The organism is Stenotrophomonas indicatrix (assembly GCA_041545745.1).
Classification (GTDB): Bacteria; Pseudomonadota; Gammaproteobacteria; order Xanthomonadales; family Xanthomonadaceae; genus Stenotrophomonas; species Stenotrophomonas indicatrix_A.
This window is the reverse complement of sequence record CP168152.1, coordinates 598,596-656,266: the sequence shown is the minus strand read 5'-3', so window position 1 is coordinate 656,266 and position 57,671 is coordinate 598,596. Positions and strand designations below refer to the sequence as shown.

General features: G+C 67.4%; 44 protein-coding genes (2 of these 44 cut by a window edge). 16 read left to right on the top strand and 28 right to left on the bottom strand.

Features of this window, described 5'->3' with window-relative positions; all coding sequences use genetic code 11:
- The 17 genes from pncB to purL form a co-directional block, all read right to left on the bottom strand.
- Positions 1-1,098: the 5' portion of a nicotinate phosphoribosyltransferase gene (gene pncB / locus ACEF39_RS02900; protein WP_500286911.1), read on the bottom strand. It extends 90 nt beyond the left edge of the window; 1,098 of the gene's 1,188 nt are visible here — the first part of the coding sequence; the start codon lies at positions 1,096-1,098; its stop codon lies off the left edge, out of view.
- A gap of 84 nt (positions 1,099-1,182) precedes the next feature.
- Positions 1,183-2,022 carry a glycosyltransferase family 2 protein gene (locus ACEF39_RS02895; protein ID WP_500286910.1) on the bottom strand — a complete coding sequence of 280 codons (840 nt, stop codon included), beginning with the start codon at positions 2,020-2,022 and terminating at the stop codon, positions 1,183-1,185.
- Entirely contained in the window at positions 2,019-2,873 is an 855-nt protein-coding gene (locus ACEF39_RS02890) for a glycosyltransferase family 2 protein (RefSeq protein ID WP_500286909.1), read from the bottom strand. The genes ACEF39_RS02895 and ACEF39_RS02890 overlap by 4 nt, the downstream gene beginning before the upstream one ends.
- Before the next feature lie 483 nt (positions 2,874-3,356).
- Positions 3,357-5,567: a type II secretion system secretin GspD gene (gene gspD / locus ACEF39_RS02885; RefSeq protein ID WP_500286908.1), complete on the bottom strand. Its 2,211-nt coding sequence runs from the start codon at positions 5,565-5,567 to the stop codon at positions 3,357-3,359.
- Between the two features lie 9 nt (positions 5,568-5,576).
- Entirely contained in the window at positions 5,577-6,362 is a 786-nt protein-coding gene (locus ACEF39_RS02880) for a type II secretion system protein, XpsN-like (protein WP_500286907.1), read from the bottom strand.
- The gene (gspM, locus tag ACEF39_RS02875) at positions 6,352-7,071 is read right to left on the bottom strand and encodes a type II secretion system protein GspM (RefSeq protein WP_500286906.1); all 720 of its coding nucleotides are present in this window, start codon (positions 7,069-7,071) and stop codon (positions 6,352-6,354) included. Before gspM ends, ACEF39_RS02880 begins: the two co-directional genes overlap by 11 nt.
- A complete protein-coding gene (locus tag ACEF39_RS02870; protein ID WP_500286905.1) occupies positions 7,046-8,215 on the bottom strand; it encodes a PilN domain-containing protein in 1,170 nt (389 codons plus the stop codon). Before ACEF39_RS02870 ends, gspM begins: the two co-directional genes overlap by 26 nt.
- Positions 8,212-9,075, bottom strand: a complete 864-nt coding sequence (locus ACEF39_RS02865; protein ID WP_500286904.1) for a type II secretion system minor pseudopilin — start codon at positions 9,073-9,075, stop codon at positions 8,212-8,214. Before ACEF39_RS02865 ends, ACEF39_RS02870 begins: the two co-directional genes overlap by 4 nt.
- Positions 9,072-9,704 carry a type II secretion system protein J gene (locus ACEF39_RS02860; protein WP_500286903.1) on the bottom strand — a complete coding sequence of 211 codons (633 nt, stop codon included), beginning with the start codon at positions 9,702-9,704 and terminating at the stop codon, positions 9,072-9,074. The genes ACEF39_RS02865 and ACEF39_RS02860 overlap by 4 nt, the downstream gene beginning before the upstream one ends.
- Complete coding sequence (gene xpsI / locus ACEF39_RS02855; protein WP_025876704.1) at positions 9,701-10,120, bottom strand: type II secretion system protein XpsI; 420 nt, start codon at positions 10,118-10,120, stop codon at positions 9,701-9,703. Before xpsI ends, ACEF39_RS02860 begins: the two co-directional genes overlap by 4 nt.
- The gene (gene xpsH / locus ACEF39_RS02850; protein ID WP_025876706.1) at positions 10,117-10,611 is read right to left on the bottom strand and encodes a type II secretion system protein XpsH; all 495 of its coding nucleotides are present in this window, start codon (positions 10,609-10,611) and stop codon (positions 10,117-10,119) included. Before xpsH ends, xpsI begins: the two co-directional genes overlap by 4 nt.
- 6 nt (positions 10,612-10,617) lie before the next feature.
- Entirely contained in the window at positions 10,618-11,061 is a 444-nt protein-coding gene (gene gspG / locus ACEF39_RS02845; protein ID WP_500286902.1) for a type II secretion system major pseudopilin GspG, read from the bottom strand.
- A 49-nt stretch (positions 11,062-11,110) separates the two neighbouring features.
- A complete protein-coding gene (xpsF, locus tag ACEF39_RS02840; protein ID WP_500286901.1) occupies positions 11,111-12,331 on the bottom strand; it encodes a type II secretion system protein XpsF in 1,221 nt (406 codons plus the stop codon).
- 24 nt (positions 12,332-12,355) lie between these two features.
- Positions 12,356-14,077: a type II secretion system ATPase GspE gene (gspE, locus tag ACEF39_RS02835; RefSeq protein WP_500286900.1), complete on the bottom strand. Its 1,722-nt coding sequence runs from the start codon at positions 14,075-14,077 to the stop codon at positions 12,356-12,358.
- A 135-nt stretch (positions 14,078-14,212) separates the two neighbouring features.
- Positions 14,213-16,066 carry a S8 family peptidase gene (locus ACEF39_RS02830; protein WP_500287957.1) on the bottom strand — a complete coding sequence of 618 codons (1,854 nt, stop codon included), beginning with the start codon at positions 16,064-16,066 and terminating at the stop codon, positions 14,213-14,215.
- A 186-nt stretch (positions 16,067-16,252) separates the two neighbouring features.
- A complete protein-coding gene (locus ACEF39_RS02825) occupies positions 16,253-23,446 on the bottom strand; it encodes an ESPR-type extended signal peptide-containing protein (RefSeq protein ID WP_500286899.1) in 7,194 nt (2,397 codons plus the stop codon).
- Between the two features lie 440 nt (positions 23,447-23,886).
- Positions 23,887-27,771 carry a phosphoribosylformylglycinamidine synthase gene (purL, locus tag ACEF39_RS02820; RefSeq protein WP_500286898.1) on the bottom strand — a complete coding sequence of 1,295 codons (3,885 nt, stop codon included), beginning with the start codon at positions 27,769-27,771 and terminating at the stop codon, positions 23,887-23,889.
- Between the two features lie 810 nt (positions 27,772-28,581).
- On the opposite strand from purL, the gene ACEF39_RS02815 reads away from it, so the two are divergent.
- Entirely contained in the window at positions 28,582-30,693 is a 2,112-nt protein-coding gene (locus tag ACEF39_RS02815; protein WP_500286897.1) for a glycosyl hydrolase family 18 protein, read from the top strand.
- 117 nt (positions 30,694-30,810) lie between these two features.
- Here ACEF39_RS02815 and ACEF39_RS02810 read toward each other — a convergent pair whose 3' ends face one another.
- Together ACEF39_RS02810 and xerD are read right to left on the bottom strand one after the other, a co-directional pair.
- Positions 30,811-31,602, bottom strand: a complete 792-nt coding sequence (locus tag ACEF39_RS02810) for a DsbC family protein (protein WP_500286896.1) — start codon at positions 31,600-31,602, stop codon at positions 30,811-30,813.
- A 99-nt stretch (positions 31,603-31,701) separates the two neighbouring features.
- Positions 31,702-32,685, bottom strand: a complete 984-nt coding sequence (xerD, locus tag ACEF39_RS02805) for a site-specific tyrosine recombinase XerD (protein ID WP_500286895.1) — start codon at positions 32,683-32,685, stop codon at positions 31,702-31,704.
- 56 nt (positions 32,686-32,741) lie between these two features.
- On the opposite strand from xerD, the gene ACEF39_RS02800 reads away from it, so the two are divergent.
- Positions 32,742-33,230: an RDD family protein gene (locus tag ACEF39_RS02800; RefSeq protein WP_500286894.1), complete on the top strand. Its 489-nt coding sequence runs from the start codon at positions 32,742-32,744 to the stop codon at positions 33,228-33,230.
- 41 nt (positions 33,231-33,271) lie between these two features.
- Here the strand turns inward: ACEF39_RS02800 and lptG are convergent, their stop codons facing one another.
- Together lptG and lptF are read right to left on the bottom strand one after the other, a co-directional pair.
- Positions 33,272-34,378 carry an LPS export ABC transporter permease LptG gene (gene lptG, locus ACEF39_RS02795; protein ID WP_500286893.1) on the bottom strand — a complete coding sequence of 369 codons (1,107 nt, stop codon included), beginning with the start codon at positions 34,376-34,378 and terminating at the stop codon, positions 33,272-33,274.
- The gene (lptF, locus tag ACEF39_RS02790; RefSeq protein ID WP_500286892.1) at positions 34,375-35,457 is read right to left on the bottom strand and encodes an LPS export ABC transporter permease LptF; all 1,083 of its coding nucleotides are present in this window, start codon (positions 35,455-35,457) and stop codon (positions 34,375-34,377) included. Before lptF ends, lptG begins: the two co-directional genes overlap by 4 nt.
- A 104-nt stretch (positions 35,458-35,561) precedes the next feature.
- On the opposite strand from lptF, the gene ACEF39_RS02785 reads away from it, so the two are divergent.
- The 5 genes from ACEF39_RS02785 to ACEF39_RS02765 all read left to right on the top strand — a co-directional run bounded on the left by ACEF39_RS02785 (position 35,562) and on the right by ACEF39_RS02765 (position 41,618).
- Complete coding sequence (locus ACEF39_RS02785; RefSeq protein WP_500286891.1) at positions 35,562-37,040, top strand: leucyl aminopeptidase; 1,479 nt, start codon at positions 35,562-35,564, stop codon at positions 37,038-37,040.
- 97 nt (positions 37,041-37,137) lie between these two features.
- Positions 37,138-37,563 (top strand): DNA polymerase III subunit chi, encoded by a 426-nt coding sequence (locus ACEF39_RS02780; protein ID WP_025879359.1) that lies wholly within the window; start codon positions 37,138-37,140, stop codon positions 37,561-37,563.
- A 19-nt stretch (positions 37,564-37,582) separates the two neighbouring features.
- Positions 37,583-37,774: a YqaE/Pmp3 family membrane protein gene (locus tag ACEF39_RS02775; RefSeq protein ID WP_025879360.1), complete on the top strand. Its 192-nt coding sequence runs from the start codon at positions 37,583-37,585 to the stop codon at positions 37,772-37,774.
- A 34-nt stretch (positions 37,775-37,808) separates the two neighbouring features.
- Entirely contained in the window at positions 37,809-40,667 is a 2,859-nt protein-coding gene (locus ACEF39_RS02770) for a valine--tRNA ligase (protein WP_500286890.1), read from the top strand.
- Positions 40,668-40,796: 129 nt separating this feature from the next.
- Positions 40,797-41,618 carry an EamA family transporter gene (locus tag ACEF39_RS02765; RefSeq protein WP_500286889.1) on the top strand — a complete coding sequence of 274 codons (822 nt, stop codon included), beginning with the start codon at positions 40,797-40,799 and terminating at the stop codon, positions 41,616-41,618.
- Positions 41,619-41,676: 58 nt separating this feature from the next.
- Here the strand turns inward: ACEF39_RS02765 and rimI are convergent, their stop codons facing one another.
- The 3 genes from rimI to pssA are packed head-to-tail and all read right to left on the bottom strand — an operon-like array spanning position 41,677 to position 43,459.
- Positions 41,677-42,174, bottom strand: coding sequence for a ribosomal protein S18-alanine N-acetyltransferase (gene rimI / locus ACEF39_RS02760; RefSeq protein WP_500286888.1), 498 nt, complete (start codon positions 42,172-42,174; stop codon positions 41,677-41,679).
- Positions 42,171-42,683 (bottom strand): hypothetical protein, encoded by a 513-nt coding sequence (locus ACEF39_RS02755; protein ID WP_500286887.1) that lies wholly within the window; start codon positions 42,681-42,683, stop codon positions 42,171-42,173. The genes rimI and ACEF39_RS02755 overlap by 4 nt, the downstream gene beginning before the upstream one ends.
- A complete protein-coding gene (gene pssA, locus ACEF39_RS02750) occupies positions 42,680-43,459 on the bottom strand; it encodes a CDP-diacylglycerol--serine O-phosphatidyltransferase (protein ID WP_500286886.1) in 780 nt (259 codons plus the stop codon). Before pssA ends, ACEF39_RS02755 begins: the two co-directional genes overlap by 4 nt.
- A gap of 80 nt (positions 43,460-43,539) precedes the next feature.
- On the opposite strand from pssA, the gene ACEF39_RS02745 reads away from it, so the two are divergent.
- The 3 genes from ACEF39_RS02745 (at position 43,540) to ACEF39_RS02735 (ending at position 46,829) form a co-directional block, all read left to right on the top strand.
- The gene (locus ACEF39_RS02745) at positions 43,540-43,917 is read left to right on the top strand and encodes a DUF4124 domain-containing protein (protein WP_500286885.1); all 378 of its coding nucleotides are present in this window, start codon (positions 43,540-43,542) and stop codon (positions 43,915-43,917) included.
- Positions 43,918-44,520: 603 nt separating this feature from the next.
- Positions 44,521-46,224: a proline--tRNA ligase gene (locus ACEF39_RS02740; protein ID WP_500286884.1), complete on the top strand. Its 1,704-nt coding sequence runs from the start codon at positions 44,521-44,523 to the stop codon at positions 46,222-46,224.
- Positions 46,225-46,445: 221 nt separating this feature from the next.
- Positions 46,446-46,829, top strand: a complete 384-nt coding sequence (locus ACEF39_RS02735; protein ID WP_500286883.1) for an H-NS histone family protein — start codon at positions 46,446-46,448, stop codon at positions 46,827-46,829.
- 117 nt (positions 46,830-46,946) lie between these two features.
- Here the strand turns inward: ACEF39_RS02735 and ACEF39_RS02730 are convergent, their stop codons facing one another.
- Positions 46,947-48,206: a threonine/serine exporter family protein gene (locus ACEF39_RS02730; RefSeq protein WP_367786280.1), complete on the bottom strand. Its 1,260-nt coding sequence runs from the start codon at positions 48,204-48,206 to the stop codon at positions 46,947-46,949.
- A gap of 92 nt (positions 48,207-48,298) precedes the next feature.
- Here ACEF39_RS02730 and ACEF39_RS02725 point away from each other — a divergent pair, with 92 nt between their 5' ends.
- Genes ACEF39_RS02725 through ACEF39_RS02710 form a run of 4 tightly spaced genes read left to right on the top strand, consistent with a single transcriptional unit; the run spans position 48,299 to position 51,817 of the window.
- The gene (locus ACEF39_RS02725) at positions 48,299-49,420 is read left to right on the top strand and encodes an MlaE family ABC transporter permease (RefSeq protein WP_500286882.1); all 1,122 of its coding nucleotides are present in this window, start codon (positions 48,299-48,301) and stop codon (positions 49,418-49,420) included.
- A 1-nt stretch (position 49,421) separates the two neighbouring features.
- Entirely contained in the window at positions 49,422-50,249 is an 828-nt protein-coding gene (locus ACEF39_RS02720) for an ABC transporter ATP-binding protein (RefSeq protein ID WP_380658269.1), read from the top strand.
- A 3-nt stretch (positions 50,250-50,252) separates the two neighbouring features.
- Entirely contained in the window at positions 50,253-51,179 is a 927-nt protein-coding gene (locus ACEF39_RS02715; protein ID WP_100551507.1) for an MlaD family protein, read from the top strand.
- A complete protein-coding gene (locus ACEF39_RS02710) occupies positions 51,176-51,817 on the top strand; it encodes an ABC-type transport auxiliary lipoprotein family protein (protein ID WP_500286881.1) in 642 nt (213 codons plus the stop codon). The genes ACEF39_RS02715 and ACEF39_RS02710 overlap by 4 nt, the downstream gene beginning before the upstream one ends.
- Before the next feature lie 84 nt (positions 51,818-51,901).
- Here the strand turns inward: ACEF39_RS02710 and ACEF39_RS02705 are convergent, their stop codons facing one another.
- Positions 51,902-52,492: an alpha-ketoglutarate-dependent dioxygenase AlkB family protein gene (locus ACEF39_RS02705; RefSeq protein ID WP_500286880.1), complete on the bottom strand. Its 591-nt coding sequence runs from the start codon at positions 52,490-52,492 to the stop codon at positions 51,902-51,904.
- Positions 52,493-52,600: 108 nt separating this feature from the next.
- Between ACEF39_RS02705 and ACEF39_RS02700 the strand changes: the two genes are divergently transcribed.
- Entirely contained in the window at positions 52,601-54,508 is a 1,908-nt protein-coding gene (locus ACEF39_RS02700; protein ID WP_500287956.1) for a glycoside hydrolase family 99-like domain-containing protein, read from the top strand.
- A gap of 33 nt (positions 54,509-54,541) precedes the next feature.
- Here the strand turns inward: ACEF39_RS02700 and ACEF39_RS02695 are convergent, their stop codons facing one another.
- Both ACEF39_RS02695 and ACEF39_RS02690 read right to left on the bottom strand, forming a co-directional pair.
- Positions 54,542-55,168 carry a CoA transferase subunit B gene (locus ACEF39_RS02695; RefSeq protein ID WP_500286879.1) on the bottom strand — a complete coding sequence of 209 codons (627 nt, stop codon included), beginning with the start codon at positions 55,166-55,168 and terminating at the stop codon, positions 54,542-54,544.
- Position 55,169: 1 nt separating this feature from the next.
- Positions 55,170-55,901, bottom strand: a complete 732-nt coding sequence (locus ACEF39_RS02690) for a CoA transferase subunit A (protein ID WP_312106455.1) — start codon at positions 55,899-55,901, stop codon at positions 55,170-55,172.
- A gap of 160 nt (positions 55,902-56,061) precedes the next feature.
- On the opposite strand from ACEF39_RS02690, the gene ACEF39_RS02685 reads away from it, so the two are divergent.
- Positions 56,062-57,671 carry the beginning of a DEAD/DEAH box helicase gene (locus tag ACEF39_RS02685; protein ID WP_500286878.1) on the top strand. Its footprint extends 1,702 nt past the window's final position, so the window shows 1,610 of its 3,312 coding nt (coding positions 1-1,610); it begins with the start codon at positions 56,062-56,064; its stop codon lies beyond the right edge, outside the window.

Below are 57,671 nucleotides of genomic sequence, written 5' to 3'. Positions count from 1 at the left end.
GCTGAGCTTGGCCACCGGCTGGCCATTGCAGCGGACCATCTTGATGACGATGTTGAGCGGGGTCGGCCCCAGATCGTTGGTCAGATGGGTACCCACACCGAACGCCACCTGGCAGCGGCCGCGGAAGTAGTCGTACAGACGCATCACCTTGGTGATGTCGAGCCCATCGCTGAACACCAGCACCTTGCTGCGCGGGTCGACGCGGCGGTGCTGGAAGTGGGCCAGCATGCGGTCGCCCCAGTCGAACGGGTCGCCTGAATCATGGCGCACGCCGTCGAACAGCTTGCAGAAATACATGTCGAAGTCGCGCAGGAACGCATCCAGCCCGACCACGTCGGACAGCGCGATGCCAAGGTCACCGCGATACTCGCGCGCCCACGATTCCAGCGCCGCTACCTGCGAATCGCGCAGGCGCGGGCCCAGCGCCTGGAAAGCCTGCAGGTATTCGTGGGCCATGGTGCCGTGCGGGGTCATGCCGTACAGGCGCGCGAAGTGCACGTTGCTGGTGCCGACCAGCTGCGGGCCCAGCGCGTCGCGCAGCAGCGGCAGCAGGCGCGCATGCCAGTCGCGCGAGTAGCGGCGGCGGCTGCCGTAGTCGGCGATGCGGCACTGTTCGAAGCCGGGGGTATCGCGCAGCAGCGCGGCCTTGGCCTGCAGACGGCGTTCGCCCTCGGCGAAATCGGCCGTGGTGGTGTTGCGGAACCAGACTTCGTTGATGATCGCCAGCAACGGCACTTCGAACAGGATGGTGTGCAGCCACGGACCGGTGATGTCCAGTTCGATCTCGCCGGGCACCGTCTTGGACGCACGCAGCTGGATGTACTTGCGATCCAGGTGGAACAGGCCAAGGAAATCGGCAAAATCCGCCTTCACAAAGCGCAGGCCACGCATGTAATCCAGCTCTTCATTGCTGAAGCGCAGGCTGCACAGGTGGTTGATCTCCTCATCGATCTGGTCGATGAAGCGGGCCAGTTCGATACCGGGGGTGCGGCATTTGAAGCGGTATTGAACCTGCGCGCCGGGGTGTTGATGCAACACCGCCTGCATCATGGTGAACTTGTACAGGTCGGTGTCGAGCAGGGACTGGATGATAGGCATGGCTGGAATTATGCGCCTGTAGGGGTGAACCGCGGGCGCCGCCAGTAGATCCACGCCATGCGTGGATGATTCTGTGGAAGCGGGTTACAGCGACCTGCGCAGCAACCTTGGTACCTGCACCAGCGCGTGGGCCCAGATCGCGCCCCACACTGCCACCCGCACCGGCAACGACCGCTGCGGCGCTTCGAACTTGCTGAAGTAGCGCCACAGCCCGCGATGCTTGTGCCATTCGACGAAGAACGGGCGCGAACGGCTGGACACCCCGCGCACGTGGGTCACCTTCAGGTCGTTGGCGATGGCGACCACGCCACCGGCCTCACGCACGCGGCGGCACAGGTCCAGGTCTTCGGCGTGCAGCCGGTAGCCGGCATCCCAGCCGCCGATGCGATCAAACAAGGCGCGCGGCATCAGCAGCAGCGCACCGGACAATGCCGGCACCTGCTGCAACGGCTGCGCCGGGTCGCGGGCAATGGCCAACCGCGCGCCGCGACCGGGCGAGCGCAGCATGGCGAGGAAGTCCGGATCTCGACGCCGCACCGCTTCGTCGGCCTGGCCGTGTTCGTCCACCTGCTCCACGCCCAGCAGACTGTCACCCACCGCCCCGGCGCGATCACGCAGTGCTGCGAGGGTATCGACTTCGACCATCAGGTCGGGATTGATGAAGGCCAGCCACGGGCTGTGTGAATCAGCAACACCCTGGTTGTTGGCTGCGGCGAAACCGGGGTTGTCCGGGTTGGCGATGAAACGTAGACGTGGATCGTGGCTGGCGTGGCGCTGCACGATCTCCAGGGTGTCATCCAGCGAGCCATTGTCGATCACCCGGATCTCGGCTACGTCCTGCGCCTGGCGCAGCCGCGACAGGCAGGCATCGATGGTGCTGCCGCTCTGGAAGGTGACGACGATGGCGGCAATGGCAGCATTCAAACAGGCGGCTCCAACGGTGATGGCGAGACGAACAGGTCGCCCTGCCCACGCGGCATTATCGCCTGCTGCAGGCCGTGCTGCAGGTCCTGGCGCAGCGTGTGCAACGGGTCGTGCATCAGGAAGTCAGCCAACCGCGGCACCCAGCCCGGCCAGCGCGCGGCCAATGCTTCCAGATCGCCGTCGCGGCTGGGTGCTTCACTGGCACGGCTGACGAAGGCGTTTTCGCACAACACGTTGCGCCAGCCGAGACCGGCCATGCGCAGGCTCAGATCGACCAGCGCCGCGTTCCAGCCCAGGTAGCTTTCTGCATCCAGGCCACCGGCGCGCCGCCGCGCATTGGCGCGCACCAGCACGGCGTGGGTGACCGCCGAAGGGAGTTCAGGATGCAGGCTCGGCAGTGCGGCGCAGACCTGGGCCAACAGCGCCGGGTCGCCCGGTTCGGGGTTGAGCTCGCCCAACCGCGGCCAAGCGGCGGTTTCGCCGACGTTGCACCACGGCGTGGCCGTCGCGATGGCGGCATCACGGGCGAAGGTGGCCTGCAGTTGCTGCAGCCAGCCCGGTGCAGGCACGCTGTCCGGGGCCAGCACCGCGACGTCCAGGCCATCGCAGGCACGCAGCATTTCGTCCAGGTGGGCGACCTCGCCGAGGGGTCTGGCGCGCCGGGTGTATTCGGCCTGCAGCGGGGTGTGTGCCAGCCAGTGTTCGACCACCGCCTGTGCACGTGGCCCGGCCTGCGCGTCATCGCCCAGCCAGATCGATGTACCCGCTGCGGTACCGGCATCAAGCGCGGCCAGGCAGCGGTCAAGCACCGCGTCGTCCACGCCGAGCGGCAACAACACGATCGCCCCCATCCCGCCTCCGTGGTTGTCGGTGGCCACAGCGTAGCATCGGGTGGGTGTCGGCCGGGTTGCACCCGGCACCCGCCGAAGCCGAAGCCGAAGCCGAAGCAACAGCAACCGCGGGAATTCCGTGGGATGGCGGGATGGGTCCGGTTGCGGGGGACGCCGTAAACCCGTCCCTGGGGGCTTGGCCGCGGCATCCATGCCGCGGACACCCCCGCAACCGGACCCACCCCGCCTTCGACAGTTTTCCGCGAACTGTCGGACCGACTCTTGGGATCAGATCCGTCAGCAGCAGGAAACTGTCGAAGGTGGGGCACTGTGGGTTTGCGGGGTGTGAGCCGCATGGATGCGGCGACCAAGCCTACATGGACGTATTTACGGCGTCCCCGCAAACCCACAGTGCCCCGCCCTCCCCCAGTAAACCCGCTGTTGCTGCTGCCGTTGCTCGGCTTCGGCTTCGGCGGGTGCCGGGCGCAGCCCGGCCGAACCCCCTTACTTCTTTGCGCGCGGCTGGTTCAGCGGCTCCATCGCGCGGAAGCGCTGGCTGTATTCGTCGGTCAGGGTGCGTGCTTCCTGGCCGTTGCGGACGATGGTCGGGGTCAGCAGCACGATCACTTCCGAACGACGGCTGGTGCGGCTCTTCTGGCCGAACAGCGCACCCAGTACCGGAATCCGGCTGAGGCCGGGAATGCCGCTGCTGCCATCAGTGGCCGAATCGGTGATCAGGCCGGCCAGCATGATGGTGTCCCCGCTCTGCACCGCTGCCTCGGTGGCCAGCTTCTTGGTGGAGATGCGCGGATTGCAGTTGCGTTCCTGCGGATTGCAGTTCTCCGGTACGTCGGAGGCGCTGCTGATCTCCTGCACGATATCCAGGAACACCGTTCCGTCGCGGGTAACGCGCGGGCGCACCTTGAGGATCACGCCGGTGTCGATGTACTGCACCGAGCTGTAGCTGCTGGTGCCGATGCCGGTGTTGACCGTGGTGGTGTTGATCGGCACCTTGTCGCCCACGTTGAGCGTGGCTTCGGCGTTGTTGCGCACAAACACCGAGGGTGTCTGCAGCAGGCGCACGTCGGTAACCTTGTCCAGTGCACTGACCACGGCGGCGCCGTTGTGCCCGGTGAACGCCCAGTTGGCGCCATCGGTGCCGGTCACCGCACCAGCGAAGGTGTTCCAGGAACCGCCGGCCATCGCCGGCAGTGACAACCCGGACAGCGCACCGGTCAGCGCGCGCCCTGCCACGGCGTTGTCGAAGTACCAGTTCACGCCGTACTTCAGGTCGCCGGTCAGCCCGACTTCGGCCACCTGCGCTTCGATGTGCACCTGCAGCGGCATCACGTCCAGCTTTTCGATCACTTCGCGGATCGAGCGCCAGGCCTGCGGCGTCGAACGCACCAGCAGCGTATTGGTTTCCTCTACCGCCGACACGCCGACACGATCGCCCTCCACTTCCAGGCTGATGCTGACGTTGCCCGACTGGCGCTGCGGCAGGTTCAGGCTGCCGCCGCTGCTGCCACTACCGCTGCTGCCGCCGCCGACCTGATTGTTGAAGCTGCTGCCGTTGTTGGCGTCCATGCCACGTTCGCCATCGCTGCCCAGCTGCGACGGAATGGCGCCTGGTGCCAGCGATGCCGAGCCGGCGCCGCCCCGGTTGCCACTGCTGGCAAAGGCTTCGCTGAGGCGTTCTGCCAGGTCGCGTGCCTTGATGTAACGCAGTTCATGCGAGAACAGGCGCGCGCTGCCACCGGCGGTATCGATGCGGTCCAGCCACTGCTGGATCTGGTCCAGGTAGCGCACCTGCGGGGTGATCACCAGCACCGCGTTGGCGTTTTCCAGCGGCAGGAAACGGAACATGCCGGCGCTGGGCGTCTTGCTCTCCTCGCCGAATACCTTCTCCAGATCGGCCGCGACCTGCTCGGCCTTTCCAGACTGGATCGGGAACACGCCCACCGACATGCCCGAGAGCCAGTCGACGTCGAAGATCTCGACGGTATGCAGGTAGTTTTCAAGCTCGGCACGGGTGCCGCCAAGCGTGATCACGTTGCGGCCGCTGTCGACGTTGACGATGGCATTGGGCCGCGCATAGGGCTCCAGCACCTTCTTCATCTCGGTGGCAGAGATGAACTGCAGCGGCACCACGCGCACTTCAAAGCCGCGTGCACTGGATGCGGGCGCGGTGCTCGGCGCCACGGTCCCGGCCAGTGCCTGGTCGGCGGCGACGATGTTGTAGCGGCCACCGCTGTAGACCATGCGGGCGTTGTTCCAACCCAGCACCATCTCCAGCAGGTTCAGTGCCTGTGCCGGCGATACCGGCTTGGGCGTGGCCAGGGTCACTGTGCCCTGCACCCCCGGGGCAATCACGTAGTTCTGGCCGAGCATGTCACCGAGGATGGCCTTGACCACCGCGTGCACCGACTCGCCCTCGAAGTTGAAGGTGGCTTCGCCGGAGCTGGCCGCATGCAACGCGGGCGACGGCTTGCGCGCGGCCTCGCGGTTGATCATGGTGCCGGTGCCACGGCGGATCACCGCCTGCGGCGTCCCCTGGGCTTGATCGGCCGCTTCGGTCTGCGCATCGGTGGCGGCCTGGCCGGCGCTGGCCGATGGCTGCAGGTTGCCGTTGCGTTGCACATGCGGGGCGGACACGGTGCTGCAGCCGACCAGCAGTGTCAGGGCAAGGGACCAGGGAAGAAAACGCAGATTCATGCATTCACTCTATCGGTTGGTGCCATCGCCCGGGGGCGGCGACGGTTGTTGCTGCTGTTGCTGCAGCTGACGGCGGCGGGCCTGGATGCGTTCGCGGATGGCCTGCATCTGCGCTTCGCTGGGACCGTTGGTGTTTGCAGGGGGTGCGGCGGCGGCCGGTGCAGGCGACGCGGGAGCCACATTGCCATCGGTGGCACGTGGGTTGGGCAGGGTCTGGCTTGGCGCCGGCTGTGGCGGCGGCGGCGGAACCACCGCGCCGGGTACAGGCGGCGCGCCATTGGCCCCCCGCAGCGCGGTCGGCGCTTCACCGCCCTGGCCATTGAACACGGCCAGTTCCAGCACCTGGCTGCCACTGGAGCCGATCACCGTGGCCTGGCGTGGTTCCAAGGCGACCAGCTGCCAGCCATCGACTGCATCGCCATTGAGGCGCAGGCGCAGCGACCGGCCCTGCTCGGTGGTGAATGTGGCCATGCTGAAGTCGCCGGTCATCAGCACGCCGGTCAGGCGCAGTGCCGGACTGGCGGTGGTCTCACTGCCCCCCAGCAGATACGGGCGCGGCTTGCGGTCTTCGGCGAACAGGGGCCGTTCGCTGATCACGCTGTAGCTGTCTGCACCGGCCATGCGTTCTGGCGCCAGCACGGGCAGTGCCGGCAGCGCGGCCTGGGCGTCGCCCTCCGCACTGACCGTGGGCAGTTGGCCGCCAAGGCCGAAACCAGTGGCCAGCCAGATCGCCGCTGCCCATCCGGCCAGCGCCAGCAACAACCCGGTGCGCAGGTTGATCTGCTCAAGCTTCATCAGCCACCTCCTGCGCATCGGCAGCCGGTTGCTCCACCGGTGCTGGTACAGGTGCCGGCGGCGACACCACCGGCGCCGCTGCAGGCGGCGTGGCCACGGGCGCTGTCGAGGGATCGGCAGCCGCCGCCGGCAACAGGTAGCCGGCCAGCTCGAAGGACACATCCAGACCGAGGCCGGATTCGTTCGGCGATTGCTGGAAGCGCTGTGCGATCAGGTTGAGGTTGTCCACGAACAGACGCGGGCTGCCGGTCTCAAGGCTGTGCAGCACGGTGGCCAGTTCGGCCACGCCACAGCGCAGGCGCACCTGCATGGCCACGCGCACGAACGCAGCATCGCGACGGTTGTCGCTCAACGGCGTGCGGTTGCTGATGGTGCAGCTGCGGTTGCCCGGGCTGGCCATCGCCACCGCATCCTGCAGACGTGCGCCGAGCGCGGCCGCAGCGGCCTCGGCGGTGGCTTCCTGCAGGAACCCCGGGCGCTGCTGCAGGGCGTCGCGGGTCGCGCGCAGCCGTTGTTCGATCTGCGGCTGCTGCTGCAGCTGCGCCTGCACGCGCTGCTGGCGCTCGCGCAGGGCAGCGGCATCGGCATCGATCGCCAGCAGCGGCTGGGTGAACCACGGGTGCACCAGCAGCAGGTAGGCCAGGCCCAGCACTGCCAACAGCAGTGCCAGTGCCAGCCAGCGGTCACGGCGTGCGCTTGGCATCGGCATCGGCCGCCTCCGTGGTTGCAGTCGGGGCGGGTGCCCGCGCGGGTGCTGCCGATGGCAATGGCTGCAGCTCGGCGGTCAGGGTGAAGCGGTCGCGGCCACTGGCGGCACCGTCGGCCTGCAGCACGCCGGTGAGATTGACCTTGCGCCACTGCGGCGCGTCCTGCAGCAATGGAACCAGCTGCGATGCTTCGCTGCTGAGGCCGATCAGCTGCAGGCTGTTGTTCTCGATCGCCAGTTTTTCCAGGTAGGTGCCATCGGGCAGTCGTCGGCTCAGCTCGTTCCATACCTCGACGGTACCGGCGCGCTGGCTGCGTTGTGTTTCCAGGAACGCCGCCCCATCCAGCAACGCCTGCAGCTGGCTGCGCTCGCCGGCGACGCCCCGTGCGCTGCGGGCGCTGCGTTCGACGTCTTCGCGCAGTGCATCAACGGCGGCGCGGCGGTTGTCCAGCAACTGCATCGCCGCCAGCACCAGCATCACCAGCGCCGCCACGGCGAGCAGCAGGTTCCAGCGTCGCATCGGGTCCGGCCGCTGCTGACGCTGCGCCAGCGGCAGCAGATTGACCTGCAGCGCGCGGCCCTGTGCATCAATTGCATCGACACCGGCCAGCGTGTCAGCCCACTCGCCGATCTGCGCACGCCAGTCATCGAGCTGGCGCAGCGGCCAGGCTACCAGCTCGACCTGCAGCAGGCCTTCGCCGGCACTGCCCAGTTCACGGATGTCATAGCTGACCTGGCCGGCTTCGAACGGTGTCTGCCGGTCGATCTCGTAGCCGACCACCGCACGCAGGCGGTCACCGGCCGCGGCGGGCAGGCGCAGCGTGCGCTGCAGCACCTGCCCGGCGGGCAGCAGCCACACCCGTGGCAGGCTGCGCAGGCGCGGCTCCAGCACGCGGTCCAGGTCCGCCGGTTGCAGCGGCCACGGAAGACGGGCCACGGGCTCGAGGCCGTCACCGGTTTCACGCCAGACCTGCAGCTGCCCATCCTCGCGCTGCAGCAGCAGGCGAGTCTGCGACCAGCCCAGCGCCCATTGCCAGCGCATCGGCACCCAGGCCAGCAACGACTGCCGCCACCAGCGCAGGAAGCGGCCGGCACCGGGGCCGATCTGGCCCTGCACCTGCCGCAGACTGTCCTGCCACGCCGTCATCTTGCTGCCATTCCCTGCTCCCAGCGAAGCACTGTGTAGGTCCGGCCGGGCACCCCGCCCGATCCGTTGCGCACCACCGCCTGCAGCACCGACAGGCGTCCGCTGCCGTCAGTGGCGCGGGACTCGATACTATAGGTGCCACTGCCGCTGGCAAGCGCCGATGCACCCGCATCGTTATCTCCGTCACGCTCCTGCTGGGCGCGTTGCGCCAGCAGTTGTTCCGCATCCAGGCCCAATGACGTCAACACCGGGCCACTGGCGAAGCGTGGATCCGGGCGCGCCTGCCGGCTGTAGAGCGTCAGGTGCGGCAGCATCGCGGCATACAGCGACCCGCGCATCCCCAGCACCCGCTGCAGTTCGCCCAGGGTTTCAAAGCGCTTGTTGCGCGGGCCATAGGGCAGGCCTGCGGCGGCGTACTCCGGTGCCTCGGCACCGCCACCCGGCTGCAGCAGGCTGTCTTCGTCGCGCCAGTCGATGATCGCACCGGCCAACTGTTTGGCGGTTTCAGCCGGCTCGCCCAATGCCTGCATGAATGCGGAGAGCAGCGCGGCATCGGCCAGATTGAGGTTGATCTTGCCGTTCTCGTCCAGCACCCGGATCTCGATGCGGGCGTCGTCGAACTGCCAGCGATAGGCGCGGCCGTCGGCCTGCCACGGCGGACGCTGCGGGTCTGGCTGCAGCCGCAGCAGCGCGTACTCCAGGCCCGCGCGCGCCCGCTCCTGGCCACGTGCGTCGTCACCGAGCACCCGCTGCTGCAGGTGTTCGACCCGTGCGCTGAGCGCAAAGGCGCCGACCAGCGTGGTCATCAGCGCGATCAGCCACAGCACCAGTACCAGCGCGGCACCACGTGGACGCTTCATCGCGCACCTCCGCTGCCACCGGCGCGCAGCGACACCACCAGCGGCGGCCACGGCGTGCCCCTGGCCGGCACGATCTGCACTTCCACCAGCAATGGCAGGCGCCGGGTGTCCTCCCAGCGTGGCAACCATTCGGTCAGCTGCCCGTTGCTGGCGTCGACACCGCGGTAGCGCAACCTCACGTCCTTCAATTCCTCCGCCAGCACCTCGGGCGGGCGCGGCGGGTTCTCTTCGATGCGCTCGCCTTCCTGCAGCAGCACCAGCCCCAGCAGCAAGCGGCGGTGGCCGGCTGCGCCATCCACCTGCAGCGCATGCAGGTAGGGGCCGCCGCGACCGAGATAGCCCGGCAGGTCGGTAACGAACTGCATGCCCTGATCGTCACCCTGGAAGAACACCGGTTCACGGGTAGGATCGGGCACTTCCAGCGGGCTGCGCAGGGCGCTGGCGAGCTGGCGCCGCAGCAGGGCCTGCACTGCGCGCATGCGTTCGCTCTGCGCGGCAATCTGCTCACCGCGCTGGCTGATCGCCATCGCCGAGCGCACGCTGGCGAACGCCAACGCCAGGCCGCCGGCCAGCAGCACGGTGGCCAGCATGACCTCGATCAGGGTGAAGCCGCGCGCGCGGCGCCTCATCGCGCATTCTCCAGGGCGGGTGGCAACAGGCGCAGGCTGCGCCAGCGCAGCTGCTCACGCTCGCTGTCGCCCCAGCGCACCTGCAGCTGCAGTTCCGCCAGCCACGGTGCACCCGGCGACTGCGCAGCGGGCAGCGCACCACTGCGCGGCTCGGCCCAGGGCTGCACCTGCAGCTGCCAGTGATAACGCCCCTGCTCCCACTCGCCCTGCTGGCTGCCGGCCTGCAGTGGCGCTTCCACGCCAGCGGCGGCCAACAATGATTGCGCGTGCAGCACCGCGCGCGTGCGCAGCTCGGCATCGCGCACCTGGCGCGCGCCACCGGACAGGCTGCCCAGCAACAGCGTCAGCGCCAACCCGAGCAAGGCGAAGGCAACGATCACTTCAAGCAGGGTGAAGCCACGGGCGCGCGACCTCATTGCGCCCGCCACGGTCCGGAACGGACTTCACCGGTCAACCAGCCCACATCGATGCGCCACTCGGCGCTCTCCAGCTGCAGGCGGATGCGACCGCCGCTGGAGCCGCCATCGGGATGGAATTCGATCACGCCCTGGCCGGGCGCGGTGGCCAGCTGCGCGGCACCTTCGAACTGCACCTTCAGCTTGGCCGGCACTTCACCGTGGCGCTGGCTGGCGCCCTGCCAACGATGCTGCGCCGGTTCGATCACGAAGCGCTGCGGTTCGCCGCGGGCAATGGCCTGCGCGCGCACCATGCGCAGCTGGTTGGCGATGTCCTTGCCGGCACTGCGCAGCTGCATGCCGGCAAAGCCGCGTGACATGCCAGCGGCGGTGATCAGTCCGATGGCCGCGATCAATGCGATCACCAGCAGCATTTCCAGCAGCGACAGGCCCGCCGCGCGCCTGCCGTGCAGGCGCGGGCGTGACACCCGGCGCGGCAGGAAAAGCAGCATGCGTGCTTACGGCTGGTAGCGGATGTCAGCGTCGACGCTGCTGCCGCCGGCCTTGCCGTCCTTGCCCAGGCTGATCAGTTCATACGCCTGGCCCTCGCCCGGTGCGCGGTACTCCAGCGCGTGGCCCCACGGGTCGTTGAGGTCGGCGGGCTTGGCATACGGGCCCAGCCAGCCACCGACGCCGGCCGGTGCGGTCACCAGGTCGTTGAGCGAGCCAGGCAGCTTGCCGGTGTCGATCTGGTAGTTGTCGACCTTGGAGGCAACGGTCTGCACCTGCGCCTTGGCGATGTTGGCCTTGCCTCGATCAGCGCCGCCGAGCACGCGGCTGGCGACCAGGGTCAGCACCGCGCCGATCAGCACGATGACGATGATGATCTCCAGCAGGCTCATGCCCGACTGGTGGCGTGCGGCGGTGAAGGAAAGGCGGATCGGTCGACGGGAAGCAATCATGGTCGGTCCTTTCAGGTACGGGATGTCGGGGTTGCGAAGGAGGCCATCGTCAGCCGATGGCGTTGGTGAGGTCGTACAACGGCACCAGCACGGCCACGATCACCGCGCCGACCACCGAGGCCAGCACCAGCGTGATCGCCGGCACCATCGCCGCCAGCAGGCGGTCGATGCGGCGGGCACTGTCCTGTTCGAAAGTATCAGCAGCTTTCAGCAGCATGGTATCGAGCGCGCCGGACTCCTCGCCGACCTGGATCATCTGCAGCGCCAACCGGGGAAAACGCTTGCCGCGCGACAGCGCCAGCGACAGGCCGGTGCCGTTCTTGACCTCGTCGGCGGCGGTTTCCAGATCGGCTGCAAGGGCACGGTTGCCAAGCACGTTGCGGGCGATGCCCAGCGCCGCCAGCAGCGGCACACCATTGCGCAGCAGTGTCCCCAGAGTGCGCGCCAGTCGCGCGGTTTCCAGTTCGCCCAGCAGGCGGCCGATGCCGCGGCGCTGCAGCAACCAGCCATCCAGCGCCAGACGGAACGCGGGCTGCCGCGCCTTGCGTTCGAACAACAGCAGCAGCACGCCCGGCACCACCAGCAGCAGGACCCACCAGTCGCGTACGAACAGGCCCAGCTGCAGCACCAGGTTGGTGAACCACGGCAACGCCACGTCCAGGCTTTCGTACATCTGTGCGAACTGCGGCACCACATAGCCCAGCAGGAACAGCAGCGCACCGCCCACCACCACCAGCAGGATCGCCGGGTACACCAGCGCGTTGATCACCTTGCCCTGCAGCGCACGGCTGCGTTCAAGGTAGTCGGCCAGGCGCTGCAACGTGTCGTGCAGGCTGCCACCGGCTTCACCGGCGCGCACCATGTTCACGTACAGGCGCGAGAACAGGCCGTGCTGGCGCTCCAGCGCAGTCGACAGCGGCGCGCCACCGCGCACCACGTCGCGAATGTCGGTGATCGCACGACGCGAGCGCTCATCTTCGGGCAGGCTGAGCAGGATCGACAGTGCGCGGTCCAGCGGCTGCCCGGCACCGAGCAGGGTAGCCAGCTGCTGGGTGAACTGCAGCAATGCCGCGCCCTGCAGCGGACGCTGGCGGAACAGGCCGCGCAGGCTGCTGCCACCAACCGCACTACCGTCGGCCAGCTGCGTTTCCATCGGCAGATGGCCCTGGTCCTGCAGGCGAGCGACCAGCTCGGCCTCGCTGGCCGCTTCCATCTGCCCGTCAAACACTTCACCGTGTGTATTCAGTGCCTTGTAACGGTAGTTCGGCATGTCAGCGTCGTCCCTGCGCGCGCATCAGCCTTCCTCGGTCACGCGCAGGACTTCCTCGAGGGTCGTCTGCCCGCTCAGGGCCTTGCTCAGGCCGTCCTCGTACATGGTGCGCATGCCGGCTTCGCGGGCGATGCGTTCGATCTCGCCCATGCCATCACGGCGCATCACCGCACGTCGCAGCGCGTCGTTCATCACCAGGAATTCCATGATGGTGGTGCGCCCAAGATAGCCGGTCGGTGCCAGTGCCGACGACTTCGGCCGATACAGGTGGATCGTTCCGTGCGGCTGCAGGCGACGCAGGTCGAAGCGCTCGATCTCTTCCGGCGAGGCTTCATAGCGCTCGGCGTGGGTCGGCTCCAGCCGGCGCACCAGACGCTGGGCCAGGATGCCGTTGATGGTGGAGGTGAGCAGATAGTCTTCCACGCCCATGTCGAGCAGGCGGGTGATGCCGCCTGCCGCATTGTTGGTATGCAGCGTGGACAGCACCAGGTGGCCCGTCAACGCTGACTGGATCGCGATGCGCGCGGTTTCCAGGTCGCGCATTTCGCCGATCATGATGATGTCCGGATCTTGGCGCACGATGCTGCGCAGCGCATTGGCGAAATCCAGCCCGATCTGCGGCTTGGCCTGGATCTGGTTGATGCCTTCGATCTGGTACTCGACCGGATCTTCAACGGTGATGATCTTGACGTCGGCGGTGTTGAGCTGGCTCAACGCGGTGTACAGCGTGGTGGTCTTGCCCGAACCGGTGGGGCCGGTCACCAGCAGGATGCCGTGCGGCTGTTCAAGCACCTTGCGGAACTGCGGCAGGAAGGCATCGGTGAAGCCCAGCCGATGGAAGTCGAACACCACCGTCTCGCGGTCGAGCAGGCGCATCACTACGCTTTCGCCGTGTGCGGTGGGTACCGTGCTGACACGCAGGTCCAGTTCCTTGCCCTGCACGCGCAGCATGATGCGGCCATCCTGCGGCAGGCGGCGTTCGGCGATGTTGAGCCGGGCCATGATCTTGATGCGGCTGATCACCGCGGCGGTCAGGTTGGCCGGCGGGCTCTCGCCTTCGACCAGTACGCCATCGACGCGGTAACGCACTTTCAGACGGTTCTCGAAAGGCTCGACGTGGATGTCCGATGCGCGCAGTTCGACCGCGCGCTGGATCACCAGGTTGACCAGGCGGATCACCGGCGCTTCAGAGGCGAGATCGCGCAGGTGCTCGATATCGTCCACCGCGCCGCCTTCGCCATCGGCGGTTTCCACGATCGCACCCATCGCACTGCGGCCCTGGCCGAACCAGCGCTCGACCAGGTCATCGATCTCCGCGCGCATGCCCAGCAGCGGCGTGACCGGCACACCCAGTGCCAACTGCACGGCCTGCTGCGGATAAGGATCGTGGGCGTCGGCCAGCCACAGCTGCACGCCGTGTTCATCCAACGCCAGCGGGCATACGTGGAACTGCTTGAGGAAGCGCAACGACAGTGGCAGGCCTTCAGCCAGTGCCTGCGGTGGCGATTCAGGCAGCTGCCGTCCTTCCAGCAGCGGCAGGCCCAGCACATCGGCACTGGCCTGCGCCTGGTCACGTTCGGACACCAACCCAAGCCGTACCAGCAGGCCGAGCAGGCTGCCACCGGCCTCGGCATGCAGCGGCCGCGCACGCGCCAGATCTCCTTCCTTGAGCCGACCACGCGCGAGCAGCGCATCGAGGATGCGGCCTTCAGTGTCGTCGATGGCGGTGGCAGCGAGCGCGTTCACGTGACTCTCCTGTCGATCGTCCCGACTTTAGCAGTTAAGCCGTGGTTTCCACCCCCTCCGATTCTTCTTTCGTAAAAAGACGAAGCCCGTCACACAGGTGACGGGCCTCGCTTATTCATTTACGACAGTCGGTTATTACTGGGTCGCCAGGATGCTCACCCCGTTGTAGGCCGCTTCGCCCACCACCTTGATGTAGTAGGTGCCAGCCACCGGCTTGTTCACCCGCACCGTTTCGGACGTGCCGGGACGGGTCGACTTGCCATCGTTGTCGCTGGCACTCGGCTCGCGCCCTTGGGCAATGTAGACCGAGGCGTTGCCGGTGCCACCGTAGGTGATCACGCTGAACTGCTTGCCGGCGGCTGCCTCGAAGCTGTACAGGCGGCTGCTGCCGGCAGTGCCGTTCAGCCCCCCCACCGCGGTCTTGTTGGTCAGCGGCGTCGCCACCGGTCCGCAGTTCTCGGTGCACGGCTCTTCCAGTGCATTGGCCAGCGCAGCCTTGGCATCGACGATGCCGGTGCCGATCGGGGTGGCAGTCGGGATGCTGACCGGGAACGGACGTGCGGTTTCCTTCAGCAGGGTACGCATCGCCGCCGGGGCCAGCGGATCCTTGCCCTTGGCGATCAGCGCGCTCTGCACCAGTGCAGCGACGGCGGCCACGTGCGGCGAGGCCATCGACGTGCCGCCCATGCCCATGTAGCTGTAGCTGCCCGACGCTGGCGTGGTGGCCGCATCGGAGCCGGACTGCCAGATATAGCCACCCGGGTTGCCGTCGACGCTGCCGCCACCACCCGGGCCGGACAGGTCAACGCGGGTGCCATAGTTGGAGTAGTAGGTGATGCCACCGGTGATACGGGTGGCACCCACGGTAACCACGCCATCGCAGCTGGCCGGGCGGTACTTGGAGGCGTTGTCGGTCTCGTTGCCTGCCGCCACCACCACGGTGGTACCGCGCGAGATCGCGCCGTTGATCGCATCCTGGTAGGTGCCGTCGCAGCTGCCGCTGCCACCCAGGCTCATGTTGATGACCTCGGCCGGATTGGCGTTGGCCGGGACACCCACCACGGTGCCACCGGAGGCCCAGGTGATGGCATCGGCGATATCGGACAGGTAGCCACCGCACTTGCCAAGTACGCGGACCGGCAACACCTTGGCCTTGTGCGCGACACCGGCCATGCCGACGCCGTTGTTGGTCTGCTCAGCCACGGTACCGGCCACATGGGTGCCATGCCAGGAACTGTCTTCGGCGAGCGAGCCGCTGTAGCACTCGTTGTCGTTCTCAACCCAATCGCCATAGTCCTGTGCGCCCGGCACGCGATCGTCGGTCGCGCGGCGCGAGGTCTCGGCGTCACTGATGAAGTCGTAGCCCTCCAGCAGGTTGCCGACCAGGTCCGGATGCTGCGGCAGGATGCCGGTGTCGAGCACCGCTACCACCACGCCCTCGCCCTGCGACACATCCCACGCCGCCGGCGCGTTGATGCCACCGGTGGCGTCGTGCAGGTGCCACTGGTACTGCTGATAGTAGGGGTCGTTCGGCGCCAGCGCCGGCTGCACATCGCCGGCCCGGAGTTCACTGCGACGCAGCTTCACGTCGGCCTCGGCGTACTGCACGGCCGGATCGGCCTTCAGCTCCTTCAGCACCCGCTGCAGCTCGGCGGGCGCCAGACGGCCCTGCAGGCGGATCACATCGGCGCCGACGCCCAGCCTGCGCACCACCTGCGGCCCCAACGTGCTGGCACGCGCCGCACCACCGGACAGGCTGGCCCGGGTCAACGCCGACTGCACGGTGGACAGCTTGGCCGAACGGTCGAGTGCGGCGGCCGTGCCGGCGCGGTACTTGACGATGATGCGGTCGGTGCCCGACTGGGCAGCGCTTGCCTGGCGCACTGGTTCGTGCACCGGCAACCCGGCGGCGTGGACGGCGCCAACGGCGGTCAACGACAACACGGCGGCAGCCAGCACATTGATGCGAAGGGTCTGCTTCTTGGTCACGTTCGAAATCCTCTTCAAGGTCATGGTTGAGCTTTCCTTCTCCGCCCGTTGCACGGACGGAGCTCACTACGGCCATCACTCCCTGCGACTGCCCTGGCTGGCCCACCAGGGTTGCCGTGCCACGCCCCTTTGGCGCTCACTGCTCGACGTGCCGATGGGGTTGCCCACCGGCACGTTGTTGCGCACTTACCAGCCGAAGCCGGCACCAACGCCGACCGAGCTGTCATCACTGCTGAAGGCACCACCGATGGTGACCGTGGCGCGATCGCTGATCGCACGCTGGTAGCCCAGCGACATGGCCGACTCACCGCCCTGGAAACCGATGCCGACGCCGACCCGGTTCTGGGTGCGGATGCCGGCGGCACTGGTGGCCATGTTGAGCATCGCCGAGCTCATCGCGCCCTGGCGGTCGATGCGGCGATCCATGTGGCGCAGGCGTCCATCCACTTCACCCTTGAACACATCGAAGCTGTCGCTGACCGCCTGCACGCGGCTGTCGGTGTAGCTGTTGGCGGTGGTGATGCCACGATCCAGCTGGCCCTTGTTGACCGCGTCGGTGGCTGTCGTACCGGCCGCCACGTTGGTGACCTGGCGTTCGCTGCCCTCGCTGCCGACCGAGACGGTGTTGGCACGATCGGCAACCGAGCCCTGGCCCAGCGCCACCGCATTGGCCGCCGTTGCACTCGCGCCCTGGCCGACAGCGGTGGACGATGCACCACTGGCGACAGCGCCATCACCCATCGCGACGGCGTTGATGCCACCGCCTGCGACCAGTGCCGGCTGTGCACTGCCTGCGCTGGCTGCGGTCGGGGTGCCCTGCACACGGGCAGTGGCCGTTGCCGATCCGCCATCCGCCAGGCTCGCATCGGCGCTGGCCGACGCCGTGGCCACGTTGGACGCGTCTGCATCCAGCGGAGCGGCCATCGAACGCAGGCTGGCCGCGCCGGAACGTGTGCCGCTGGCGGTGCGACGATCGATCTCGCTGACCTTGCGGTCCAGTGCGCCCAGCGCGTCGCCGACGTTGCTGTAGGTGGACCCCTGGATCACATAGTTCGGCGCAACGAACACGCCCTGCATGCCGACGCTGGCACCGCCGCCGAGGAAGCTGGCGGCATCGCTGAGCGACTGGAACAGCTGCCCACCGTTGATCGCCTGGCGGCTGCCGGACGCAATGCTGCCGGCGCCGACGTTGTCGATGGTGGTGCCCTGGATACCGGCCAGGGTCAGGCGGTCGCGGCTGGCATCGTCGTAGCCGACCGAACTGGCCGCGCTGGTTTCAACGGTGGCGATGCGCGAGTCGAAATCTCCGACCCGTGTTTCCACCGCGCCCACGCGCTGGTTGGTGACGTTGAGCTGTGAACCGGTCACGGCATCGCTGCTGCCGGCGGTGATGCGGCCATCTGCAACGTTGACGATGCGGCGCGTGGCAGGGCCGGCGGTGCCGTTGCCGCCACCGACCGACACCACGTTGGCTTCCAGGGCACGTGCACCGGTGCCGAGGGCGACCGAGTTGGTCCCGGTGACGCCGCTGTTGGCACCCAGCGCAAGCGCGCCGCCACCAATGGCCGAGGCATTGGCACCCAGTGCGTTGCTGCGTGCACCGCCGGCGTTGGCAGCCGAGCCGATGGCCACCGCGTCGGTGCCGCTGGCGGTTGCGGTGCCACTGCCGCTGGCGCGGAAGTGGCGGCTGGTGGTGTCGGCGGTGGAAGCGACCGCATCCAGCTGCGCGCGGTTGACTGCATCGGTGGCCTGGGTACCGGCGGCAACGCGGGTAATCTGCCGCTCTGCGCCTGCACTGCCCACCGATACCGTGTTGGCCCGATCGGCTACTGCCGACGCGCCCAGCGCCGTGCTGTTGGCGGCACTTGCGGTGGCACCGAAACCAACCGCCGTGGAACCGGCGGCGGTGGCCTTGGCGCTGTAGCCGACAGCGGTGCCGAGGCGACCGCTGGCCTCGGCGTAGCTGCCCAGCGCCGACGTGCCGTCGGCCGTTGCCGTGGCACGGAAGCCACTGGCCTGCGACTGCGTGCCGCCGGCGGTGGACTGCGCGCCACTGGCGGTGCTGTAGGCACCCTTGGCCTGCGCACCGGCGCCGGTGGCGCTGGAGCCGAGCTCGCTGGCGGCAGCACCACTGCCCAGCGCCACGCTGTCCACGCCGGTGGCCTGTGCCGCGTTGCCCAACGCAGCGCCATTGGCGCCGCTGGCCAGCGCATTGAAACCGACCGCAGTAGCGTTGGCCGCAACTGCCGTGGCACCGCTGCCGAGCGCACTGGCGCCGTTGCCGATCGCATTGGCCGCTTCACCCGCGGCCAGCGTGTTGTCGCCTTCGACGTACGCCCCGGCATCGCTGTCGGCACTGCCGCCGGCCTGGAAGTGCTTGCTGGTCTTGTCGGCGACACTGGCCACTGCATCCAGCTGGCCCTTGTTCACCGCATCGGTGGTCTCGGTACCAGCAGCAACGTGGGCGACCTGACGTTCGTTGCCTGCGCTGCCGACGGCCACCGTGTTGGCACGGTCCGCCTTCGAGCCTGCGCCGAGGGCGACGCTGTTGGCAGCGCTGGCCGTAGCGCTGGCACCCAGAGCGGTGCTGTCAGCCGCATCGGCCCACGCATTCCAGCCAATCGCGGTGGCGTAGTCGTCGGTGGCCCAGGCACCGGCACCGAAGGCCGCCGCACCGGTACCGCTGGCACGCGACGGAATCAGGCCGAAGAAGGTGCTGCCACCGATGGCGACACTCTCTGCGCCACTGGCTTCGCTGGATTGACCGACGGCGACCGCGCCGCTGCCTGCCGCTGCTGCACCGAAGCCGACAGCCGTTGTGTTGGCACCGGTCGCCGCCGAGCCGTAGCCCAGCGCGGTGCCGAGGCGGCCGCTGGCTTCGCTGTAACCACCGATGGCGGTGGTGCCATCGGCCGAGGCCGCGCTGCGGAAACCACTGGCCAGCGACTGCGCACCGCTGGCGACGGCTTCCGCACCGTTGGCGGTGCTGTAGACGCCGCTGGCCTGTGCCGCGGTGCCAGTGGCGGTAGCGCTGATGCCACTGGCCACCGCGCCGTTGCCGAGTGCGGCGCTGTCTTCGCCAGTAGCCTGTGCGTTGCTGCCGACCGCGGCCGAATTGCTGCCCGTGGCCAGCGTGTTGAAGCCCACCGCGGTCGCGTTGGCGGCCACGGCCGTGGCACCACTGCCGAGCGCGGTGGCGCCATTGCCGATCGCATTGGCCGCTTCACCGGCAGCCAGTGCGTTGTCGCCTTCCACATAGGCACCGGCATCGCTGTCGGCGCTGCCGCTGGCCTGGAAGTACTTGCTGGTCTTCGCTCCCTCGGCGGCCACCGCGTCCAGCTGGTCCTTGTTCACCGCATCGGTACCCTGGGTACCGGCGGCCACGTTGGTGATCTGGCGGGTGTTGCCGCCGCCACCGACCGACACGGTGTTGTCGCGGTCGGCAATCGAATCGGCGCCCAGCGCCACGCTGTTGGCACCGCGCGATTCAGCCGCATTGCCCAGCGCGGTGCTGTTGATGCCCGGCGCATAGGCGCCGCCACCGACCGCGGTGGAATAGTCGCCGGATGCTTCGGTCGCCAGCAGGCCGAACAACGATCCACCGACGGCCACGGCATTGGTGCCGGTAGCCAGGCTGCCCTGGCCGGTGGCAGTGCTGTAGGCACCGGATGCTTCCGAATCGCCGCCGAGCGCCACGCTGTTGGAGCCGGAGGCGTTGGCGAAGTTGCCGAAGGCGGTGGCGTTGAATGCCGATGCGTTGGCGTAACCACCGATGGCGGTGCTGTAGCCACCGGTCGCTTCTGCGCCGATGCCGAATGCGGCCGAAGCGGTGCCACTGGCCACGCTTTCACTACCGACCGCGGTGGCGGCCTCACCGCTGGCGTTGCTGAAGTAGCCCACCGCCACGGCTTCCTCGCCGCTCGCCTCGGACAGCACGCCGGTGGCGGTGCTGCCGGCGCCGCTGGCCACCGAGGCCGCACCGAAGGCTGCACTCTGCTCGCCACTGGCTTCGCTTTCGGCACCGTGCGCGGTGGCGTATTCGCCGGTCGCCTGTGCATTGGCACCAATGGCGCTGGCATTGGCCGCGCTGGCCAGGGCATTGAAGCCGATGGCCTGTGCGTTGCCGGCCAGTGCATTGGCGCCACTGCCGAGGGCGGTTGCGCCGTTGCCGATGGCATTGGCCGATTCACCCGCGGCCAACGCGTTGTCGCCTTCCACGTAGGCACCGGCATCGCTGTCGGCGCTGCCACTGGCCTGGAAGTACTTGCTGGTGGTCGCCGCAGTGGCTGCAACCGCATCGAGCTGCGACTTGTTCACCGCATCGGTGGCCTGGGTACCGGCCGCCACACTGGTGATCTGCCGCTCGTTGCCGGCGCTGCCCACCGACACGCTGCGGTCACGGCTGGCCACCGAACCAGCACCCAGCGCAACCGCGTTGTTGCCACTGGCCGTGCTGCCCGCGCCCAGGGCGATCGCACTTTCACCGCCGGCCACCGTATTGGTGCCGATGGCGATGCTGTTGATGCTGTTGCCCAGCGCCTGGAAGCCCAGCGCAACGCTGTTGTCGCCGTAGCTGAAGGCGCCGCGGCCGACGGCGGTGGAACTGGTGCCGTTGGCCCAGCTGTTGTAGCCGATGGAGGTCGCGCCGTTGGCACTGGCCCAGGCCGCCGGACCGAACGCCGAGGCATTGCGGCCGGTGGCCCAGGCACCGGCGCCGAAAGCGGTGGCACCCTCTTCGCTGGCTGTGCTGTAGCCGCCCACCGCAGTGCTGTCGTCGGACTTGGCAAAGGCACTGTCACCGATGGCGACGGCATAGCTGCCGGTGGCGCGCGACTTGCCGCCCGCCGCGAAGCTGTTGTCGCCGGTAGCCTGTGCCGCATTGCCGAAGGCGCTGCTGCTGGCACCGGTCGCCTGCGCGGCATTGCCGACGGCGGTGGATCCGGCCGAAGCGGTGGTGCCGATCTGCACCGGGTTGCCCTGCTCATCCAGCAGCGGCTGGTTGTATTCGTCGTAGGCCTGGCCGAGACCACCCACGGCCACTGCACCGTCACCATCGGCGAAGGTATTGCGGCCCAGTGCCACGCTGTCGGCACCGATGGCCGCTGCGCCTGCACCCTGTGCCAACGCGCCGGCACCGATGGCGTTGCTGGCCGAACCCGCCGCCACCGCACCCTCGCCTTCCGCATAGGCGCCGACATCACTGCCGCTTTCCGGCTGCGCCTGGAAGAAGCGTGCGGTGGTGTCGGCGGTGCTGGCCACGGCGTCCAGCTGGGCCTTGTTCACTGCATCAGTGGCTTCGCTGCCGGCAGCCACGCTGGTGATCTGCCGCTCGTTGCCTGCACTGCCCACGGCCACGCTGTTGGCGCGCACCGCTTCGGAATTGGCGCCCAGTGCAACGCTGTTGGCACCACGCGCGGTGGCGTAGTAGCCGACGGCGGTGCTCTGCGCGCCACTGGCCCAGGTCTGCGCCCCCAGCGCGCTGGCGTTCTCGCCCGGTGCATAGGCGAAGTAGCCCACTGCGACCGCCTCGGCACCGGAGGCCTCGGTCAGGCTGCCGTTGGCCACGGCGTGGTCACCGCTGGCGATCGCACCGGCACCGACGGCCGTGGCCGCTTCGCCACTGGCCTGGGTCTGCACGAAGAAGCCCAGGCCCGGGATCAGATCGGCTGGACCACCGATGGCCACGCTGCTGGTACCGGTAGCGTTGCTCTGCGTACCGACGGCCGTGGAGTAGTCGCCGATGGCATTGGACACTGCGCCGAATGCCGACGACTGCGCACCTGCCGCGTAGGCACCCACGCCGTACGCCGAGGCGGCAAAACCACCGGCATCGGCACTGGCGCCGACAGCGGTACCACCGACTCCGGCACTGGTGGCACCGGTCTCTACCGGCACGCCACCGCTGGTGATCAGCGGATTGCCATCGGCATCCACCGCAGCACCACCCACGGCGACGCTACCCGGGCCGACCGCCTGCGCGTTGTTGCCGAAGGCCGCACTGTTCTGGCCCGACGCCTGCGCATTGTTGCCGACCGCAGTGGCGTTCTGCGCGGCCGCGGTCGCACCTGCACCGACTGCAGTCGTACCGTTACCGATTGCATTGGCGGCCTCGCCAGCGGCGAGCGCGTCATCTCCCTCGGCCAATGCGCCGGCATCGCTGTTGCTGCTGCCGGTGGCCTGGAAGCGCTTGGCGGTGGTATCGGCTACTGCTGCCACGTCCTTCAACTGGCCGACGTTGACCGCATCGGTATCTTCGGTACCTGCGGCAACACTGGTGATCTGCCGGGTCAGGCCGTAGTCGACCGCACCTACCGACACGGTATCGACGCGGTCGGCCAGCGAGCCGGCGCCCAGCGCCACGCTGCCGGTGGCCACGGCCGCCGAATTGGAACCCAGCGCAGTGCTGTACTCGCCCACCGCCGTGCTGAACGCACCGACGGCAATCGACGCTTCATTGGCGGCGGCCGCACCACGGCCCAACGAGGTGCTGCCGGGGCCCATCGCCACCGCGCCTGCACCCACTGCTGTGGCGCCATCGGCACTGGCTTCGGACAGTGCACCCAACGCGGTGGCTGCACCGTTCTCACTGGCGGCCATGGCGCTGGCACCTACTGCGGTATCGCCAAGGCCGAATGCGGCCGCGCTCTGCCCGACCACCACGCTGGCATCGCCGAAGGCGAGCGCGTTCTGGCCGAAGGCACTGGCACCGATTCCTGCGGCAATCGCCTGGGTGCCGACCGCGGTGGTGGCGTTGGCCAGCGACTGGCTGCCACTACCGACCGCGATGGCGCCCTGGCCTTCGATCTTCGCCGCGTCACTGTCATCACCGGCGCCATCGGCCTTGAAATAGCGGCTGCCCTCGGCCGCCGTCTCCGCAAGCGCGGCCTGCGTGGCGCGAGCCTGTGCATCCAGCTGCGCCTTGTTCACTGCATCGGTAGCGGCGGTACCGGCGGCGACGTTGGTCACCTGCCGTTCCTTGCCGGCATCACCGACTGAGACGGTGTTGGCGCGCGCTGCCTTGGAACCGGCGCCCAGCGCCACGCTGTTGGCGCCGGTGGCACTGGTGCCTGTACCGATCGCCACCGCGTTGCTGCCCTTGGCGCTGGCACTGCCATCGACCGTGCACTTGTCCACCACCTTGCTGTTGAGCACCACGCAGTTCGCGCTGCCGCCAATCTCGACCGACTGCGCCGAGGCGATGCCGGTCATTCCCAGTCCCATTGCAAAGGCCAACGCTGCGGCCAGTCGTGCCGGCGCGGCATCCGTCGCACTGCGGCGCTGGTCGACGACCCCGCCTGATGAGCCGGAAGAGGCCAGTTCCGAGGCCACCACCAACTGACCCAATGCTTTGTTCCAGACCTTGCGATAAATCCGATTCATCGGTACGGCTCCTGATTGGACTGGTTTTGGGCAAAGCAACGCCACCGCCGAACCTTCGTGGTTCAACGTCCCCTGGGGGCGTTATTCGCGTGATCTACTGCGGGGTATTGCCGAACGGCGCGCAGGGACAGAAAACCGAGCGCATGCGCCGTGCGGTTACTGCGGAATGAACAGATTTGAAACGGAGGTCAAGTGTTAACGGCATCTTTGTGAATCGTCAAGAGTTTGACGCAGCAAAAGCCATTGCCGTGAAGCAGTTCACTGTTTCACTTGTTTATGTACGTATTTTGTTAGGCGTGCGTGAGGAAATCCTCACATATGAAAACGTATGTAACTGATGGCCAGTGCAGGAGTTTCCCTATTCAAAAAGAAAAACCCGCCGGTTTCCCGGCGGGTTCTCCATACGCGATGGCATCGTCAGCTGCGCAGCGGGAACGCGATCAGCCGCACCACACCCGTGCATTGCGGAACATGCGCATCCACGGTGAATCGCCCTGCCACTCGGACGGGGCCCAGCTCAGGTTGAGCGCGCGCGGGGTGCGCTCCGGGTGCGGCATCATGATGGTCACCCGGCCGTCGGTGCTGGTCAGGCCGGTGATGCCGTCGGGCGAGCCGTTCGGGTTCAGCGGGTACTGGCTGGCGACGTTGCCGTTGCCATCGATGTAGCGCAGTGCGACACGGGCTGTGGCCTGGTCGACGGCGTTGTCGAACACCGCCTGGCCTTCGCCATGCGCCACCGCTACCGGCAGGCGCGACCCGGCCATGCCACGCAGCAGGATCGACGGTGACTCCACCACTTCCAGCAGCGCGGTGCGGGCTTCGAACTGCTCGCTGGCGTTGCGGCGGAACTGTGGCCAGTGTTCGGCACCGGGGATGATGTCCTTCAGCTGGCTCATCATCTGGCAGCCGTTGCACACGCCCAGGGCGAAGCTGTCCTCGCGCGCGAAGAACGCGGCGAAGGCATCGCGCAGCGCGGTGCGCTCGAGGATCGAGGTCGCCCAGCCGCGGCCGGCACCGAGTACGTCGCCGTAGCTGAAGCCGCCGCAGGCGATCAGGCCGGTGAAGTCCTGCAGCGCCACGCGGCCTTCGATGAGATCGCTCATGTGCACATCGAACGCGCGGAAGCCGGCACGTTCGAAGGCGTTGGCCATTTCAATCTGGCCGTTGACGCCCTGTTCGCGCAGGATCGCAACGCGCGGGCGCGCCCCGGTCTGCACGAACGGCGCGGCGACATCCTCATTGAGGTCGAAGCTCAACTTCGGCTTCAGGCCCGGCGCGGTGAAGGCGCGGGCGATCTCGCGCTCGGCATCGGCATTGGCCGGATTGTCGCGACGCTTCTGCATGGCGTGGGTGACCGACCACCACGCATCAAACAACGCCTCCCAGCGCCATTCGGCCAGCGAGTCACCGCCCAGCGACACCCGCACCACCGGCGCGGTGGTCGGCTTGGCGATGCGCTGCGCGCACTCGGTCAGCGCGTGGCGCTCGACCAGATCTGCGAACGCGGCGCGGTCTTCGCGGGCGATCTGTACAACGGCGCCCAGCTCTTCATTGAACAGGCTGCGGAACGGATCATCGCCCCAGGCGTCGAGGGTGATGTCCAGGCCCAGGCGCGAGGTGAAGGCCATTTCGCACAGGGCAGCGAACGCACCACCATCGCTGCGGTCGTGGTACGCGCGCAGCAGGCCGGCCTGGCGTGCATCGCGGATCAGCTCGAAGAAGCCACGCAGGCGCTGCGGATCGTCCAGGTCCGGGGCGGCACCGGCGAAGGCCGGCAGGTCGCCGTGGTCGGCGTGCACCTGGGCCAGGATCGAACCGCCCAGGCGCTGCTTGCCGGCACCGAGGCCGATCAACCACAGCTCGCTGTCGATATCGCGGTCCAGCAGCGGGGTCAGCTGCTGGCGCGCATCGGCCACTGGCGCGAACGCAGTGATCACCAGCGACACCGGCGACACGCTCTTGTGCGCCTGCCCCTGGTCGTGCCACTGCGCCTGCATCGACAGTGAGTCCTTGCCCACCGGGATGCTGATGTCCAGCTGCGGGCACAGTTCCATGCCCACCGCCTTCACTGCGTCGTACAGCAGCGCGTCTTCGCCCGGGTGGCCGGCAGCGGCCATCCAGTTCGCCGACAGCTTGATTTCATCCAGCGCATCGACCGGGGCCGCACACAGGTTGGTCAGCGCTTCGCCCACGGCCATGCGGGCCGAGGCAGCCGCATCCAGCAGCGCCAGCGGCGTGCGTTCACCCAGTGCCATCGCCTCGCCGGCCACGCCGTCGAAATCGGCCAGGGTGATCGCCACGTCGGCCACCGGCAGCTGCCACGGGCCGACCATCTGCTCGCGCGCGGTCAGGCCGCCGACGCTGCGGTCGCCGATGGTGACCAGGAAGTTCTTGGAGGCCACCGTCGGGTGCGCGAGCACGCGCAGACCGGCTTCCTGCAGATCCAGGCCAGCGGTCTTCAGCGCCGGCCAGCGCGGTGCCGGCGGGTGCGCGGTATCGCGGTGCATCTTCGGCGGCTTGCCGAACAGCACGTCCATCGGCAGGTCGATCGGCGCGTCGGCCGGGATGTTGCCCGGCACGGCGCCATAGGCCACCACCAGGTGCTCGGCTGCGGTGGCAACACCAACCGCAGCGAACGGGCAGCGCTCGCGTGCGCACAGCGCGGCGAATTCGGCCAGGCGCTCCTGCGCCACGCCGAGCACGTAGCGCTCCTGCGACTCGTTGCACCACAGCTGCATCGGCGACAGCGACGGATCGTCGGTGGGCACCTTGCCCAGGTCGATGATGCCGCCCACGCCGGAATCGTGCAGCAGTTCGGGAATGGCGTTGGACAGGCCACCTGCACCGACGTCATGGAAGAACTTGATCGGGTTGTTGGTACCCATCGCCACGCAGCGGTCGATGACCTCCTGGCAGCGACGCTCCATTTCCGGGTTGTCGCGCTGCACGCTGGCGAAGTCCAGATCCTCGGCGCTTTCACCGGAGGCGACCGAACTGGCGGCACCGCCGCCGAGGCCGATCAGCATCGCCGGGCCGCCGAGCACGATCACGGCATCGCCGTCCTGCAGCAGGATCTTGTCGACCTGCACGCGATCGATGGCGCCGAGGCCACCGGCCAGCATGATCGGCTTGTCGTAGGCGCGCACCAGGTCGGCGCCTTCCGGTAGTTCGAAGCTGCGGAAGTAGCCGAGCAGGGCCGGCCGACCAAATTCATTGTTGAACGCAGCGCCGCCGAGCGGGCCGTCGGTCATGATTTCCAGTGCCGGCGCCATGCGCGGGTTCAGCGCACGCGGCGCCTCCCACGGCTGCGGCAGCTCGGGAATGCGCAGGTGCGAGACCGAGAAACCGCTCAGGCCGGCCTTCGGCTTGCCACCACGACCGGTTGCACCTTCGTCGCGGATTTCACCACCGGCGCCGGTCGACGCGCCCGGGAACGGCGCGATCGCGGTCGGGTGGTTGTGCGTTTCCACCTTGATCTGGAACGCGCTGGGCACCTGCGGTTCACGGCGGTACTCGCCGCTGGCCGGGTCCGGGCGATAGCGCGAGGCCGGATGGCCTTCGATCACCGCAGCATTGTCGCTGTACGCGCTGAGCGTGTGCTGCGGGGTCTGCTGGTGGGTGTTCTTGATCATCCGGAACAGCGAGCGGTCCTGCTCCTGGCCGTCGATGGTCCAGCTGGCATTGAAGATCTTGTGCCGGCAGTGCTCGGAATTGGCCTGCGCGAACATCATCAGTTCCACGTCCGACGGCGAGCGGCCCAGCGCGGTGAAGCGCTCGCGCAGGTAGTCGATCTCGTCCTGCGCCATGGCCAGGCCGAGGCGCTGGTTGGCGGCCTCCAGCTGGTCCACCGGCACGCGCTCCAGTTCGCCACGGGCCGGGGTCGAGAACAGGGACTGGCCCTGATCGACGGTCTCCAGCACCGACTGCGTCATCGGGTCGTGCAGCACCTTGATCAATGCCTGCTGGGTGGCAGCGTCTGTCGGCCAGCCCTGCACGTCGATGCGCAGGCCACGCTCGACCCGGCTCACCGGCTGGCCGGCACCGCGGACCAGTTCGCTGGCCTTGCTCGACCACGGCGACAGCGTGCCCAGGCGCGGCACCACGATGCGGCTGACCGCACCGTCCGCGACCGCTTCGGACTGCGGACGGGCTTCCAGGATGCGGCACAGGGTATCGACGTCGGGGGCGGCAGTGCCCTCGGCCTGCACGAAGTAGACGTGCCAGGCACCGCTGATGCGCAGGGAGGGAGCGATGGACTGCAGGCGGGATTCAAGACGTTCGCGGCGGAACGGCGACAGGGCGGGCGCGCCCTCGAGGACCATCATGTCCGGGGAACCGTAGTTGGGAAACGGGCCCGACATTGTACCGGAAGCGGGGGGAGGCTTCGGCCGGGCGGCGCCCGGCACCCGCAGAGGCCAGAGCCAGAGCCGAAGCAACGGCAACGGCCAAAGCAACAGCGGGCATTCCGCGGGATGGCGGGGTGGGTCCGGTTGCGGGGGACGCCGTGAATACGTCCATGTAGGCTCGGGCGCGCCATCCATGGCGCTCACGCCCCCGCAACCGGACCCACCCCGCCTTCGACAGTTTCCTGCTGCTGTTGGTAGGTGTCGACCTTGGTCGACACGGTAGATCCATGCCATGCGTGGATGCTCCCTGGAAATCAAACGCCTGAGAGCGAAGCGATCGGCGTTTGATCTTGATTTTTTGTTCGTCTTTCGTGGCTGGCGCGCGCATGAACCTGTCGGGGGCCGGGCGGGTGGGCTGCGCAGGGGCGTGAGCCGCATGGATGCGGCGACCGAGCTTACAGGGACGTACTTGCAGCGACCCCTGCGCAGCCCACCCGCCCGGGCCCAACCCCGGAACCTGCTCTAGACGCCAACCACGAAGGGGCCCCGCCGATGGCTGCCGACCGCGCGCCAGCGCCGCTCTCGCCCAAATCCCCGAACCATGCGCTCGCTCACGGATTGACCACGCAATTGATGACAACGTTGTCCCTACCTGGCGCCGGACTCTCTCCCCGGCCCACCAGGTACCTCCGTCCGCCCCCTCCGTCGCCTTCCCGGGCGATGTCCGGACCCTGCGTTACGTGCGGCGCCGTCTTGGCCCGTGCGCCAACCATCGATCGGAGACACACCATGTACGACCCGCTTGTGCAGAGTGCCGATGTACGCAGTGCCCACCCTTCCCTCCAACGCTGTCGCCCGCGCCGTCTGGCCTGGCTGCTGGCCCTCGCCGGGGCCGTTGCGCTGCCCGGCCTGGCCCAGGCCGCCAGCTGTGCCGGCGTTGCCGAGTGGGACCAGGCCAAGATCTACCGCAGTGGCGACACCCTGCAGAAGGGAGGGGTCCTCTACCGGGCGAACCAGGACATCTGGAACGCGCCGCCGGACCATCCGGCCGGTGCACCCTACTACACCAACCTCGGCGCCTGCGACGGCGGCGGGGCCAACCAGCCGCCGGTGGTCAGCCTGACCTCGCCGGCCAACGGCGCCACCTTCAGCGCCGGCAGCACGGTCAACGTGACCGCCAACGCCAGCGATCCGGACGGCAGCGTCAGCAAGGTCGAGTTCTTCCGCGATGGCAGTTCGCTGGGCGTCGACACCAGCGCGCCGTACAGCGCCAACTGGGCCAACGCCAGCGCCGGCAGCCATACCCTGCGCGCGGTCGCCACCGACAACAACAACGCCACCGCCAGCACCGCGACCATCACCATCACCGTCAACGCAGCCAGTGGCGATACCACCGCACCCAGTGTGCCCGGCGGCCTGGCAGTAGGTACCCGCACCGCCAACAGCATCGCCCTGAGCTGGAGCCCGTCCAGCGACAACACCGGTGGCAGCGGCCTGGCCGGCTACGACGTGTACCGCAACGGCAGCCTGGTCGGGTCACCGTCCAGCGCCAGCTATGTCGATGGCGGACTGACCGCGTCCACCAGCTACAGCTACCGCGTGCGCGCCCGCGACAACGCCGGCAATGCATCGGCGCAGGGCACGGCGGTGACCGCCAGCACCCTGGCCGGCGACGGTGGCACCACCGGCAAGCGGGTCATCGGCTACTTCACCCAGTGGGGCATCTATGGCCGCAACTACCGGGTCAAGAACATCGACAGCAGCGGTTCGGCCGCGCGCCTGACGCACATCAACTACGCCTTCGGCAACGTGCGCAACAACCGCTGCGAAGTGGGCGTGACCCAGGCATCGGACCCGAACACCGGTGTGGGTGGCGATGCCTTCGCCGACTACACCAAGGCCTTCGGTGCCGGTGAAAGCGTAAGCGGCAGCGCCGATACCTGGGACCAGCCGCTGCGTGGCAACTGGAACCAGCTCAAGCAGCTCAAGGCCAAGTACCCGGGCATGAAGGTGCTGATCTCGCTGGGTGGCTGGACCTGGTCGCGTGGCTTCTCCAGCGCGGCGCAACCGGCCAACCGCCAGGCCTTCGTCGCCTCGTGCATCGACGCCTACATCAAGGGCAACCTGCCGGTGACCGACGGAGCCGGTGGCCCGGGGGCAGCACTGGGCGTGTTCGACGGCATCGACATCGACTGGGAATACCCGGTGGCCTGCGGTATTGCCTGCGGCACGCCCGAGGACAATGCCAACTTCACCGCGCTGATGGCCGAGTTCCGCCGCCAGCTCGATGCGGTGCGTCCGGGCTTGTTGCTGACGGTGGCGGTCGGCGCCGGCATCGACAAGATCCGCGTCACCGATCCGGCCGCGTACCATCCGTACCTGGACTACATCAACGTGATGACCTACGACTTCCACGGCGCGTGGGATGCGAAGACCAATCACCAATCGGCGCTGTTCGATTCGCCGAGTGATCCGTCCACCGGCGACCAGAAGCTGTACAACAGCAACGACGCCATCGAGGCCTTCATCAGCCGTGGTGTTCCCGCCGCCAAGCTCAACCTGGGCATCGGCTATTACGGGCGCGGCTGGACCGGGGTGGCCAACGCCAACAACGGCCTGTACCAGAGCGCCACCGGCGCGGCACCGGGCACCTACGAGGCCGGCATCGAAGACTGGAAGGTGCTGAAGAACCTGGCGTGGCCGGGCTACACCGACAACACCGCCGGGGCCACCTGGATCTACAACGGCAGCACGTTGTGGAGCTTCGATACCCCGGCCAACATCACCCGCAAGATGGGCTACGTGAAGACCCAGGGACTGGGCGGTGCGTTTGTCTGGGAGTTCAGCGGCGACGACGCGCAGGGCACGCTGACCAAGGCGGTCAGTGATGGCTTGAAGTAAGAAAAAGGCCGGGGGCGCACTGCGTCCCCGGCTTTCTGTCTGATGCATCCGCCGGGCATGGCCCGGCGCTACCCGCCCATCCACGGTAGCGCCGGGCCATGCCCGGCGGCGTTTCAATCAGCGCTTGGCCGACAGCTTCTCCAACGCGGCACGCAGCTGCGCCGGCGGCAGGTAGCCGCCGAGCTGGGTGCCATCCGGCGCGAAGATGGCCGGCGTACCGTTCACGCCCAACTGCTGGCCCAGGGCGTACTGCATCGCCACCGGGTTGGTGCAGTTCTTCGCGGCCACCGTGCCACCGCGTTTGGCATTGGTCAGGGCCTGGCGACGATCGGCCGCGCACCAGACCGAGATCATGTCGGTGTAATCCTTGCTGCCCAGCCCCATGCGCGGGAAGGCCAGGTACTCGACGGTGATGCCGTTGCGGTTGAGCTCGGCGATGTCCTGGTGCAGCTTGCGGCAGTAGCCGCATTCGATGTCGGTGAACACGCTGATGGTGTACTTCGCGTTCGGCGCGGCGAACACGATGCGGTCGCCATGGTTGGCCTTGGCCAGCAGGTCGCGGCGGTAGCCCAGCAGGCCTTCGCTGTTGGCCGGGCTCTTGGCGCGGGTGTCGTAGGGCTGCGACTGGAACAGGTAGCGGCCGTCGTCGGAGACGTACAGCAGCTGGCCGGAGACCACCACTTCGCGGAAGCCCGGGAAGGGCGCGGCACCGATGTAGTCCACCTGGAAGCCGGGGTTGAGCTCGGTCAGTGCCTTGCGCACAGCCTGCTCGGCCGGGCCATTGGCCGCGGCGGCAGGACCGGCCTTGGCTGCCGCTGCGGCGGGCACTTTTGCGGCGGGCGGGGCGGGCTGGGCGCAGGCACTCAGGCTGAGCGCGCCGAACACGGCGGCGATGGCGAATCGGAGCATGGAGCAGTCCGCAGCAGAAAGAAGACTTCGGATTCTGACACAGCCATCCTGAGCGGTCCGCGATGCCGCGCACAGGCCCGGCAGGGTTCAGCCGTGGGGTCAGCCGCGTGGATGATGGCGGGCGTGCAGTTTCTGCAGGTGTTCGCGTGCGACCAGCGTGTAGATCTGGGTGGTGGACAGCGAGCTGTGGCCCAGCAGCATCTGCAGCGCGCGCAGATCGGCGCCATGGTTCAGCAGGTGGGTGGCGAAACTGTGCCGCAGGCCATGCGGACTGATCCGCGCCGGGTCGATACCGGCCACCGCCGCATAACGCTTGACCAGGTGCCAGAACGCCTGGCGGGTCAAACCATGCAGGGCCGGTTCGATGAACAAGGGCGTCTGCCCGTCGGCCAGCGCCTGCACCTTGCCCTTGCCCTTGCCCACCAGTTGCGGTCGCGACTGCTGCAGGTAGCGTTCCAGCCAGTACTGCGACTCCTCGCCCAGCGGCACCAAGCGCTCCTTGCTGCCCTTGCCGGTCACCCGCAGCACACCCTGGCGCAGGTTCACCGCCGTGGCGGGCAGCAGCACCAGCTCGCTCACGCGCAGCCCGGCGGCATACATCAGTTCCAGCATGGCGCGGTCACGCAGGCCGAGCGGACTGTCGATATCCGGTGCCGCCAGCAGCGCGTCGATCTGGCTCTCGGCCAACGCCTTGGGCAGCAGCCGCGGCAGCTTCGGCGGATCCAGCAGTGCGCTGGGATCTTCACTGCGTTCGCCACGGCGCACGGCGTCGGCGAAGAAGGCACGCAGCGCCGACAGCAGCCGCGCGTTGCTGCGCGGCGACCAGTTGTGGCGGGTACGCCAGGCCAGGTAATCGAACAGACCGGCGCGTTCAACACCGGCCAGACCACCGTCGCGTCCATCACACCAGCGCGCCAGACCTTCGAGGTCGCGGCGGTAGCTGTCCAGCGTGGCGCGGGCCAGACCGTGCTCGGCCCAGATCGCGTCGAGGAAACGCTGGATGCGCTGGCTGTCCTCGCCGCGCAACTCGGGCAGTTGCTGAACCAGCTGACGACGCTCGGCGGGAGTGGAAGTGACGGCCATGCACGCAGGATACGAGGCCGACTGCGGGCACGGCCAGCATTGCGTATGCTCGGCACATGTCGAGCCCCGCCACCGATGCGGCCCACGTCGCCGCTGATACGCCCCGCCCGCGCGCGCTGCTGCTGTGGCGCCTGCTGGCGATGATCTATGACGCGTTGCCGGTACTGGCCTTGTGGATGCTGGCCGGCACCGTGTTCACCCTGGCCTATACGTTCAGCGGCCATGCGCAGCGCGACAACATCGCGCCTTTCAGCGCATGGCAATGGCTGCTGTGGGCAGTGTGCTGGGGCATGACCGGGTGGTATGCCACCGCCAGCTGGCGACGCGGCGGGCAGACATTGGGCATGCGCCCCTGGCGCTTGAAGCTGGAATCACGCGATGGCACGCCGTTGCGACGCGGCCAGCTGTGGCTGCGGTTCGCGGTGGCCACGCTGTCGTTGCTGCTGGGCGGGCTGGGCTTCTGGTGGGCGCTGGTGGATCGCCAGCGGCTGACCTGGCACGACCGCGCGAGCGCCACGCGGGTGCTGCGGATACCGAAGCGCTGACCTGTGCTGGCAGCGCCGGGCAGGGCCCGGCACTGCCGGACTCAGCCCGATTTACGCCGGAACAACAATCCGGACACGGCCAGCATCACGATCGGCGGCAGCGCGTAGGCGATGCGGTAGTCAAACTTCAGCGCGCCGGCCATGCGGCCGAAGAACAGCTGCAGCAGCCAGAACGCCAGCGCGAACAGGATGCCCAGGAACAGGCGCTTGCCCATGCCGCCACTGCGCAGCGAACCGAACGCGAACGGCACCGCCGCCAGGCACAGCGCCAGCACATTCAACGGATAGAACCAGCGGCTCCAGTACACATCCTCGTAGTCGCGTGCATCCAGCCCATTGCGCTCACGATAGGCAATGCTGGTGCTCAGCTCGGACACGCTGAGGTTGCGCGGCTTGGCGATGCCGGTGGCCAGGGCTCCAGCGTCCAGCTTGGAATTCCACGGCTCACGGGCCACTTCCTGGCGCGTTGCCGAGCGCTCGCCGAAGGTGTCACGGCGCACGCCGGTCAACACCCAGCCATCCTTGTCATGCTCGGCGGTGGCCGCATGGGTCAACGTACCGACGCGCCCGTCCTCGTTGATCCTGTAGAGGCGCACGTCCCGCAGAATCAGCCGGGTGCCCTTGTCGCCGACCAGCTGTTCCTCGCCACTCTGTGCGTTGAGGAACGTGTCACCCTCGCGCGCCCACAAGCCGGAGTACCGCGCCACCGCCATGTCGGTGCCCCACTTGGCACTCATCTTCAGCGAATCGGCGCGGTTCTGACCCCACGGTCCCAGGGTCTCGGCACTGATCACCATCAGCCCGGTCAGCAGCGACAGGGCGATCGCCACCGACACGCTCAGGCGTTTGCGCGACAGGCCCAGCGCGCGCAATGCGGTCAGCTCCGAGGTCGCGGCCAGCTGGCCCAGGCCCATCAGCGCGCCGATCACCGCCGCGGTCGGGAACATCGTGTAAGCCCGGCGCGGCACGGTGTACAGCACCCAGGCTGCCGCATGGCCCAGCGAATAGCCGTTCTTGCCGATGTCCTTGAACTCGCCGGAGAAGGCCATCAGCACGTCCAGGCCGACCAGCACCGCCCAGGTCAGCAGCACGGTACCCAGCACCGCCCGGCCCAGGTACAGATCGAAACGCATCGGTCGCAGCATCATGCGCGGGCTCCCTTCGGGCGGGCCATGCGGCCATCACGCGCGTACATCCAGATCGCCAGTGCCAGCAACGGCAGGGTCAGCCACCACAGGCCAAGCGCCGGCGGAATCTGCCCATTGGCAATCCAGCCACTGCCGATGAACATCATGTTGGTGCCGACCATGTAGGCCAGCAGGGCCAGCATCATCCGGCCGTAGCGCTGCTGGCGCGGCGAACTGCGCCCCAGCGGTACGATCAGCAGGGCGAAGGCCAGCGCGATCAGCGGCGGGGCCAGGCGGCGGTGCAGCTGTGCCTGCGCCTCGGGGCGCTTGTCGCCGAACAGCGCGGTGGTCGGCATCAGTTCGGGATCATCACTCTTGCGGGCCTCACTGCCGTCGGGCAGCGCCACGTCGTTGCGGGCGAAGGTCGCCAGACGGTAATCCAGTGCGCCGGCCGCCGGCCCTTCCAGCTGGTGGCCATCATCCAGTTCGAGGAAGCGCTGGCGGGCGCCTTCGAAGTACATGCGGCCGCTGGCAGCGGACACCACCTCAAGGCGATCCTCCTTCTGCCGCTGCAGGAACACACGGCCCAGCTGGCTGCCATCGGGGGAGATCGAGGCGACGTAGACCACGCCGCCATTGGGCAGCGGGGTGAACCGGCCCGGCTCCAGGCCGGCCATCAGCACGCTGCGGTTGGCGTCCTGGATCATCTGTTCGGCGGTGCGCTGGGCCCAGGGCCCCAGCCACAACGAACAGGCGCCCACCACCGCAATCACCGGCAGCACCAGCAGCAGCAGGGGCTTGAGCAGGCGTTTGGGGCCGACACCAATGGCGGTGATGACCGCCATTTCCGAGTCGCGGTAGAGGCGGGCGATGGCCAGCAGCAGGCCCAGCATCAGTGCCAGCGGCAGGATCAGCGGCATGTAGACGATGAACTGCAGGCCCAGCTGCGAGAACAGCAGCTTGGCCGGCAGCCGCCCGTCGGCGATGTTGCCGAGGATGTCCACCAGCACGCCGCCCACGCTGACCACCAGCAGGACGATCAGGGTAGCCAGGAAACTCTGGACGAAATCGCCCAATAGATAGCGGTCGAGCTTCAACATGGGGCGGTGGTTTAAACTCTCAGGTTCGTTCGCGGTGCCGCCCAGTCTAGCGTCTGGGCGTAAACGGTCCGCGATTGTACGGACTTGCCAATGGAATCTGCTCAATGGCTCTCGAATTCACCCTGAACCACCTCGCTGCGGCTTCGGCCGCCGTTGACTGCCTCGTCGTCGGCGCCTATGCCGACCATACCCTGACTGCGTCCGCGCAGGCACTGGATGCTGCAAGCGGTGGCCGCCTGGCCGCCCTGGCCCAGCGCGGCGACCTGTCCGGCAAGACCGGCGCCACCACCCTGCTGCACGACCTGCCGGGCGTGACCGCCCCGCGCGTGCTGGTGGTCGGCCTCGGCGATGCCGCCCGCTTCGGCGTGCCGCAGTACCTGAAGGCAGTCGGCGATGCCGTGCGCGCGCTGAAGGCCGGCGCTGCCCGCAGCGCACTGTTCACCCTCTCCGAAGTGGCGGTGAAGGACCGCGACGCGGCCTGGGCGATCCGCCAGGCGGTGATCGCTGCCGACCACGCGGCCTACCGCTACACCGCCACCCTGGGCAAGAAGAAGGCCGACGATGCCGGCCTGGCCCAGCTGGCCATCGCAGGTGAGGACGCGCAGGCCCTGGCCCAGGGCCAGGCCATCGCCGCCGGTGTCGAGTTCGCCCGCGAGCTGGGCAATCTGCCGCCGAACTACTGCACCCCGGCCTATCTGGCTGAAGTGGGCGTGAAATTCGCCGACGAGCATGACGGTGCCGAAGCCGAGATCCTCGACGAGACCCAGATGGAAGCGCTGGGCATGGGCTCGCTGCTGGCCGTGGCCCGTGGCTCGGCCAACCGCCCGCGCCTGGTGGTGCTGAAGTGGAGCAATGGCGGCGACGCCAAGCCCTACGTGCTGGTCGGCAAGGGCATCACCTTCGATACCGGCGGCGTCAACCTGAAGACCCAGGGTGGCATCGAAGAGATGAAGTACGACATGTGCGGTGGCGCCAACGTCATCGGCACCTTCGTCGCCGCGGTCAAGGCCAAGCTGCCGTTGAACCTTGTCGTGGTGGTGCCGGCGGTGGAAAACGCCATCGACGGCAACGCCTACCGTCCGTCCGACGTCATCACCTCGATGTCGGGCAAGACCATTGAAGTCGGCAACACCGACGCCGAAGGCCGCCTGATCCTGTGCGACGCCCTGACCTACGCACAGCGCTTCGAGCCGGCTGCCCTGGTGGACGTGGCCACCCTGACCGGCGCCTGCCTGGTCGCCCTCGGCCACCAGACCGCGGGCCTGATGAGCAAGCACGACGACCTGGCCAACGAGCTGCTGGCCGCCGGCGAGCAGGTCTTCGACCGCGCCTGGCGCCTGCCGCTGTGGGACGAGTACCAGCCGATGCTGGATTCCAGCTTCGCCGACGTCTACAACATCGGCGGCCGCTGGGCCGGTGCCATCACCGCTGGCTGTTTCCTGTCGCGCTTCGCCGAAGGCCAGCGCTGGGCCCATCTGGACATCGCCGGCGTGGCCAGCGATGAAGGCAAGCGTGGCATGGCCACCGGCCGTCCGGTCGGCCTGCTGAGCCAGTGGTTGCTGGACCAGGTCGCCCGCGCCTGACGCTGTACCTGACCCTGGCCGGCAACCGCCGGCCCGGGCCTCGCCGGTCCAGCCGTCAGCCGGCATGGATCGGCACCTGCCTCACCTGGATGCCACCATGCCCCGCGCCGACTTCTACCTGATCGCCAAGCCCCGTTTCCTGACCGAGCCGTTGCGCCTGGTCTGCGAGCTGGCGCGCAAGGCCAACGACGCCGGGTTGTTCACCCTGGTGCTGGCCCGCGACCAGGCCCAGGCCGAAGAACTGGACGAACTTCTCTGGTCGTTCGACGACGATGCCTACATTCCGCACCAGATCGTGGGTGAGGATGTAGACGAGGAAGAGGCGCTGGTGCTGATCGCCCCACCCGGTGGCGAGGCCCCCGTGCGGCCGCTGGTGATCAACCTGCGCGACGAACCCTGGCTGGGCCAGTGCGAGCGCGTGCTGGAAGTGGTGCCGGCCGATCCGGAAGCGCGCGAACCGCTGCGCGAGCGCTGGCGCCAGTACAAGACCGCCGGTTACGACCTGAACAAGCACGACATGTAAGCCCGGCGAGGACCCCTTGATGCGCCTGCTGATCGCCCTGATTCTTCCCTGGCTGTCCTTTTTCACCATCGGCCGGCCGTTTGCCGGCATCGTCTGCCTGATTCTGCAGATCACCCTGATCGGCTGGCTGCCCGCCGCGATCTGGGCTGCCTATTCGGTCAGCCAGTACCACACCGACCAGAAGATCCGGCGCACCCTCGGGTCGCGCTGATCTCCCTTCCCGCCTTGATGACTGGTTCCCCCGCATGACCCAACTCGCCTCCAGCTACGACCCGAAGTCCTTCGAGACCGACCTCTACGAGGCCTGGGAGAAGGCCGGCCATTTCAAGCCGTCCGGCAAGGGCGAGCCGTACACCATCCTGCTGCCGCCGCCGAACGTGACCGGCACCCTGCACATGGGCCATGCCTTCCAGCAGACCCTGATGGATGCGCTGGTGCGTTATCACCGCATGCGCGGCTACGACACGCTGTGGCAGGTCGGTACCGACCACGCCGGCATCGCCACCGAGATGGTGGTCAGCCGCAACCTGGCGCTGGAAGGCAACGGCGAGACCCGCGATTCGCTGGGCCGCGAGGGCTTCATCGGCAAGGTGTGGGAGTGGAAGCAGCAGTCCGGTGACATCATCGAACGGCAGATGCGCCGCCTCGGTACCTCGGCCGACTGGTCGCGCAGCACCTTCACCATGGACCCGCAGCCGTCCGAAGCGGTGATCGAGGCCTTCGTGCGCTGGCACGAACAGGGCCTGATCTATCGTGGCCAGCGCCTGGTCAACTGGGATCCGGTGCTGAAGACCGCAATCTCGGACCTGGAAGTGGAGAGCGCCGAGGAAGACGGTTTCCTGTGGTCGATCGCCTACCAGCTGGATGAAGGCCTCAGCTACGAACACGTCGAGCGCGATGCCGACGGCGTCGAAACCCTGCGCGAGACCCGCGATTACCTGGTGGTCGCCACTACCCGCCCGGAAACCCTGCTGGGTGACACCGCGGTGATGGTGCATCCCGAAGACGAGCGCTACCTGCACCTGATCGGCAAGAGCGTGGTGCTGCCGCTGACCGGCCGCCGCGTGCCGGTGATCGCCGACGACTACGTGGACCGTGCGTTCGGTACCGGCGTGGTCAAGGTCACCCCGGCGCATGACTTCAACGATTACCAGGTGGGCGTGCGCCACAGCCTGCCGATGATCAACCTGTTCACCCCGGTGGCCGCGATCAACGACAACGCGCCGGAACGTTTCCAGGGGCTGGACCGTTACGACGCGCGCAAGGCCGTGCTGGCTGAACTGGAAGACCTGGGCATCCTGGTCGAGACCAAGGCGCACAAGCTGCAGGTGCCGCGCGGCGACCGTACCGGCCAGGTGATCGAGCCGTACCTGACCGACCAGTGGTTCGTGAAGATGGACGAACTGGCGCGTCGTGGCCTGGAGCTGGTCGAAGGTACCGATGGAAAGCCGGGCTCGATCTCGTTCGTGCCGCCGAACTGGATCAATACCTACCGCCACTGGATGACCAACATCCAGGATTGGTGCATCAGCCGCCAGCTGTGGTGGGGCCACCGCATTCCCGCATGGTTCGATGCCGCCACCGGCAACTGCTACGTCGGCCGCAGCGAAGAGGAAGTGCGGGCGAAGAACAATCTCGGCAGCGACGTGGTGCTGAGCCAGGAAAGCGACGTGCTGGAGACCTGGTTCTCCTCGCAGCTGTGGCCGTTCTCCACCCTGGGCTGGCCGAACGAGCAGGCGATGGCCGAGCGCGGTTTCGACCGCTACCTGCCGTCGTCGGTGCTGATCACCGGCTTCGACATCATCTTCTTCTGGGTGGCGCGCATGATCATGGCCACCGACAACCTGACCGGGAAGATCCCGTTCAAGGACGTCTACTTCACCGGCCTGATCCGCGACGGCCAAGGCCAGAAGATGTCCAAGAGCAAGGGCAACGTGCTCGATCCGCTGGACATCATCGACGGCATCACCATCGACGATCTGGTGGCCAAGCGCACCGGCGGGCTGATGCAGCCGCGCATGGTGGAGAAGATCGAGAAGGCCACGCGCAAGGAGTTCCCGGACGGCATCGCCGCCCATGGTGCCGATGCGCTGCGTTTCACCATCGCCGCGCTGGCCACCCATGGCCGCGACATCAAGTTCGACATGAACCGCGCCGAGGGCTACAAGAATTTCTGCAACAAGCTGTGGAACGCCAGCCGTTTCACCCTGATGAACACCGAAGGTGCGGCGTTCACCGGCGTGCCGACGCCGCGTACCGATGCCGAGCGCTGGATCCTCTCGCGCCTGGCCGCCACCACCGCCGAAGCGCAGGGGCATTTCGCCGCCTATCGCTTCGACCTTCTGGCGCAGTGCCTGTACGAATTCGCCTGGAACGCGTTCTGCGACTGGTTCCTGGAGCTGAGCAAGCCGGCGTTGAACGGCGCCGATGCCGCCGACGCCGACAGCACCCGCCACACCCTGCTGTACGTGCTGGAAGCGCTGCTGCGCCTGCTGCACCCGCTGACCCCGTTCATCACCGAGCAGCTGTGGCAGCAACTGGCCCCGCGCCTGGGCCTGGGTGAAACCACGCTGTCGCTGCGTCCGTACCCGACCGCCGCCGAGTTCGAGGGCGATCATGCCCAGGCCGAGGCCGACGTTGAATGGTTGAAGGCGGTGATCAGTGCGGTGCGCCGCGTGCGCAGCGAACTGAACGTCGCCCCGTCCAAGCTGGTGCCGCTGCGCCTGCTGGCCGGCCTGGAACATGCCGGGCAGAGCCAGGACCGCGAGCGCATCGAGCGCTTCAGCGCCTCGCTGTCGTTCCTGCTGAAGCTGGACAGCATCCAGTGGCTGGCCGACGCACAGAGTGCGCCGCCGGCAGCTGCCGCGATCGTCGGTGAACTGAAGCTGCTGGTACCGCTGGAAGGCCTGGTTGATCTCGATGCCGAGCGCGCGCGCCTGGACAAGGAGATCAAGCGCGTGGAAGGCGAGCAGGAGAAGAGCGAGACCAAGCTGGCCAAGTTCTCGGACAAGGTTCCGCCAGCGGTGATCGAGCAGGAACGCGTGCGCCTGGTCGACTGGAACAACCAGCTGGCCGGCCTGCGCGAGCAGCGCGCGAAGCTGTAACGCGTCTCTGGTGGGTGCGGACCTGGGTCCGCACCGCTGTGAGGTGCCAACCAACGTTGGCACCTGCCCTGCAAAACGATGTGCCGACCAAAGTCGGCACCCACCCCTGCCTTTTGGCATCATCACCCGATGCCGCTTTCCCTCTTCCTGCTGGTCCTCGCCGCCGCCGCACTGCATGCCAGCTGGAACGCGATCGTCAAACGCGGACCGGACAAGTTCCTTGGCACCGTATTGGTCACCGGCAGCGCCGCGCTGTTGTCTGCGTTCGCCTTGCCGTGGCTGCCCTTCCCCGCCGCGGAAAGCTGGCCGTGGCTGGGCGCATCGGTGTTGCTGCAGGTGACGTACTACGCGTTGGTCGCACGCTGCTACCAGCAGGTCGACATGAGCCTGGCATATCCGATGATGCGCGGCTGCGCGCCCCTCCTCGTTGCGCTGGCCGGCGCCGTGCTCGGCGAACGCCTGCCGCCTACGGCCTGGCTCGGTGTGATCCTGGTGAGCGGCGGCATCCTGTGCATGGTCCGCGGCGTACGCAGCGGCCAGCTGCGCCTGCCGTTGCTGACCGCCGCGATGATCGCCACCTACACGCTGGTCGATGCGCAGGGCGCACGGCTGTCCGGCCATGCGCTGAGCTATACGTTGTGGCTGTTCCTGCTGTCGGGCATTCCGTTGCCGCTATGGGCGCTGCACCGGCAGCGCGGCAAGCTGCTGGCGTATGCGCGCCAGCACTGGCCGCTGGGTATGGTCGGCGGCATCGGCACCACCGCGTCGTATGCGATGGCGCTGTGGGCGATGACCCAGGTGCCCGTGGCCATGGTGTCGGCGCTGCGCGAATCGTCGATCCTGTTCGCGCTGCTGATCTCGGTGTTCCTGCTGCGCGAACGGGTACCGCGTGCCCGCTGGGTAGCGGCAGCGTTGATCGTGGCTGGCGTGTTGGCGCTGCGGTTGGCGTAAACAACGCATCGGTAGCGCCGGGCCATGCCCGGCGAGCGCAGCGGCCACGCGACGCCAATTACAGCGGCGGCATTGTCTCCAGCTCGCCGTCCACCAGCTCGATCGCCATCACCAGTGCATCTTCGCGCCCCTGCGCAGCAGGGTAGTAGCGAGGGCGCCGGCCGATCTCGTTGAAGCCTTCACTGTGATACAGCGCCAAGGCCGGAGTATTGGACGGACGCACTTCCAGGAACACCCGCTGCGCGCCTCGGTCACCGGCCAAACGGACCAGTGCACGCAGCAGCTGGCGGCCAAGCCCACGCGACTGCACCAGCGGATCGATGCAGATGTTCAGCACATGGGCTTCATCGGCAGCGAGGCTGAGCACGCCATAGCCGATCAACAGGCCATCGCGCTCCATGGCCAGGCCGGGGTAACCGGCGCGCAGGCAATCCAGGAAAATGCCGCGGGTCCAGGGATAGGGATAGCCACGCACTTCGATGGCCATCACCGCGTTGAGATCGCTCTCGCGCAGCGCACGCATCACCACCGGCCCGGGCTGGCTGACCGCACTCATGCGGCTCCGCCCTTGCGCAGCGCTCGCAGCTGCGGCCACAACGCGCGCTTGGCAGCGGGGTCGCGACGCAGTTGCTCCAGCGGCCAGCTGTCCATCAGCGTCTGCGTGGCCGGGTCGTTGGGATTGCAGCCTGAGGCGCGCAACAGCGCGATCTGCAGGCGGTCAGGCAGGCGCACCAGCGGCTGGCGCGCGTTGCCGGCGGGCAGCGGACGGGCCGCGGCCGGTACGGTATCCGGCGCCGCCACCGGCACGGCAGTGCGTGGTGGCGCCCGCTCGGGCCGAGGTTCCGGCGCCGCGTCGCGCTGGCTGGGGGCGTGCTGCATCGAAGGCGGAGCCGTACGCGTCGGCTCGACTGGCACGGCTGCCGAGGCCGCGGCTTCGGCCACGCTCAGCTGCAATGCCGCGTCCATTTCGGCAGCCAGCTGGCCGTCGTGATAGACGGTGTAGCCCATGGCCTGCAGCCAGGCCTGCTGGGCCGGGGACCACAACACGGGCAGGTCCTGGCTCACGCTGCCTCGGGCTTCTTGCGCAGGCGCTGCACGCCCCACATCACCGGGCCTGAAAGCGCGTACAGGATGCCGACGACGAGCAACACACGTGGCAGATCGATCACCGCGATGGCGATGCCGATCGGCACCAGCGCCAGCACCAGGAACGGGACACGGTCCGAACGCGCGCCCTCCTTGGCAGCGCCGCCCTTGAAGCTCCAGAAACGGATGCGGCTGACCATCAGCAGCGCGGCGACAAGGGTCACCCCCAGCGCCACGAAGCGCAGCTCGTTACCGTTCCAGCCCAACGTGCCATCGGCGAAGGCCCAGACGAAGGACATCATCAGACCGGCAGCGGCCGGGCTGGCCAGGCCGACAAACCAGCTTTTGTCGACCACGGCTACCTGGGTATTGAAGCGGGCCAGGCGCAGCGCCGCGCAGGCGGCGTACAGGAACGCCACCGCCCAGCCCAGGCGACCGACCAGCTCACCGTCGTATTTCAGTTCCGACAGGGACCAGTGGTACATCACCAGGGCCGGCGCCATGCCGAAGCTGACCAGATCGGCCAGCGAGTCGTACTGCACGCCGAACTCGCTGCTGGTGCCGGTCAGACGCGCAACACGACCGTCGAGGCCATCCATCACCGCCGCCACGAACACGGCGATGCTGGCATTGACGAAATCCCCGTTGGCCGCGGCGATGATGGCGTAGAAGCCAGAGAACAGCCCAGCCGTGGTGAACAGGTTGGGCAGCAGGTAAATCGTGCGCGAACGCGGCGGCGGTGTGATCGGGTCCATGGAATCCAGTTTAATCGACTTGCCAGCGGTCGGCGCCAATGCTGCAATCGGCGTTCTACGCCCATTCTGCGGAGTTTGCCATGCGTGCCCTGTCCTGCCTGGGATGCCTGCTGTTGTTGGCCAGTACCACTGCGCTGGCCGGCCCTGTCTACAAGTGGAAGGACGCCAAGGGCGTGACCCAGTATTCGGAAACGCCGCCGGCCGGGGCCAGGTACGAAACCCGCGCCCAGGCCAGGACACCGGCGACGAACGCGGCACCGGAGCCTACCGCCGCGCCGGTGCCGGAACAATGCAGCACCGCCCGGGCCAACGTGGCGCTGCTGGAGGGCAGCGGCCCGGTGATGCAGGACACCGACGGCGACGGCAAGTCCGATACCGCGCTTACTCCGGAACAGCGCAGCGCGCAGAAGGGCTTGGCCGAGGCAGCAATCAAGGCGTACTGCCCTCCGGCGGGTTGAAGGGAGGGTATCGGCCGGGCGGCGCCCGGCACCCGCAGAGGCAACGGCCAAAGCAACTGCAACGGCGGCTTTCTGCGGGTTGGCGGGGCACTGCAGGTTAGCGGGGACGCCGTGAATCCGTCCATGGAGGCTTGGGCGCCGCATCCATGCGGCTCACACCCCGCAAACCCACAGTGCCCCGCCTTCGACAGATTCCCGGTGGCCAGTAGATCCACGCCATGCGTGGATGAATCTCCATCGAAATCGAATATTTCGAAATCGGGACGAAAAACATCCACGCATGGCGTGGATCTACTGTCGACCAAGGTCGACACCTACCAATAGCAGCCACGCCGTCCAGACAGATTGCAGAGATCTGTCGAAGGCGGGGTGGGTCCGGTTGCGGGGGTGTAAGCGCCATGGATGGCGCGCCCAAGCCTCCAGGGACGGATTCACGGCGTCCCCCGCAACCGGACCCACCCCGCCATCCCACAGGAAACCCGGCTTCTGACGTTGACGTTGACGTTGATGTTGATTCGGCGGGTGCCGGGCGCCGCCCGGCCGATACCCCTCCCCCGGCCGGGCTGGCAGAATAGGTATCTCTGCCGTAATCCGAAGCCGACGATGCGCCTCTCCCAGTTCCACCTGCACACCACCAAGGAAACCCCCAGCGACGCCGAGCTGACCAGCCACCGGCTGATGCTGCGCGCGGGCATGATCCGCAAGCTCGCGTCCGGCCTGTACACCTGGTCGCCGCTGGGCCTGCGCGTGCTGCGCAAGGTCGAGCGCATCGTCCGCGAGGAAATGGACCGCGCCGGTGCCGTCGAATTCCAGATCCCGACCATCCAGCCGAAAGAACTGTGGGAGCAGACCGGCCGCTGGCAGAAGTTCGGCCCGCAACTGCTGAAGATAAAGGACCGCAAGGAACAGACCTTCTGCTACAGCCCCACCGCCGAAGAAGCGGCCTGCGATTTCGCACGCAGCGAGCTGTCCAGCTACAAGCAGCTGCCGGTGAACTTCTACCAGATCCAGACCAAGTTCCGCGACGAGATCCGTCCGCGCTTCGGCGTGATGCGTGCGCGCGAATTCCTGATGAAGGACGCCTATTCGTTCCACCTGCACGACGAAGACCTCGTGCGTGAGTACGAAAACATGAAGGTGGCCTACAGCCGCATCTTCACCCGCCTGGGTCTGGATTTCCGCATGGTGCAGGCAGATTCCGGTGCGATCGGCGGTGACGCCTCGCAGGAATTCCACGTGATCGCCGACTCCGGTGAAGACGCGCTGGTGTTCTCCACCGGTTCGGACTACGCCGCCAACATGGAAGCGGCCATTGCCGCCGATCCGGCCGCGCGCGCAGCGGCCAGCGAACAACTGCGCAAAGTCGAAACCCCGACCCAGAAGACCTGCGAAGACGTTGCCGCCCTGCTCGGCATCGACCTGCAGCGCACCGTGAAGTCGGTGGCGCTGATCACCGGTGAAGGCAAGGCACAGCAGTTCGTGCTGGTGCTGGTGCGTGGCGACCACGAGGTCAACGAAATCAAGCTGGGCAAGGTCGCCGGCCTGGACGAGCAGCGTTTTGCCAGCGAAGCAGAGATCGCCGAATACCTCGGCAGCGTGCCGGGCTTCCTTGGCCCGGTTGCACCGTCCAAGCCTATCCGTGTGGTTGCCGATCGCGAAGTGGCGGCGATGTCCGACTTCGTCGTCGGTGCCAACGAGGCCGGTTTCCACCTGGCCGGCGTCAACTGGGGCCGCGACCTGGCCGAACCGGAAGTGGCGGACATCCGCAATGTACGCGCGGGTGATCGTGCGCTGGACGGCGGTGAACTGAAAATCGCCCGCGGCATCGAAGTCGGCCACGTGTTCCAGCTGGGCCGCACCTATGCGAAGGCGCTCGATGCCACCGTGCTGGACGAGAATGGCAAGGCTGCGGTGATGACGATGGGCTGCTATGGCATCGGCATTTCGCGCGTGGTCGCCGCAGCCATCGAGCAGAACCACGATGACGCCGGCATCATCTGGCCCGACGCAATGGCGCCTTGGCAGGTGGTGGTCTGCGTGATCAATCCGAAGGGCGACGCGGGCGTGGCCGATGCGGCTGCAGGTCTGTTGCAGGAACTGCGCGATGCCGGTCTGGATGCCGCACTGGACGACCGCGGCCTGCGCCCGGGCGCGATGTTCGCCGACATGGAACTGATCGGTATTCCGCACCGCGTGGTGGTCAGCGAGCGGGGCCTGGCCGCAGGCACCTTCGAGTACCGCTCGCGTCGCGCGGCCGAAGCGGAGAGCCTGGACAAGGCCACCCTGCTGCAGCGCCTGCAGGGTTGATCGGAAAAGACCGGGGTATACCCCGGTCTTTTTTTGCCGGATGGCCGCCTCCGGAAAATCGCAGCGGACATAATCCGGTCAAAATGGTCGCAACCGGGCCAGCCAGCCGACCGACGGTGACCGCAACTATTTGTGCTGGGATTAATTCCTCATTACTCTGTTCCGCGACGCCACGGACCGGCTCGTCCCTGTCCCTAAATTAGTTTCTGGAGTAATCGTTGATGAGTATCGACCTGACCGGCCTGTCGGCACGTGAGCTGGGCGCATTGATCCGCACAGCCAAGAAGCAGCAGACCATCGTCGCCAAGCGTCGCCCGATCACCAAGGTACGTGCCCAGCTGAGCAAGCTGGCCAAGACCGAGGGTTACACCATCGAAGAACTGTTCGGCGGTGCCCCCGCACCGCGCGCGCGCAAGGTCGCCAAGGCCACCAAGGCCCCGTCCAAGACCGCCGGCCGCAAGTTGGGCAAGGTTGCGCCGAAGTACCGCAACCCGGCCAACCCGAAGGAAACCTGGACCGGTCGTGGCAAGCAGCCGCGCTGGATGGCCGAGCTGACCGCCAAGGGCAGCAAGAAGCCGGAAGATTTCCTGATCAAGAAGGCCTGAGGCCGGCTGCAGCAGGAATGAAAAACGCCGGCGGAAGCCGGCGTTTTTCATTCAAGGTGTGTGGACCAACGGTCCACACCCACACCATTCAAGGGTGTGCGGACCAACGGTCCACACCTACAGCGTCTTGCGCGCCGGCATCAGCAGGTTGCCGAACAGCAGGCCGGCGACCAGCGCCATCACCACGTTCAACACGGTCAGGAACACGCCCTGGCCGGCACCCACGTCCTGTTGCTGGACCAGGGTCAGCACGCCCCGCAGGCTGGTGCTGCCAGGCACCATCATGATGATGCCCGGCAAGCGGATGATCGCGCCGGGTCGGCCGACCACGCGCCCGAACAGGTTGCCTCCAGCGGTCAGCAGCATCGCCGACAGGAAGATGCCGGCCGGCGTACCCCAGGCATGACCACCAAATTTGGAGATCGCGTAACCGGCCACCGAGGCGGCGATCACCCACGGATAGTCGCGACGATTGGCCTTGAACAACATCGCGAAGGCGAACGCCGCCGTCAGCAACGAGCCCCACTCCACCCACGGCCCCTGTGGTCGCGAGGCACGGATCATCGGGTCCAGCCCCAGCACATCGGCCAGGGTCACCGCGATCATCGCGCCGACACTGAGCTTCATGATCGTGGTCAGCGCGCCGGCAAAGCGCGCCGTGCCGGACACCCAGTGCTGGCTGGCCAGCTCATTGACCGCATTGGTCAGTGACATGCCCGGCAACAGCACCACCAGCGAAGCGATGATCACCGTGTTGAGATTCAGGGCGCCCACGAACGTGGCAACCACGGTGGCGACCAGGCCGGCCAGCAGCGCCGCCAGCGCTTCGGCCGCTTCGCGGCTGGCCGGGCGCTTGTCGGTGACCATGCCGAGCAGGCCGATCAACAGGCCGATGACGCCGGCCGTGGCGATATCCAGCCACGGCAGCTTCCACATGCCCGCCACGCCGGCCGCACCGAGGGTGAAGGACAGGATGGTGCGCAGCTTGCCGCGTCGGCCCGGATCCTTGTCCAGCTGGCGCAGCGCGGTGTGGCCCTGGGCGATGCTCATGCGGCCGTTGGCCACTTCCTCGGCGATTCCGTCAGCCACGCTGAGCTTGTGCAGGTCGTTCTCGCCGGGCGCCAGCCGGATCACCCGGGTGATGTCACTGGAGCCGATGGCCTGCGCCGGATCGCTGAAACTGAGGATGATGCCGGTGGGGTTCGACCACGGTTCACAATCCAGATCGAGCTGCCGGGCCAATGCAACCACCGCCGCTTCCAGGCGCTGGGCCGTTGTGCCGTAGCTGTGCAGGCGGCCGGCGATCTCGGAAACAAAGGCCACGCGCTGCGCGTAGGTGGCCTGGGGCGTGGGGATCGTGTGAGCGTCTGCGGACATGCGCCGTAGTATTACCTACGTCAGGCTCTGCTGGAGAAATTCATCCTGGTTCGACGCGACGTGCAATTCAGAACGGTTATGCTGCGACCCGAATGGCCCCCATGACCCCGACCCACGCCCCCCAGCTCGAACAGGACGCTCAGGATCCGGGACTGATCCGGCTGTCCGGCCACTGGACCCTGAAGACCGCGCTGGCCGCGGCCGACGTGCTGCGTGGCGTTCCGGACACGCTGACCGGCATCGACGCCACCGGCATCGAGCTGCTCGACTCGGCCGGCGTGCTGCAGGTGCTGCGCGTCGCCCATCGCGCTGACCTGAGCGAAGACGCACTGCGGTTCCGCCCGGACCACCAGGCGCTGGTGTGCACCATCGAAGAAGTGGCCGACGACCGTCCGAAGCCGAAGCGTGACTTCGGCGTGCTGGCGGCGCTGGAGCGGCTGGGCGTCAGCGTCCATGCCACGGGCCACAACATCAAGGCGCTGTGCAGCTTCCTCGGTGAGAACCTGGTCAAGGCCGCACGCCTGGTCAAGGAACCCCGACGTTTCCGCCTGACCGCGACCGTGCACCAGATGGAACAGGTCGGGCTGGACGCGGTGCCACTGGTCGCGCTGCTGTCCTACCTGGTCGGCGCAGTGATCGCCTTCCTTGGCTCGACCATCCTGCGCGATTTCGGCGCGGAGATCTTCGTGGTCGAACTGGTCAACATCGCCTTCCTGCGCGAATTCGCCGTGCTGCTGACCGCGATCGTGCTGGCCGGCCGCACCGCCAGTGCCTTCACCGCGCAGATCGGTGCGATGAAGGCACGCGAGGAAGTCGATGCGATGCGCACCCTCGGGCTCGACCCCATCGACCTGCTGGTGCTGCCGCGCCTGGTCGCGCTGCTGGTGACGCTGCCGCTGCTGACCTTCATCGCGATGGTCGCCGGCCTGGCTGGCGGCATCACCGTCGGCGCGTTCGACCTCGACATTCCGCCGCAGATGTACATCGCGCGCATGCACGACACGATGGAAGTGCGGCACATGCTGGTGGGCCTGTCCAAGGCGCCGGTATTTGCGCTGGTGATCGGCCTGATCGGCTGCCTGGAAGGCCTGAAGGTGGAAGGCACCGCGCAGTCGGTTGGCGAGCGCACCACCTCCAGCGTGGTGCAGACGATTTCGCTGGTGATCATCATCGACGCCTTCGCGGCGTTGTGGTTCATGCATATGGACTGGTGACATGAGCACGCATCCGACCCCCGAAGAAGTGCCCATGCAGGACGACGAAGGCCACGACCTGGCCATCCGCGTGCGTGGGCTGGTCAACCGCTTTGGCAGCCAGACCGTGCACGAAGGGCTGGACCTGGACGTGCGCCGTGGCGAAATCCTTGGCGTGGTGGGCGGTTCGGGCACCGGCAAATCGGTGCTGATGCGCTCGATCCTGGGCCTGCGTGTGCCCGATGAAGGGCAGATCGAGGTCCTTGGCCGCGACGCACGCGCCGATGATGCCGAGAGCCGCCTGCATATCGAGCGCAACACCGGCGTGCTGTTCCAGGACGGCGCCCTGTTCTCGTCGCTGACCGTCGGCGAGAACGTGCAGGTGCCATTGAAGGAACACCACCGTGAACTGCCCGAGCGCTGGCATTACGAACTGGCCCTGCTGAAGGTGAAACTGGCCGGACTGCCCGCCGATGCGATCAACAAGCTGCCCTCGCAGTTGTCTGGCGGCATGCGCAAGCGCGCCGGCCTGGCACGGGCGCTGGCGCTGGATCCGCCGCTGCTGTTCCTGGATGAACCCACCGCCGGTCTGGACCCGATCGGTGCGGCCGCGTTCGACCGCCTGATCAAGACCCTGCAGGAAGCGCTGGGGCTGACCGTGTTCCTGATCACCCACGACCTGGACACGCTGTATGCCATCTGCGACCGGGTGGCGGTCATCGCCGACCGCAAGGTGGTGGCCAATGCGCCGCTGCCGGAAATCGAGAGACTGGATCATCCGTGGATCCAGGAATACTTCCACGGACCCCGCGCGCGCGCCGCGCGTGGCGAACAGATCGAGAGTGCCTGAGCCATGGAAACAAAAGCCAACTACGTGCTGATCGGCGCGTTCACCCTGATCACCGGCCTGGCCCTGCTGGCCTTCGGCCTATGGGCCGCCAAGTACTCCTCCGACCGCACCTGGCAGGAATACCGCGTGGTGTTCCGCGAAGCAGTGACCGGCCTGTCGGTCGGCAGCCCGGTGCAGTACAACGGCATCGCGGTGGGCTCGATCACCGAACTGAACCTGGTGCCGGACGATCCGCGCCAGGTGGTCGCACGCATCCGCCTGAACTCGACCACGCCGGTCAAGACCGATACCCGCGCCAAGCTGGCGATCACCAGCCTGACCGGCCCGTCGATCATCCAGCTCAGCGGCGGCACGCCGCAGTCGCCGGCGCTGACCACGGTCAACAAGGACCCGGCACCGATCATCCCGACCACGCCGTCGGCGCTGCAGAACATCACCGACGTGGCCAACCGCATCGTCGAGCGCATGGACCAGATCCTCAGCGACCGCAACGTCGCCTCGATCAACGCCACTTTGGCCAACCTGGAAACGATCAGTGGCGGCCTGGCCGACCGCGACCAAGGGACGCAGTCGCTGCTGCTCAGCGCGCGCGATGCCGCGCGCAGCCTGGACACCACCCTGAAGACCACCAACGGCACCATCGAGCGCCTGGACAAGAACCTGGTGCAGCAGCTGCCGGGCATCATCGACAAGCTCGATGCAACCCTGGCCAAGCTTGATTCGGCCGCCGGCAATGCTGATTCGATCCTCGGCGAGAATCGCGCCGCCATCAACAGCTTCGCCAATGACGGCCTCGGCCAGCTCGGCCCGACGCTGGGTGAACTGCGTGGCCTGATACGCGACCTGCGCCGGGTCAGCGACCGTCTCGAGAACAACCCCGCGCGCTACCTGCTCGGCCGCGACGCCCCGAAGGAGTTCGAACCCAAATGAGCCCGACCACCCTTCCGCGCCTGTTGCTGGCAGCGTCGCTGGCCACCCTGCTGGGTGGCTGCTCGATCCTCGGCAGCGGCGACAAGAACCCCGTCACCCTGTATTCGCCGGCCGTGCAGGTCAAGGTCGACCCCAGCTGGCCGCAGGCCGACTGGCAACTGGTGCTGGCCAAGCCCAGCGCCGCGCGCATGGTCGACAGCCCGCGCATCAACGTGCGGCCGACACCGTCGGAGCTGGAGATCTACAAGGGTGCCAGCTGGGCACAGCCGGCCACCGACATGATCGAAGACACCCTGCTGCGTGGCTTCGAGGATTCCGGCCGCATCCACGGCGTGGCCCGCGTTGCCGCCGGCATCCGCGCCGACTACAAGCTGTCCACCGACATCCGTCGCTTCGAATCGGATTACCAGGGCCAGGCAACGCCGACGGTCGTCATCGAGATCAACGCCAAGCTGATCGACGTCACCAACCAGCGCGTGGTCGCCGACCGCACCTTCCGCCAGCTGCAGCCGGTGGGCAGCACCGATGTGTCGGCAGTGGCCGCCGCCTTCGAGCGTGGCCTGCAGCAGGTGGCACATGACGTGGTGGGCTGGACGCTGACCAGCGGGCAGAATGACAAGCAGGCGCTGAAGCGCTGATCTGTTTCCGCTGATTGCGCCGGGCCTGGTCCTGCGAAACGGGTAGATCCACGCCATGCGTGGATGAATCTTCCGGGACCGTCGTCAGGTCCGCGGCGTGATCCAGCGGAATGTAAGGTTGATGCGTTCGCCCTGCACCCGCGCCATCTTGGGCAAAGCGTGCTGGTAGTGGCGCTGGGTAGCGCCGCCCATCAGCAGCAGGTCGCCATGAGCCAGCAGGAACTCCGCCTTGCGCGTGGTGTCATCACGACGGCGCAGCAGGAACCGCCGTGCCGCGCCGAGGCTCAACGAAGCAATCAAAGGCGCCGGCCCCAGCTCGGGCTCGTCGTCGCTGTGCCAGCCCATGTAGTCGCCTCCGCCGCGGTAGCGGTTGAGCAGTACGCTGTTGAAGCGGCCGAGGCCCTCGGCCTGCAGCCGGTCGCGCAGCGCGGACAGCCGCGGCGGCCACGGATGGGGCACGAACTCGGCACCTGAATAGCGGTAGCGCGCCTGCGGGTCGCCGATCCAGCAGCTCAGCCGTGGTGAATCCACCCAGTTGCCGAACATGCGGATGCGGTGGGTTTCCCAAGGGATTTCGGCTTGCAGCGCTTCGTTGAGTACGTCGGCTTCAGGCACCGGCAGCCAGCCCGGCACGTGGCGGATGTCAGCGTCGGGAAGATGGGTCGGGAACAGCATAAGGCAACGCTAGCACGGGCGGGTTTGCCGCCGTGGCCGCCAACCCCGAAAATGGGTCATGACCAATGCCCATCACACGACACCGAGTTTCCGTACCCCGCTGCCGGAATGCGCACGATGACCAACAGCCGCTTGCGTCAGGCGCTGTTCCCGCTGCTGCGTGCAGCTTTCCGGGCGCTGCCGCTGTCGCAGGGGCAGCGTGACCGTTTGCGCACCCGCCTTCTGGCCCGCCATGGCGACTGGGTGCCGCCACCGCCCAAAGGACAGCAGAACGCTGGTGGACCGAGCGCCGCTGCGCAGCTGCGTTGGCGTGCGGACGAGCCCGCGATCGGCCACGTTGCCTGGCGCGAGGGCACGCTGCCCTCGCCGCTGCCGGCAACCCTGGTGGCGTTCTACCTGCCGCAGTTCCACACGTTTGCGGAAAACGATGCCTGGTGGGGCAAGGGCTTCACCGAATGGCGCAATGTCACCCGCGCCCTGCCGCAGTTCGAAGGCCATGTGCAGCCACGCCTGCCTGCCGATCTGGGTTTCTACGACCTGCGCAATCCGCAGGTGATGCGTGACCAGGCGCGTTTGGCTGCGGAGTATGGCATCGGCGCGTTCTGCTTCTACTACTACTGGTTCAGCGGCCGCACGTTGATGGAGGACCCGCTGCGCCAGTGGCTGGACGACGACAGCATCGACCTGCCGTTCTGCCTGTGCTGGGCCAACGAGAACTGGGCACGCCGCTGGGACGGGCGCGACGACGACATCCTGATCGGCCAGCAGCACAGCGCCGAAGACGATCTGGCCTTCATCGCCCACATCGCGCCCTATCTACGTGACCGTCGCGCCCTGAAGGTCGACGGTCGGCCGATGTTGCTGGTGTACCGGCCACATCTGCTGCCCGATGCACGTGCCACCGCCGACCGGTGGCGCCGCTGGTGCCGCGAGAATGGCGTGGGCGAGGTCCATCTGGCCTACGTTCAAGGCTTTGAACGCCCCGACCCCCGTGACATCGGATTCGACGCTGCCGTCGAATTCCCTCCAAACATGAGCAACCCTTCCTCGCTGTCGGCGCGGCAGTGGCTGCTCAATCCCGATTTCAATGGCGACGTGCGCGACTGGCGTGAACTCGCGGCCGAGATCGGCGCCCGCCCGTTGCCGGACTATCCGCTCTATCCCGGCGTGAACCCGGGCTGGGACAACGAAGCCAGACGCTCCGGCCGCGGCCGGGTCTACCTGCATGCATCGCCACGCGGCTACCGCGACTGGCTGCGTACCACGGTGCATCAGCGGCTGTCGGCAGTACCGGCAAAGCAACGCATGGTCTTCATCAACGCTTGGAACGAATGGGCCGAGGGAGCGGTGCTCGAGCCAGACGCGCGGCTGGGGCATGCATGGCTGCAGGCGACGCGCGAGGCTTTGTCCCCGGCCCCACCGCCGGGTCAGGGGCGAGCCTGCTTGATGGTCCTGCTTGACGATCCCGATGCGATCGCCGCGGTGTGCACTGCTGCGGGCGACCTCGGGGTGCAGTATCGCTTGTTCGTGCCTGCCGCCCTGCGCCCGCAGAACGCACCGGCCGAGGTCATCGGTCATGCCGGCAATGCGTTGACCAGCCTGCTTCAACTACTGCAGGAGCATCCCTCGGAGGGCGCTCTGCTGGCATGCTGGCTGGACATGCGCGGGAAAGCCGTCCCGCAGCACATGCCGACAGCGGGCGCGATAAAAGAGGCGCTTGAGGAATTCACGCAACGGCCGTCGCTGGGGATGATGCCGATATCCGCGCCGGAAGGCGCCGATGTCTGCAGCAGCCATCTTCGCTGGGCGACCCGCCTGGGACTGGCTCAGCGCCCAATGCCACGAATCGTCCGCGCTGCCTGGGTGCGAACAGAAGCCCTCAGACCTCTGTTGGATGCGCATCTCTATCCCAGCGAACTCAACGCAATGGATGCGTCCGGAGCGCTTGCCCAGCTGTTGCCGGACATCGTGATCAACGCAGGCTACGTTATCGCGGCGCCGCAGGACCAGCACTGATGCTGGCCCTGCGGGGCACGGGACCGATGCCCATCAGCGGAACGCAACGCCAGTCTTTTCCTTCAACTCATCCTCACCCACGCCCGCCGCAGTCTCCACCAGCACCAGACCGGCATCGGTCACATCGAATACCGCCAGGTCGGTGATGATGCGGTCGACCACGCCCACGCCGGTCAACGGCAGCGTGCATTCGGCCAGGATCTTGTGTTCGCCGTTCTTGGCGGTGTGCTCCATCAGCACCACCACCCGCTGTACGCCGGCCACCAGGTCCATCGCACCGCCCATGCCCTTGACCATCTTGCCGGGCACCATCCAGTTGGCCAGGTCACCCTTGTCGGTCACCTGCATCGCACCGAGGATGGCGAGGTTGACGTGACCACCGCGGATCATCGCAAAGCTGTCATGGCTGCCGAAGTAGCTGGCACCAGCGCGCGCGGTCACCGTCTGCTTGCCGGCATTGATCAGGTCGGCGTCCACCTCGGCCTCGGTCGGGAACGGGCCGATGCCCAGCAGGCCGTTTTCCGATTGCAGCCACACGTCCACGCCATCGGGAATGTGATTGGCCACCAGCGTCGGCAGGCCGATGCCCAGGTTCACGTAGGCGCCATCGGTCAGTTCACGCGCAGCGCGCGCCGCCATCTCATCGCGGGTCCATGCCATGTCAGTTGCCCTCCGCACGGATGGTGCGCTGTTCGATACGTTTTTCAGGGGTGGGGTTGTGCACGATGCGGTGCACGTAGATGCCCGGCAGGTGCACCTGGTCCGGATCGATGCTGCCGACCGGCACCACCTCCTCCACTTCCACGATGCAGACCTTGCCGGCCATCGCACAGGCCGGGTTGAAGTTGCGTGCGGTCTTGCGGAACACCAGGTTGCCGGCCTCGTCGGCTTTCCAGGCCTTGACCAGGGCAACGTCGGCGCGAAGCGCGGTTTCCATCACATAGTGCTTGCCATCGAACTCACGGGTTTCCTTGCCTTCGGCCACCACCGTGCCGTAACCGGTGGCGGTGAAGAACGCCGGAATACCCGCACCGCCTGCACGCAGGCGCTCGGCCAGGGTGCCCTGCGGATTGAATTCCAGATCCAGCTCGCCGGCCAGAAACTGCCGTTCGAATTCCTTGTTCTCGCCGACGTACGACGAAATCATCTTCTTGATCTGCCGGGTTTCCAGCAGCTGACCCAGACCGAAGCCATCCACGCCAGCATTGTTGGAGATAACGGTCAGGCCCTTGGCCCCGCTGTCGCGCAGCGCGGCGATCAGGGCTTCGGGAATGCCACACAGGCCGAAGCCACCCACGGCCAGAACCTGGCCATCGGCAACCACGCCCTGCAGGGCCTGCGCCGCAGAGGCGAAACGCTTGCTGCGCGTGCCGCTGGAAGTCGATTGCTGCATCGCTGTACTGCCCTGCTTGATAAGGATTGAAGGCATTCTAGCTGCACGCCCCTCAATGGCCTGGATGCGCCGCAGCATTCCCGGCCAGGTTGCCCGCTCTGGTTAGAATGACGATCCCCCCCTTGAACGCAGGTGCCCGTGTACCTGTCCCCTGGCAACGATGGCCGTGAACTACACCGACGAAGACCTGTTCCGCTGGTTCGACGAAAGGACACTCGGCAGGAGCGAGCAATGCCTGGCCGGTGTACGCAAACTGCAGCGTCACGGCGACCTGCTCACGGCCGAGGTGCAGGGTTCGGCCCGGCATCCTTATCAGGTGGAAATAGATCTGGCGGCCAGCACGCGCACGTCGCGCAGCCGGCTGCAGAGCAACTGTTCGTGCCCGGTTGGCCGGAACTGCAAGCACGGGGCCGCCGTGCTGGTGACCTTGCTGCTGGATCCAGCTGTGCCCGACGACAGTACCGCACTCACCGGGCAGGACCTGGACCTGCCGCCGCGACCGGAACTGCTGGCAGAGCTGTCGCGTTGGCAAAGTGCGCGCAGCCAGCCGCGCAAGCCCCGTAGAAGCGGCGTCATCTTCGAACTGTCCACCATCGGCCACCGGCCCTCCATACTGCTCCGCCGCGTCAAATACAGCGCCGATGGCGCTATGGAATCCGGCAAGTGGATGGAGATCACCCCGGACCTGCTGCTGGATCCACCGGCCTCCCTCACCCAGTCCGATCTGGCCGTGATGGTGCAGTTGTGGGCGGAAAAACAGTCATCGAAGCCTGAAGCCCGCATCGACATCGATGCTACGCTCGACCTGATCGTGGCTGGCGGCAACGGCTGGGTAGCCTGCAAGTCCCACACTCCCGTACCCGCCCGCCCGGGGCCTCCGCGCCGGGGGCACGTGTGCTGGGCCGGGGAAGAGGTCCAGGGCGCCCTGCTCTCGATCCCTTCGCTGCAGGTGGAAGGTGGTGCCGAAGGCCTGGTGATGGGCCATGCGGCGTGCTACCTGGACCCGGTCAGTGGCGAGGTAGGTCCCTTGCTGCTGGACGTCAGGACCGAAGACGCCGATGTATTCCTGAGCCTGCCCCACCTGCTTCCCAGTGAAGAACCGGTAGTGGCGCAGATGCTGCAGCGGATGGATCCGGCGCTGCCCCGCCCGGGTGCGGGCGACAGCCTGGTTACCCTGCAGATCAGCACGATGACGCCGGTGCTGCGCCTGCACACCGTCGAGTTCCGTCCGGCGTGGCTCAGCCGCCGCGATCCGTCGCAGTGGGCGGACGTCGCCACCGTGGCTTTCGAATATGACGAACACGTGCGCTATCTGGATGACCCCAGCCTGTTCGTCCACGATGCAGAGGGGCACCTGGCCCTGCTGCCACGCGACATGGCCGAGGAAACACGGCGCGAGCGCGAACTGCGTAGTGCCCAGCTGCACCGCGATCTGCAGCCTCGTGCGGCCCTGGAGGGGGCAGGCCCGCAGTTCCAGCTGCGCACCTATGACTGGACCCGATTCCTGCTGGACGAAGTACCGCGACTGGAAGCGCTGGGCTGGAAAGTGGAGGCGGACGACGATTTCCGCCATCGCATCACCCGGGTGGAAGACATCGGCGTCGAGATCCAACCCGATCCGAAGGAGGAGGGCTGGTTCGATCTGGCCCTGGATATCCAGGTTGACGATCGCAGCGTGCCGCTTGCCCCTTTGCTGCAACAGTTGCTGCAGACCGACCCGCGCTGGATGCGGGGGCAGATCGATGCGATCGCCGATGATGAGAACATCCT

Coding starts and splice junctions, on each gene's coding strand:
- ACEF39_RS02710 (WP_500286881.1), top strand. CDS start 51,176: ATGAGCCCGACCACCCTTCCGCGCCTGTTGCTGGCAGCGTCGCTGGCC.
- ACEF39_RS02770 (WP_500286890.1), top strand. CDS start 37,809: ATGACCCAACTCGCCTCCAGCTACGACCCGAAGTCCTTCGAGACCGAC.
- ACEF39_RS02815 (WP_500286897.1), top strand. CDS start 28,582: ATGTACGACCCGCTTGTGCAGAGTGCCGATGTACGCAGTGCCCACCCT.
- lptF (WP_500286892.1), bottom strand. CDS start 35,457: ATGTTGAAGCTCGACCGCTATCTATTGGGCGATTTCGTCCAGAGTTTC.
- ACEF39_RS02825 (WP_500286899.1), bottom strand. CDS start 23,446: ATGAATCGGATTTATCGCAAGGTCTGGAACAAAGCATTGGGTCAGTTG.
- purL (WP_500286898.1), bottom strand. CDS start 27,771: ATGATGGTCCTCGAGGGCGCGCCCGCCCTGTCGCCGTTCCGCCGCGAA.
- ACEF39_RS02890 (WP_500286909.1), bottom strand. CDS start 2,873: ATGGGGGCGATCGTGTTGTTGCCGCTCGGCGTGGACGACGCGGTGCTT.
- ACEF39_RS02800 (WP_500286894.1), top strand. CDS start 32,742: ATGTCGAGCCCCGCCACCGATGCGGCCCACGTCGCCGCTGATACGCCC.
- xerD (WP_500286895.1), bottom strand. CDS start 32,685: ATGGCCGTCACTTCCACTCCCGCCGAGCGTCGTCAGCTGGTTCAGCAA.
- ACEF39_RS02880 (WP_500286907.1), bottom strand. CDS start 6,362: ATGAAGCTTGAGCAGATCAACCTGCGCACCGGGTTGTTGCTGGCGCTG.
- ACEF39_RS02740 (WP_500286884.1), top strand. CDS start 44,521: ATGCGCCTCTCCCAGTTCCACCTGCACACCACCAAGGAAACCCCCAGC.
- xpsF (WP_500286901.1), bottom strand. CDS start 12,331: ATGCCGAACTACCGTTACAAGGCACTGAATACACACGGTGAAGTGTTT.
- ACEF39_RS02810 (WP_500286896.1), bottom strand. CDS start 31,602: ATGCTCCGATTCGCCATCGCCGCCGTGTTCGGCGCGCTCAGCCTGAGT.
- rimI (WP_500286888.1), bottom strand. CDS start 42,174: ATGAGTGCGGTCAGCCAGCCCGGGCCGGTGGTGATGCGTGCGCTGCGC.
- xpsH (WP_025876706.1), bottom strand. CDS start 10,611: ATGCTGCTTTTCCTGCCGCGCCGGGTGTCACGCCCGCGCCTGCACGGC.
- ACEF39_RS02865 (WP_500286904.1), bottom strand. CDS start 9,075: ATGAAGCGTCCACGTGGTGCCGCGCTGGTACTGGTGCTGTGGCTGATC.
- ACEF39_RS02720 (WP_380658269.1), top strand. CDS start 49,422: ATGAGCACGCATCCGACCCCCGAAGAAGTGCCCATGCAGGACGACGAA.
- ACEF39_RS02860 (WP_500286903.1), bottom strand. CDS start 9,704: ATGAGGCGCCGCGCGCGCGGCTTCACCCTGATCGAGGTCATGCTGGCC.
- ACEF39_RS02785 (WP_500286891.1), top strand. CDS start 35,562: ATGGCTCTCGAATTCACCCTGAACCACCTCGCTGCGGCTTCGGCCGCC.
- ACEF39_RS02700 (WP_500287956.1), top strand. CDS start 52,601: ATGCGCACGATGACCAACAGCCGCTTGCGTCAGGCGCTGTTCCCGCTG.
- pssA (WP_500286886.1), bottom strand. CDS start 43,459: ATGGACCCGATCACACCGCCGCCGCGTTCGCGCACGATTTACCTGCTG.
- ACEF39_RS02745 (WP_500286885.1), top strand. CDS start 43,540: ATGCGTGCCCTGTCCTGCCTGGGATGCCTGCTGTTGTTGGCCAGTACC.
- ACEF39_RS02715 (WP_100551507.1), top strand. CDS start 50,253: ATGGAAACAAAAGCCAACTACGTGCTGATCGGCGCGTTCACCCTGATC.
- ACEF39_RS02705 (WP_500286880.1), bottom strand. CDS start 52,492: ATGCTGTTCCCGACCCATCTTCCCGACGCTGACATCCGCCACGTGCCG.
- ACEF39_RS02780 (WP_025879359.1), top strand. CDS start 37,138: ATGCCCCGCGCCGACTTCTACCTGATCGCCAAGCCCCGTTTCCTGACC.
- gspM (WP_500286906.1), bottom strand. CDS start 7,071: ATGCCGATGCCAAGCGCACGCCGTGACCGCTGGCTGGCACTGGCACTG.
- lptG (WP_500286893.1), bottom strand. CDS start 34,378: ATGATGCTGCGACCGATGCGTTTCGATCTGTACCTGGGCCGGGCGGTG.
- ACEF39_RS02725 (WP_500286882.1), top strand. CDS start 48,299: ATGGCCCCCATGACCCCGACCCACGCCCCCCAGCTCGAACAGGACGCT.
- gspD (WP_500286908.1), bottom strand. CDS start 5,567: ATGAATCTGCGTTTTCTTCCCTGGTCCCTTGCCCTGACACTGCTGGTC.
- ACEF39_RS02735 (WP_500286883.1), top strand. CDS start 46,446: ATGAGTATCGACCTGACCGGCCTGTCGGCACGTGAGCTGGGCGCATTG.
- ACEF39_RS02730 (WP_367786280.1), bottom strand. CDS start 48,206: ATGTCCGCAGACGCTCACACGATCCCCACGCCCCAGGCCACCTACGCG.
- ACEF39_RS02870 (WP_500286905.1), bottom strand. CDS start 8,215: ATGACGGCGTGGCAGGACAGTCTGCGGCAGGTGCAGGGCCAGATCGGC.
- xpsI (WP_025876704.1), bottom strand. CDS start 10,120: ATGAGGTCGCGCGCCCGTGGCTTCACCCTGCTTGAAGTGATCGTTGCC.
- ACEF39_RS02695 (WP_500286879.1), bottom strand. CDS start 55,168: ATGGCATGGACCCGCGATGAGATGGCGGCGCGCGCTGCGCGTGAACTG.
- ACEF39_RS02775 (WP_025879360.1), top strand. CDS start 37,583: ATGCGCCTGCTGATCGCCCTGATTCTTCCCTGGCTGTCCTTTTTCACC.
- ACEF39_RS02765 (WP_500286889.1), top strand. CDS start 40,797: ATGCCGCTTTCCCTCTTCCTGCTGGTCCTCGCCGCCGCCGCACTGCAT.
- gspG (WP_500286902.1), bottom strand. CDS start 11,061: ATGATTGCTTCCCGTCGACCGATCCGCCTTTCCTTCACCGCCGCACGC.
- ACEF39_RS02690 (WP_312106455.1), bottom strand. CDS start 55,901: ATGCAGCAATCGACTTCCAGCGGCACGCGCAGCAAGCGTTTCGCCTCT.